Genomic DNA, 57,671 nt, shown 5'->3' on the forward strand with positions numbered 1-57,671 from the left:
CATTTGATATTGGCGATCCGTTAATGTTTGTGAAGGTGCCACAACAATACTGTCACCAGTATGGACACCGACCGGATCGAAGTTTTCCATGTTACATACGATGATGCACGTATCATTAGAGTCGCGCATTACTTCATATTCGATTTCCTTCCAGCCTTTTACACTTTGCTCAATAAGCACCTGGCTGATCGGACTGTAATGCAGACCATTCTTCACTATTTGACGTAATTGCGCTTCGTCATCTGCAATGCCACCGCCAGCACCACCTAGCGTATAGGCAGGGCGAACGATCATTGGATAACCGACTTTACTAGCAAAAACGACTGCCTCTTCAACAGAAGAGGTTGAAAGACTTTCGGCAGTTGGTTCACCGATATCCTTCATCATCGACTTAAATATTTCACGATCTTCCCCTTTTTGGATCGTTTCAAGTGGTGTTCCTAATAATGTCACCTGATACTTTTCCAAAACACCCGCTTCATCTAGTAAAACCGCCATGTTTAACCCGGTTTGTCCGCCTAATGTTGGTAAGATTCCATCAGGTCGTTCTTTGTCGATAATTTTGGTAATTGATTCACATGTTAATGGTTCCAAATATACTTTATCTGCAATATTCTCATCTGTCATAATCGTTGCCGGATTGTTGTTGACAAGGATGACCTCCACACCATCTTCCTTTAGTGCTAGACATGCTTGCGTACCGGCGTAATCAAATTCGGCAGCCTGACCGATGACGATCGGACCAGAGCCAATCACTAATACTTTTTTTATGTTGTCTTTCTTAGGCATGCTGTTTCTCTCCCTTAGTAATAAACTGCTGGATAAAATCTACGAATAAATGGTGCGTATCAATAGGACCCGGGTGAGCCTCAGGGTGAAACTGTACCGTCATTAACGGTTTGGTTTTATGCTTTAGTCCTTCTACTGATTTATCATTTACGTTGACATGGGAAACGTACCAGTTTGTCATATTTACAGAATCATAATCTACTACATAACCATGGTTTTGTGATGTGATCATCACTTTTCCTGTCTGTAAGTCTTTCACAGGGTGGTTACTACCTCTATGCCCATAAGGCAAACGTTTCGTTGTTGCGCCATGTGCAAGTGCAATTAGCTGATGTCCTAAGCAGATCCCCATTGTCGGAAAGCTTTCGGAAATTTGCTTCATTTCCCCTAATAAAGGTTCTAATGCTTTAGGGTTTCCTGGACCATTTGATAAAAGAACACCGTCTGGATCAATTGTCTTCATTTCTGCATAATTAGTATCGAATGGTACGACCGTAACATCACATCCTAATGCTAATAATGATTTCGCAATCGAATGTTTATAGCCAAAGTCCATAACCACCACATGCGGCGTAGGATTATTAGCCGGTTTTTCTGATTTAAAGAATTGTTTCTCTCTTACAGAAACCGTGGAAACAATAGCTTCATTCACCGTATTCGTTTCAGGCTTCTGTTCAGGATCTGCAGTGATCTTTCCGTACACTTCTCCATGTTCACGGATAATTCGGGTAAGAGCTCGCGTATCGACATGTGACAGTGCCGGAATATAATGTTGTTCAAGCATTTCTAATAATGTATTGGTTGATTCATAGTGTTCCGGATTATGGCTAGGTGTCGAGACAACAAACCCTTTTAATGAGGGTTTCAGACTTTCATAATCGATGTCATTCCATCCGTAGTTTCCGATCAATGGATAGGTCATCGTCACGATTTGACCTGCATAAGAAGGATCTGTCATTACTTCCTGATAACCTGTCATTGCTGTGTTAAAAACCAGCTCTCCATCTGTCTCTTTAGGAGCGCCCAACCATTGACCTTCTAACACATCACCAGTATTTAAAACAAGATAACCTGTTGTTGCTTGCATCATGTCTCTCCTCCAATAGCTAACATACTTTCAAATTAATTATTTATAATTATACTATAAAACTTATATTTATGCATTATCTTTTTCAAAATTTTTCGAAACATCGTGGTCATTCTGTATCTCAAAAATGGACTTATAATAGAAACCGAGCAAATCCATTCGGTCCTATCTAAATAATATATAACTACTTATAATATGGATTATGTTAATCGGAGCTGTCTTACTACATGGTCATTTTGATAGGTTATATCTGCTTAGCAAAGCTTCGGAAATATGCTCCGCGCACTGTGGGAGGCCTCAACTTTCTCGTGATGAGCAAGGGGCGCTTTCCTGCGGGATTTTCGGACACGACTGATCCCACGGGAGTCTCCACATTTTTCCTAAGCTTAAGGAAGTGTTACAATTTTTGAAACAACTAATAGCGGTGGTACTAAGCATTATTCAGTAATTACATGACATATGGACACATATGGTTACGGCCAAAATACTACCTGTGACATCAGTTGTAGAGTCTGGACTATAGCGCAGGCCAACCGCGTAGACTCGCGCGGGACCTTCAGCCGTGCCCCGCAGGACGCGAAGTGGTTGGCCGGAGCGTCATCCAAGCAGACGAAATATTTCAAAATTACCACTAAGTAGTTAGTGAACATAAACCATATTATAGGAAGCCCAAACATTGTGTGAAGGCAGTGATAATATGCTTGTTTACTGTTGAAACAGGAGACCCCTACTGCTCACTGCCAAAAAAGCAACTGATAGGGATCAGCTGCTTTTTGGTTTATTTTTTTAATACATTTACTTTTTCGGCGTGGGTTGCGGCCCATTGTTTGCTTGTTTCCAAGCGTTGATCGGCTAATGTTATTTGTTCCTGCACACGATTTTTGGCAGTTCCACCTACTACGTCACGCGCATTTACAACAGATTCTGGGGATAGTACGTCATAAATATCCTCCTCAATTAATGCAGAAAAGCCTTTAAAATCCTCGATGCTTAAATCTAGTAAATAGATATTCTCCTGGATACAGTGCAGCACTACCTGTCCGACAACGGCATGTGCTTCACGGAATGGTAAGTCTTTATTCACTAAATAATCAGCTAGATCCGTTGCATTGGAGAAATCCTCCGCTACCGCTGCATACATGTTATCCTTCTTGACTTCCATCGTTTCAATCATCGGGGCAAAAAGGGCTAGCGCTCCTTTTAGTGTTTCCATCGTATCAAACATACCTTCTTTGTCTTCTTGCATATCTTTATTATACGCAATAGGTAAGCCTTTCAACGTCGTCAGCATGCCCATTAAATTACCGTATACGCGGCCTGTTTTTCCTCTGACAAGCTCGGCAACATCCGGATTTTTCTTTTGTGGCATCATGCTGCTCCCGGTACAAAACGCATCGTCTAACTCAATAAACTTGAACTCTGCACTGGACCATTGCACCAATTCTTCACTTAAACGAGATAAATGCATAATAGTTAAAGAAGCATTGGATAAAAATTCAACCACAAAATCACGATCACTTACCGCATCCAAACTGTTTTCCACAACACCATCAAAATTTAACTTGTCCGCAACATAATGACGATCGATTGGGAAGGTCGTCCCCGCCAGTGCACCAGCACCCAGAGGTGAACGGTTTACCCGTTTAAAACTGTCACACAAACGCTCCATGTCACGCTCAAACATCGAAACATATGCCATCATGTGATGGGCGAACAACACCGGCTGTGCACGTTGTAAGTGCGTATAGCCAGGAAGAATTGTATCTAAATTGGCTTTTGCTTGTGTTAGCAAAGCCTCTTGCAAATTCGATAATAACTCTACTAACGTTACTAATGAATCACGCAAGTACAAGCGCATGTCTAACGCTACTTGATCATTACGGCTTCTCCCTGTGTGCAACTTACCGCCAACAGCACCGACTTCGTCAATTAGCAGCTTCTCCACATTCATATGAATGTCTTCATTTGCTTCTGTCAGTTCTGCCTCACCAGCTTCAATCTTTGCCGCAACTGCAACCAAGCCTTTCTTGATTGTTTCCGCGTCTTCAGCAGGGATGATTTCACAGGCAGCAAGCATTTCTACATGTGCCAAGCTGCCCTGAATATCATATTGTGCTAACTTCTGATCAAAGCTGATCGATGCTGTATATTCATCAACTAATTCATTTGTTGGTTTTGTAAATCGTCCGCCCCATAGTTTCATTGTTTCACTGATTCCTTCATATCAATTTTTGTTTTTTCCATGATCTTTGCTTTATCTGCATGCACATTGTTGACAGTAGAATGAACTTTTGTCGGTAAGCCCCAAAGCTTAATAAATCCAAGTGCTGCTTCATGGTCAAATTCATCTTCTTTGTTATAGGTTGCCAATTTGAAGTCATAAAGAGAATTGTCTGACTTACGACCAATGACAAATGCTTGCCCTTTGTAGAGTTGTACCTTGGCAACACCATTTACAAATTTCTGCGTTTCTGCTATAAATGCCTTTAATGCATCTGTTAATTGTGTAAACCATAAGCCATCATAAATAGCTTGCTCTAATTGCTGTTCCACAACCGGCTTGAATTTCGTTACTTCTCTCGGTAGTGTGATAGACTCGATTTCATGATGTGCTTTAATAAGCGTAATTGCCGCTGGAGCTTCGTAAATTTCACGTGATTTAATACCTACCAGACGATTCTCCACATGATCAATTCTGCCGACACCATGCTTACCTGCAATCTCATTCAATTCTAAAATTAATTCATGTAATGGGTAGTCCTGACCATTAAGTGCAACTGGCTTTCCTTGCTTAAATTCGATTTCGACAATTTCCGGTTGCTCTGGTGCGTCAATTGGGTTCACCGTTAATTCAAACGCATCTTCTGGTGCTTCTGTCCACGGATCTTCTAAAATACCACATTCATTTGCACGTCCCCATAAGTTCTGATCAACACTGTAAGGACTGTCTAAATCGATTGGAATCGGAATACCGTTCGCTTGTGCATATTTGATCTCTTCATCTCTAGTCATCTTCCATTCACGAACAGGTGCGACAATCTTAAGATCTGGATTTAGCGATGTAAAAGCAACGTCGAAACGTACTTGGTCATTCCCTTTTCCAGTACAGCCATGCGCAACTGCTACCGCACCTTCTTTTTCTGCAATATCAACTAGTACTTTGGCGATCAATGGACGGGAAAGTGCAGATACTAATGGATATTTATCTTCATACATCACATTTGCTTGTAATGCAGGTAATACAAAATCTTCTGCAAACAGTTGTTTCGCATCAACAGAATAAGACTTGATCGCACCAACATCGAGTGCTTTGTTTTTGACAAATTCTAGATCTTTCCCTTCACCAACATCTAATCCTACTGCAATAACATCATAATTATATTTGTCTTGTAACCATTTAATCGCAACGGAAGTATCTAATCCTCCGGAATATGCTAATACTACTTTTTCTTTACTCATGAAAAATCTCTCCTTAAATAAATATCTGTATTATAAATGTTTTCGTTTGATTAATTATGTATTATTATGCACCATTCAGTATATTAATGCAACCGTAAAACCAAAATTTTTTATTTTTTTCGTCGATTTTATGAAGAACTTCTGTCAGTTAACCGTACTGATTGGTTTTATTCATTCATGTGTATAAATATAAAATTTAGTTTTTACAGATTCCTTGTAACCCTTTAGTCATTCCTACGTCTAATTTTAAAAAAAGAGGTGGTCAATTTGAAGAAGTGGTTGTTCGTACTGATAATGCTGCTACTTTTTACGGCTTGTTCAAACGAAGATGATAGTTCCAACAATGAAGCCGCAGATATGGCAATTGAGGAATCTTCAAGTGAATCTGGCATGAGTATGATGAAGGAATCTGAGGTGGCACCTTCGGACGATATGAATGATTCGGAAAATAATGCCACAGAAGAACAGGCAGCGGATGAAGAATCTTCGAGTGATACTGCTATGGATAATGCTTCAGATCGAAAAATCATCTATAACGCTAACCTTCATGTGGAAACGAAACAATTTGATGATACCGTTAACTACTTGGAAGACCAAACAGAAAATCTAGGCGGTTATGTTGTTTCCTCCAGCTTTAATGACTACGAGAAAGAATCCAGCAACCGATTCGGAACCATGACAGTTAGGATACCTTCAGAGAAATTCCAGGATTTTTTACTGCTTGTTGAAGAAGGAAAGCTTAACGTATTGAATAAATCGACGAGTGGTGAAGATGTTACGGAACAATATGTTGATTTGTCTTCTCGGCTGAAAGCAAAAGAAGTGGTAGAAGAACGCTTACTCTCCTTTATGGAGAAGGCGGAAAAAACAGAGGATTTATTAAAAATTTCAGATGATCTATCAGCTGTTCAGGAAGAAATCGAACAAATTAAAGGAAGAATGCAATATTTAGATAACCAATCAGATTTAGCAACGATCACCATCGAAATCGATGAGACGAAAGTCGATGTCCCTTCCGTGCAGGATGAATCTTTAAACACATGGGAAAAAACGCAAGAGCAATTCTTGAAAAGTATTCAAACCATCCTTACGATTGCATCAGCTATCTTTGTATTTATTGTGGGGAATGCACCGCTGCTTATCCTCTTGCTAATTATTGCCGCTATTGTGTTTATCATGATTAGAAGAAGAAAGAAACGTGAAGGATCAGCCGTCAATCATTCTAACGATTAATATCAAACAACGAGGCCGGGACAAAAGTATAGAAGCTTATGAAAAAACGAACGAGAAATCCGATATGTTTACGTAACATTCATCTCCGTTCGTTTTTTTATTTATTATATTTCAATACAGCAAGATTTTAATATGAACGCCTTTCGCTGCAAAAAATATTTTTGGTCAAAGCAGATTACCAAGACCTTTTGTTTCTGTTTCATAAAAGCTCGGGTAACGAACGGTCCAATCGGACAGTTCTTCTTCTGTTCGAGCTCATTTTGTCCGATAGAACTCTCCCCCCGGAACAACTCGCCCTATATGCCCTTATCAACAATCAGAATTCTTATGAAGTCTCAGCACTTCGCGGCATGCTGGAAAAGGAGATTTAATCTTAATATTTCTCGGTTTTACAAGTTAATTTATCCTTTAAGTCTCATTCTGGTTGTTTATTCGCTTATGGCTGGAGAAAATCTTCTTCATTATACGCAGGATTAGGATACGTATAAAAGCCTTCCCCTGTTTGCATTCCCATTTTACCTTTATCTATATATTCATTTTTAACCAGCTCTGCTATCTGTTTGAATTTGTCTTGTTCAGGGTTGTCGGGGCTTTCTGCTTTGGTACTGACAATATTATATACTGTTTCTAGACCGACAATATCCATGATAGCAAACGGACCCATTGGAGCTCCCGTTGCGATCATCCACGTTTTATCAATTGCATATGGATCTGCTACACCATTTCCCCATAATTGTTGTGCAGCATCAAGCAATGGAACTAGCAAGCTATTTAAAATATATCCTGGTTGTTCTTTCTTAATATGGAGAGGCACCATCCCAATAGCAGCTGCAAACTCGAGTACTTGTTTGACCACTTTTGAATCTGTCCCGGGATGTCCCATTACTTCCCCTGTATTATTCATCCATATACGATTGGCAAAATGCAGTGCTAAGAACTTAGATGGACGGCCTGTATAATCTGCAAATTGACTAGGTAGCATCGTAGAACTATTCGTTGCAAATATTGTATGAGATGGAGCGGCTTCCGCAATTTCTTGATAGAATTGTTGCTTAATTGCTTCTTTTTCAGGTATTGCTTCGATCACAAGATCTGCATTTCCAACAGCTTTTGCTAATTCGGTCATATATTGAATACGTGATTTAGCAGTTTGAACTGCTTTCTGTTCTTCTTTGAAATAATCGAAGTAGGTTTCTTCTAATTTATCGATACGTTCTTTTGCCTTTTCAACCGCATCATCATTGATATCATAAATAATTACCTCAAAACCTTTGAATGCTGTTTGAAAAGCAATTTGACTACCCAACACACCACTTCCTGCAACCGTAACGTTTTTAAAATTCATTTTGGTTTCCTCCCTTATTAGATGAGTTTTCTTGATAAAGCTTCATCCTGTTCTCCGCTATCATTAATTGCTCGGTCCATTCATTGACCATTTGATCTGAGAAAGGTTCTGTTACAAACGTCTGAAGCTCCATTACTTTTTTTGCTATTTCTTCATACCTTGTCTTACCTTCTGTTGTTAATGATAAATATTTTTGACGTTTATCCTTACCACTTGTGAACTGGATCAAATGCTGCTCACTTAATTTGCGCACTAACGAAGATACAGTTGGCTTTTCTACCGACCACTCTTTTACAATATCCATACTCGTACAGTTATCATTTTCATCGATATGATGTAAGACCAGCCATTGTACAGGTGTGATGTCATGAGTTGAACACAGTTCTTGAAGACGAATTACGTACCATTTATTCAAACGGTAAATAGTTGAAAATAAATTCATATTACTCCTCCACAATTAGTTAGTATCTCTAACTAACTAAAATTAACTATAAAAGAAACCTGTTAATTTGTAAAGGTATTTGGCCGCTAATATTACTGGCGACAGTACTATTATTAACCAATTACGATTACTCTCATACAAACAAAAAAACAAACTGCTTTAAAACACGGAGATAACGCCATCTACTCATCAATAAGAAATGAAGTGATTGCTTAGAAGCAGTTCATGAGGACTCATAGTAAAGGCGCGCTATTCCGTTCATTTTTGTATAAAAGAAAAACTGAACATAACAAGTGTGTTATGTTCAGCTTTTTTTCTATTCTAATCAATATTGTGTCATCACATCTTGTTTTGGCTTTCTGACAAGGCCCATGATTCCGGCAATGACGTAGAATATACCGGCAAATATTGCGCCTCCGAACGTAATGAGGGTTGTTCCAGCACCAACTACTAATAAAATAATACTAGCCGCTTTTGGTTTACTGTTTCCTCTAAAGAAAAACATCGCAACGATACCAGCTATGATACTAATCAACGAGCCAACGATCAATACCGTTCCCATAGTGCCAATACCATTTGAAAGTTGCATTTCTATATTGGCAATATCTCCTTGATTAAAATTTGGATTCTCCGCTAACATTTCCTGCATCCATCCTTCTTGACCTTCCATCATCCGGAAAATTGCACCAAATAACACTCCAAATAAATACACAATAGCACCAATAATTGCTAATACTACTTCTACCGTTCTTTTCATTCGTTGTTCTCCTCCCACGTTTTCTATCTATAGTGATCATATGCGTGCACAACGCTAAACATGTAGCGTGCCTATGCAACACTCTATTATATTATACGTCCTGCCTGTCCAAAACGTTTCACTTAGTCGATACTGTCTTTAAACTGTCTGCTTGCACCGTGTCTAACTGAGCCGATACCTCTTCTAAATGATAACGCATGTTTAATTGATTGATGAACAAACTGCTTACTTCTTTTTATCGCATCGATCATCGGCAATCCTTTTGCCAGTTCTGCTGTCAGACACGCTGCAAAGGTACAGCCTGCCCCACTTGTATGGACTGTGTCAATTAGAGGAGCCTCAATAAATTCCATCCTATCTCCATCATAATACAGATCGACTGCCTGATCATTTATACTACCTGCTTTCATCAGCACTGACTGTGATCCAAGTTGATACAAGGCTTTCGTCGCATCCTCGAGCGCTGACCATTCAGATGGAATCCGCTCTCCGAGCAATTTCTCTGCTTCCATCCGATTTGGCGTGATGATTGATGCCTTTGGAATTAAGCGTTCTTTTAGTACTTCGATGGCATCATCCGCTAATAGCTGAGAACCCATCTTTCCAATCATCACGGGATCTATCACTTTATGCTGAACAGCAGTTACATCCAGCAAATCACTGACCAGTTCAATAATTTCCTTTGAAAAAAGCATACCTGTCTTAATGGCATCGATTCCGACCATTTCGTTGATAGCAAAAAATTGTGCTTTAATTTCTTTTAGTTCGCGAACAAAGATGCCATTCGCTGTCTGACTATTGTTTGCCACGGTAGCCGTTATCACTGACATACCGTAGACATCACGTTCCTGAAATGTCTTTAAATCTGCCTGTATACCCGCACTTCCCTGTGCCGCAGCACCAGCAATTGCAACTACTCGTTTCATGCTTTACACCTCGATGTTCTTACATTAAATTGCAATAAAAAACCAAATAATCATAATCAGTTGAATAATAATTTTAGCAAACGTGCCACTTAAAAAACCAATTAGTGATCCTAAAGCAGCTTTAAATGCATCCTGTACGGTTTTCTTTAGTATTAACTCTGTTACACAGACGAAAACGAAAGGTACAATGATAATGCCAAATGGCGGGATGATGAACGAACCAACGATGACACCAACTGCTGCCAATCGTTCTCCTGTTTTACTGCCGCCAAATTTTTTAACAAAGTAACTGTTAGCTATGATATCAGCAAAAATAAGCAAGAGCGTCCAAATAACCATAGCAATCCAAAAGATCCAACCGATGTTACTTGCTGCCAAGGCAAACTGATAAATCAAAAAACCAATCCAAATTACTAATACAGAAGGTATAATTGGAAAAATAATACCTACAAACGCTAATACAAAGCAAACAACTATTAATATCCACCATACTATATCCATTTCACATAGCTCCATTCCTAAACATTTATGTCTCCTTTATACTATAAGCAAACATAAATGTATACTTTTATACCTTTAAGAAAACATCAATGATTTGACAGTCCCGAACAATTTAAGATCAGTGGACAGACAAAAATTAATCCCCGTTTCCGACAAATGAAACGGGGATTATGATCGTTATCAGTCAGCTAACACATCGGCATATTCTTTCACATAAGGAGGTAAGTCTGGTGGTCGGCGGCTGGAGATAATATGACCATCTGTTACCACCGGCTCATCAAACCATAAACTGCCCGCATTCGTCATATCATCTTTAATACCTGGTGTACTGGTTACTTTTTTGCCGCGTAAGATACCTGCAGAGATCAATACCCAACCAGCATGACAAATTTGGCCGATTGGCTTTTTCGCTTCATTCATATGCGTTACCATCTTGATCACTTCTGGATATCTTCTTAACTTATCCGGTGCCCATCCACCTGGTACTAGTATACCATCATAGTTTTCTGCATTCACTTCATCAAAAGCATACTCTGACTCAGCAGGAACACCGTATTTTCCAATATATTTTTTCTTTGCTTCTTTTCCTACTAAATCAACTGTGGCACCTTCTTCACGCAAACGGAGAACAGGATACCATAGTTCGAGATCTTCAAATTCATCTTCTACTAAAGCTAGTACTTTTTTATTTTCAAGACGCATGCCATTTCCCTCCTCAACATTGATACCTCCAGTGTATCAGATATCCCATCTTAAATACGAATAATTCATTTATGAGAAATACCTGTTATACTGCCAGAAAGTTTTGGCCATCAGTTGAGGACTTTCAGCCTGACTAATAGCGGTAATAATTGATACGCCATCACCTCCCGCCTTTCTGAGCGGAATTACATGACGGAGCTTGATACCCCCAATTGCTACGATTGGTAACGTTCCTACTTTTTCTCGAATATGACTAAGCCCTTCGATTCCAATCGGTTGCTTCGCATCTTCTTTCGTATTTGTGCCAAAGATTGGACCAACCCCAATATAGTCGGCACCCTCTTTGTGGGCCTGTACTGCTTCTTCAATATTACTGGCAGATACTCCAATCACGCAATCCGCCGGGACTATTTCTCTCACTTTTGCAATCGACATATCATCTTGACCGACATGAACCCCATCTGCGCCAATTTCAATCGCTAAGTCGACATCATCATTAATGAAGAAAGGAACTCGATATTGCTGACATAACTGCTTCATCTGCTCTGCCAATTGCTTTTTTGCTGTCCCTTGTAACGCATTTTTTCCTTTTTCACGGAATTGGAAGCATGTAATACCGCCCTTCAACGCCTCTTCTAATACTTCTAAAGGATCTTGAACTGTATTGTTGCTTCCCATAATGAAATACACTTGTAACCATTCATGTTGCATCTCTTTAGGCACCTCTGATTATCCGAATTTTTCTATTTATCTCTTCACTTTTTAGATGGAACAATTGATCAATAAAGCTTACTTGAAAACTGCCCGGCAATTGTTGTTCACTAGCTGCATTTTCCGCTGCTACACCATAATAACTGATCGCATCTGTCATTGCTTGTAATACATCATCAGTTACTGCCAGAAACGCTGCCAATACGGAGGATAATAAACATCCAGTTCCTGTTACTTTCGTTAAAAGTGGATGGCCGTTCGAGAGAATGACTTTTTCTCGTTGATGAATGAGAATATCTTGTGCTCCTGTAATCGCAAGAGAGACTCCCAATTTCTGATAGGCTTGTTCTGCCAAAATCTCCATATCTACATCACCTGCACCATCTACACCCCGAACAGTTGCAGAGAGACCAGCCAGACTCGCTATTTCTCCAGCATTACCACGAATACAGGTTACCTCTACCTGTTCCAGAATTCGCTGAGCGGATTGCGTGCGGAACATCGTCGCTCCTGCCCCAACAGGGTCAAAAACGACAGGAGTTCCTGTTTTGTTGGCTGCTTTACCTGCCAATATCATCGCTTCAACCTGCACATCTGTTAAGGTTCCGATATTCAATACGAGCGCATTGGCTAGTGTAGCCATTTCTTCTACTTCTTCTTTAGCATTTGCCATGACTGGTGACGCACCAATCGCATATAGACCATTTGCTGTAAAATTCATAACTACCTGATTCGTAATATTGTGAATCAAGGGCTGGTGTTTTCTTACTTCTTCAATTAAATGACTCATTTATCGATAATCTCCTTCTGAGCAGGCAGCCCTTCTAAACGATATCCCCAATGGTTGGTTGGACCGTTCCCTTTCCCCAGTTCTAATGGGTACTGGATCGCTTTCGTAGTAAAGTCTTTTCCGATCTCTACTGCGTCTCTCACTGACTTCCCTTTGGCTAATTCTGCTGTAATAGCCGCAGAAAATGTACAGCCAGTTCCATGCGTATGCTTCGTGTCAAACCGATCAGACTGGAAGTGATAGAGTTCCTCTCCATCATATAACACATCAATCGCTTCTCCAGAAAGGTGTCCACCTTTGACAATGGCCGCTTGTGCACCTAATTTATTGACAATTACTTTTGCTGCTTTTTCTGCTTCTTCGTTTGTTTGGATAGCAAACCCGACTAGTATCTCCGCTTCCGGCACATTTGGTGTAACGACTGTTGCAAGCGGAATTAATGTTTCACGAATTACTTCTCTTGATGTTTCATCCATCAACGAATGGCCACTTTTTGCTACCATCACCGGATCAATCACGTATGGAATTGTGGAATTCTTTAATTTTTTTGCGATTAATTCCATCATTTCCACTGTCGCAATCATACCTGTTTTTATTGCTTGCGGCGGAATATCGGTAAGAACAGCGTCGAGTTGTTTTTCAATAAAATCAACAGTTAAATGCTGAACATCCTGAACGCCTTCAGTATTTTGTGCCACAACGGAAGTGATGACACTCATGCCATATACTTCTCTTTCCTGAAATACTTTTAAATCTGCCTGAATGCCAGCTCCACCTGTAGGATCTGTACCTGCAATCGTAAGTGCTGAAGCTATTTTATGCATAAGAAGATTCCGTTCCTTTCAAAGAGAAAGGCCATTCTTCCACCTGATAGGCCATTTCCCAGAATAAATATTCGAGCTGACAGCTTTTCATAAAGGCAAGTTTTGCTTTTTGTTTCTCTGTCTCGCCAGCTTCTTCTGCCCACTTATCTAATCGTTTGCGCAGTTCTGTTGTAACAGATGCCGTTTCATCTTGGGCATAGAACGAAATCCAATCATAAAACGGATGATTTTCTTGTGGTTTGTATTTCTTCATTAAATAGTGACCAATCTCTAAATAAGTCCAAGGGCATGGCAATAATGCCGCTATTAGTTCTCCAATGCTCCCTTGAAGCGCAACTGTTTTCATGTGTGTCACATAGTGATCTGCTGTTGGTGGTAATGGATAGCCTTGTAATTCATCATACGAAACACCTGCTACTTCGCACAAATTGTTATGAGGATGAATCTCACTGTGAAGGACAAAACCGATTTGCTCATAAAAGTAGTTCATCTCGTCCCGTACATCACTTTTTGATATAGCTAAACCATAAATATTGATAAACGCATTCAAATATTCAAAATCTGCTTTCACATAATGAATTATCGCTTCTTTCTTTAAATTTCCTTTCCCTAACCCTGTCACAAATGGGTGTTGAAAAATTCCTTCAAACACATCGTCGGCGGCCACACGTAATTCTTCACTAAATGTCATTTTCTATTCCTCCATCATATTTATTTTCATAACAAAAAGCCGCTCAGCTAAGCGGAGCGGCTCATTTTTGAATAAATAAATATCAAAAAGTCAGGCGTATGGACGTACACCTTCCGACTCCACTTTCCTACGCTGGTACTAACCAGTTCAGGTTCAAAGGGATCAAGAACATCATTCTTATCTCAGCTGCTACCTGCAGCACCCCTAGCGGAATTTCATTATGAAGTTAATTCCACTAAAACATGGAAAACTATCTTTGTCAAGCAACATGTGGTAATGCTCTACGTAAACTTGATGAGAAAAAATTGCTTGTGCCTGGTTTTAGAGAAGATGATTTAGTTTGTTTATTGAGGAAATTGAAATTTGGCTTCATTCCACATGCATATACAACTTCCTTTAATATGGATTATGTAAAGTGAGACTGTTTGACATTGTGGTAATTTTGATAGCTTTCATCTGCTTAGCAAAGCTTCGGAAATATGCCCCGCAGGACGCGAAGTGGTTGGCTGGAGCGACATTTCAGCATATAAAACCTTTCAAAATTATCACTAAGCTAGTAAGCTCCTAGTTAACATAATCCGTATTATAAGAACCCATACTTGAGCATGACTACTATTGGAATTCACCTTTATGAATGTACTTATATGCTTTTTTCTCATGAAAAAAGTTCCGGTCATTCTTCGATGACCGGAACCTGTTATACTAGTTTATAATCCCAAATGAATCGATTGGCCAGATTCGCATTTTCACATCACCAATTACGGCATCTTCATCAATAAAGCCGAATTGACGACTGTCTTTACTTACTCTGCGATTATCACCCAAAACAAATAATTTCCCTTCAGGTACTGTCTCACTACCTGTTAGCTCTTTAAGGGTGAAATCATATGTCAGCTGACCACCTTCCGAGAGAACGGATTTATACTCATCCAGATATGTTTCCTCATAAAACTCTCCATTAATGTAAAGCTTGTCATCTTTCATTTCAATCTGGTCACCTGCAAAACCAATCACTCGTTTGACATAATTATCTTCAGAGTCAGGAGCTTTAAAAGCAATTTCATCGAAACGCTCAATATCGCTCACTTTACTCAGAATAATTCTGTCTCCATCATGTAAATTCGGCATCATTGACTCACCTTTTACAACAGATGGTGTAATAAGGAAATGCCGACATACAAGCACGATTACTAGAGCGACTAATAATGCCTTCAGCCAGGAAAGCACTTCTTTTACAATTTTGTTTTCCATGGAGAAACCTTCTTTCATTTGTTAACTCTTTTCCTGTGGGTGATTGTATGATATTCTGTTTAAATGCAAACTATCGTAAACGCTAACGATATCATTTTAGCATGTTTTGTATATTATAGCATAGAAACAAGGTGAGAAAGTGCAAACTTTTAACAAAAAACATTATACACTTCTCTTTATTGCCGGTATTATTCTTCTAGCCTTTAACTTACGTCCTGCAATAACCTCAGTTGGACCTATCATAGGTATTATCCGTGAAGATTTATCGATCAGTAATTGGAGTGCAGGATTTTTAACAAGTCTTCCTTTAATTGCATTTGCAATCATTTCGCCAATAGCTCCACGCATTGCCAATAGAACGAGTAATGAGAAAGCATTATTATACGGGTTATTCATCCTGTTAGGTGGTATTCTCGTCCGCTCCACTTCTTCTATCCTATTTTTATTCACAGGAACTATACTGATAGGAGTCGGCATTGCAATCATAAATGTTATTTTGCCAAGTCTTATTAAAAGTAACTTTCCTGAAAAAATTGGTTTAATGACTGGAGTCTATACAACATCCATGTCAGTTGTGGCTGCCACAGCTTCGGGATTAAGTGTACCTTTAACGACTTCATTAGATTTAGGATGGAAATGGTCTTTAGCTAGTTGGAGTATTTTAGCTGTGCTTGGAATTGTCACTTGGATATTCGCGATGAATAAGGCACCTGTTGAGCAGGAGCGAGAATTATACCAACCGAGCACTACGAAACTAATGCGCTCTCCTGTGGCCTGGCAAGTTACCCTTTTTATGGGGTCTCAATCTTTCCTATTTTATGTCACGATCTCGTGGTTAGCTGAAATCCTGATCGCACACGGCTTTGCTAGCTCCAGCGCAGGGTGGTATGTCGCATACATGCAATTCGTCAGTTTACCTGCTACGTTTTTCACTCCAGTTATTGCAGGAAAACTTTCCGATCAGAAACCCGTTGTAGCTGTTTTTGGCGTCATTGGTATGATTGGCTATTTCATGCTGTATTTGGAGCCTGGACATTTAGGAACGTTCATTGCCATTACCTTAATCGGTATTATGCTAGGTGCAAGCATCAGTCTAGCTCTTGCATTACTCGGTTTACGTTCCACGAACGCAAGACAAGCTGCTGAGTTATCAGGTATGGCACAATCTTTTGGCTATACTTTAGCTTCTATCGGACCGATCCTTATCGGATTGCTATTCGACATGACTAACAGCTGGAAACCGTCTATTCTAACCATATTAGTGATGACGGTTGCCTTAATTATATTTGGCTTAGGCGCAAGCAGGAATAAATTTGTATTGGATGCATAAAATGTATTACCAGAAACATTTCCTTTCATTTTCATGATTGAGGGTGTATAATATCGGGTATACATGTAAGGGAGATGATTTCATGCAAAAATACATCACCCTCATTTTATTAGGTTTTATTATAAGTCATTTCACTATTTTTGATCAGCAACCTAATGTTCCAGCTAAGATCAACATCGAAGTAAATGAACATTTACAAACTTACAATAATATTGATGAAAATGATGGGTTATCTAGTAAACTACTACCAAATCCTATCGTCATTATACTCGCCATATTAAACACTGTATGTATTTTGCCAATCGTTTATCTGGTTGTTAAGCGAAAATTATTTTTACATGCAGTGTTTTTCCAATCTAGTTATCTGATCCCACATCGTTAATTTTCTTATCTACTAAGAGCAGATAAAGGAGGGAGAACGATGTGGTTCAGAATTCTAATGATTAGTTTATTCTCTTTCTCAGCAATCAGTGTATGGCTTTACCAAGGAATTGAAATATTCCATGCATTTGCTGATTATTTCAGACAGAAATAACTACTAAAAAAACACCCTCCTGACTGCAATGGTCAGGAGGGTGTTTTTTATTATAGTCTGTCGATATAGCTGCCATTGAAAAATAGTCCCACTTCCGCAATAGTATCAAAGCAGAAAAAGATAAAATAATAGCTGGTTTTTGTTATATCTTTATTAAATAGTTCTTTAAAAGCCTGAATAAAAAACTGTTCAAACTTAAACCAGCTTAATACCCAAGCTGTAACCAGAAAACTCATGATTGCCATCTTATTAAGCGACCTCCTCAAAGGTGAGCATCTCCACTCATTATGATGATTTTACCACTTAATAAGAATCTTTAACTTTTATTTTCTATCAGCCTTATTTCAAGATAATATCTTTTTGATATTCAAATAAGAAGAACTGATCACAAACCTGTATAAAGTGCCCATAATACGGATTATGTAAAGCAGACTAATTCGATATGGTAATTTTGACAGTTAGTATGTCCGTAGCAAAGCTCTGGAAATATGCTCCGCGTCCTGTGGGGCAATGCTTCAGCTAGGCTACTACTTGAACTGCTTCATTGCTGTCTTGTGCCGAGGAAGCCTGCTTCGAAGCAATACTTGCAGACACAGGCACAGACTAAGTGGATCTACAGCTCGTGCTGATCCAACGGGAGTCTCCGCATATTCCCTCCCTTTAAGAAAGTTTCACAACGTAAGAAACAGCTAAAAGCAGCAGCGCTATCATTATGTATTTGAGAATGTAAGCAACTATTATAGATAGTCACATGTGGATACCAATCATATGCTACTTCATGCATTAGTTGTACAGTCTATATTTTAGCGTAGGCCAACCACGTAGACTCCGGCGGGACGTGCAGGTGCTGAAGATCCACTTTGTGAAATGGTCTTCTTCACAAAGTTAGCTTCAGCCGTGCCCCGTAGGACGCGGAGTGGTTGTCCGGAGCGGTATCCTAGCACATGAAACGTTTCAAAATTACCACATAGCTCGTTTACATAATCCGTATTATAAGAACCATTATTTTTTACTTTATTGCTTTAGTTGCTTGTACACTACTTTCCCTGCGCATAAAAAAGGAGCTCATCCTAAGTAATGGGCTCCTTTTTATCGGCTTTATTAAACTGCTTTCGTGTTCAATTCAACATCAATGTTACCGCGTGTTGCTTTGGAATAAGGGCAAAAGTCGTGAGCTTGTTTTGCTAATTCTTCTGCTTCTTCTTGAGAAACACCTTTAATTTCTACGTTTAATACGACACTTATTTTAAAACCACCATCTGCTTCATCCTTATTCAGACTAACTTCTGCAGTAATGGAAGAATCAATGTCTTTTTTTTGCTTGGATGCCATTAGGTTTAAGGCACCATCGTAGCATGCAGAATACCCTGCTGCAAATAGTTGTTCTGGATTAGAGCCCTTACCGTCTCCACCACCAGCTGGATTTACTAAATTTAAATCGATTAAACCGTCATCGGATTTCACATGACCATCACGGCCACCTGTTGCTGTTGCTTTGGATGTAAATAATTTGTTACTCACTCTAACCACTCCTTTAAATTGTTTAGAACGATTACTGTGTTCTATATTCAATATTCTATCAATACTATTCCTTTTCCATCAATTATTAAACATTTAAAACAAAATCAAATTACTTTACACACAAAAAGATTATTGCGATAGTTAAAGAGAAATTCGAAATCAAGGAGGTCCTATCATGCAAAATTTCACCTTTTACAATCCAACGAAATTGTATTTTGGTAAAGGACAGTTAGACAAACTACAGGAAGAATTGAAACAATATGGTACAAACATTCTCCTTGTTTATGGTGGCGGAAGTATTAAGCGAAACGGTTTATATGATCAAGTCACTACAATACTAGAAAAAGAAAACAAACAAGTATTTGAATTAAGCGGCGTAGAACCAAACCCTCGCGTTACTACTGCCCGTAGAGGAATAGAGATTTGCAAAACAAAAAATATTGATTTCATCCTGGCTGTTGGTGGTGGCAGTACGATTGACTGCACGAAAGCAATCGCTGTCGGCGCTAAATCCGAGGATGACATTTGGGAGATTGTCACGAAGAAAGCAAATGCTACTGGAGCACTTCCATTCGGGACGGTGCTAACACTTGCAGCAACTGGTTCTGAAATGAATCCTGGCTCTGTTATTACCAATTGGGAAACAAATGAGAAGCATGGCTGGGGCAGCCCATATTCCTTCCCTGCCTTCTCTATTTTAGATCCAGACTTCACCAAAACAGTGCCAAAGGATCAGACCGTCTATGGTATGGTCGATATTATGTCCCATGCATTGGAGCATTATTTCCATCACGAAGAAAACACCTTGCTGCAGGATCGTATGGTGGAAGGTATTCTGCAAACAATCGTAGAAACAGCTCCTAAACTATTAGAAGATCTCGAGAACGAAACACACCGTGCAACTGTACTTTACAATGGTACAATGGCGTTAAATGGCATGGTAAACATGGGATACCAAGGTGACTGGGCAACGCATAACCTTGAACATGCAGTATCTGCCGTACATGATATCCCACACGGTGGCGGACTTGCTATTCTGTTCCCTAACTGGATGGAATATGTCATTGATGAAAATATGGAACGCTTTAAGCAATTCGCGATTCGCGTATTTCATGTAGATCCTAATGGCAAGTCAGATAAAGAGATAAGTATAGAAGGCATTTCCAGACTGAGAGAATTCTGGAACAGCATTGATGCACCTTCTCGTTTAGCTGACTATGATATCGGCGAAGACAGCATCGAAGATATGGCAGATAAAACTGTGATCGCCAAACCTGAATTCGGTAATTTCAAAAAACTAACACGCGATGATGCTATCGCCATCTACAAAGCTTCCTTATAAGTAAAAAAGTGGCCAGCGAATTCGCTGGTCACTTTTCTTTGTCTTCTTCATCCTCATTTTGCTCTTGTTCCTGCTCTTTTACTTCATCTGGTAATGGATCAATTGTCTGCTTGTAGCCGTACCCTTTATTTAAAGTCAAAATCGACAGTGCTAGTACACCAATTACGATCACGATACATACTATAATGACTACCCACATGGGAAAAATCCTTTCCTTTCTTGATTTACTACACCCATTATAACACATAGTTACGTAAGCGTTCTCCTAAAAATATCTGTACCAACAGGACAGATGCACTCTTTTTCTATTTTGTCGAACGCTTTTATCACGATTACATAAACTAAACATGTGGATAGTTTTATTAAACCATTAAATATGAAGGAGTTTTGATTATGAATAATACCAATACGACTGTTGTGAAACGTCAGAAAAAAGGTCGCAAGAAAAAATCATGTGGCTGCAGCAGCTTCAAAAAGAAAAATACATCAGATAGTTCTAAATAAAATACGAAATCATTACTTCAATAATAGATGCTACGCCAGCTATTGCTAATATAATGATTATCGGTATAAAGATCGTTGAGAAATGGTGAAAGCCTATAAACAAGAAGATCGCTGACCAAATGCCGGTACACCAATGACATCTTAAAAGCTCTCCAATCCACCTTCTAATGCCGTTTCCTTTAAACATAACAGTCTCTTCAACCGTTCCATCTGACAGCCATTTCTCTTCGACTTCAAAAAATGGTGCACGAATAAAGCCTGTGATTTTGTCATATACAATCAACCTTGTTAAACGAAATGATGCAAGCGATAATAAAACAAATGATAACCATGTAATCATACAGGCACCTACCTCATCTACATATAGTTAATACCATCCTATTAATAAAATCTTGTTTTCATGCAATAAAGAAAAATTTGGCTTATCGACAAGTACTGGCGAAAGCCTTCATTTTCTTATACTTTGTTCCTAAATTTTTTACCACGTCGAATTACGACTCTGATAAAATTTTATACATTCCCAACATAAGAAAAAACCAAGCAAATGTGCCTGGCTCAAATTCGATGTTGAAGAAATTTACTGTATAACGAAGCGAGCACCTGTTGAAAGAGCATTCCCACTACAACAGGAACAGCCACCGCTCCCGGGAAGTATTGAACAGCTATTACTGCACCTGCACTAATGTTGCGCATACCGCTGCTAAAAGTTAAGGAAATAACATCCTCTCCTTTTCGTTTACACCACTTCGCAAGCAACCAGGCTAAATAGTAGCCACTCGCCGCTACCAAAAACATAACAATTGCTATTTTTAGCAGTTTAAAATCAAAATCAGTTAAGTATTCCGCTACTTCTGAACTGTTGATCATAATCACAAATGCTAACGCCATTTTGGAAAACGGTGCTAAGCGAGGACTCCACTTCTCGTGAACACGACCATGCGAAACTTCATGCAATATCATCCCTAATAATGAAGGAATAACAATCATAATAAATAGTCCTTGCATCATTCCCCATACTTCCAGATCGACAGACGTTCCAATAAATACTGACAACGATAACGGAACGATGAAAGGTGATAATATCGTATCAATTAGAATAATGGACAGGGTTAATGCAACATTGCCTTTGTTCATCGATACCCAAATAAAACTGGTGATACCTGTTGGGATAATCATCGCTAAAACGAAACCAATAACCGTTAATGGATCGTCAAAGGTTAGATGTCCAATTAGCAGCGCCCATAACGGCATGAATAGATGAAGCGTAACAAGTGCAATTACTACGGATAGGGGATGAGCGACGACACGATACACTGCTACGAAATTCAGACCGAGACTCCCCGCAAAAGTCATAAAAGCAAAAATCCAAATCACCCATCCATCCAGTTTCAGAAAAAAGTCAGCGAACCAAACACCTAGAATAACGCTTGCTGGTGCGATGAAAGGCATGATCCGTTGTAAGAGTTGATTTAATTGGTTTAACATTGCTGTCTGCTCCTAAGCTGTTATAATTTCTTTAATCGTGGGCGTGTTTCCGACCAGTCCACTTCCACATTCATTCCAAAGAAAGCCGATAATTTCTCCGTGCTGATCATGTTTTTAGTTGTTCCCTGGTCAAACACTTCCCCCTTTTTTAATAATAAGGTCTTCGTAAAAGTCGGAAGAATCTCTTCCACGTGATGTGTGACATAAATGATTGATGGTGCAAGCTCCCCTTTACTTATCGTCTCGATTGAGGCTAGCAATTGTTCTCTTGCAATAAAATCCAGTCCATTAGTAGGCTCGTCCAAAATTAAAAGCTTGGGGTTATTCATCAATGCACGGCCGATCAACACCCGTTGCTGCTCTCCTTGTGATAACGTACGGTAAGCACGATTGGCATAGGAAAAGCAATCCAGTTCTTTTAACAATTGCTGGGCTCTTGTCCGCATCTCATCGGTTGGCGTTTCGTAGAGACCAATTGAAGCAAAAGCGCCACTTAACACAATCTGGTATGCACTATCTGACCCATAGATTCGTTGTTTTAATGTCGAAGATACAATCCCGATTTGCTGTCTTAGTTTTTCCCCAAGTATATCTTTCCCAAACTGTCTGCCAATTACTTTCACACTGCCTTCAGTAGGGAAGTAATAGGAACATAACATATGTAAAAGCGCTGTTTTACCAGCACCATTCAGACCTAATAATGCCCAGTGCTCGCCTTTTTTCATCTTCCAGTTCACATGCTTTAATATCCAGTTCCCCTCTTTTTTTAAGCCAACATCCCGCAGATCTAATACCATCTTCCACTCACTCCTTCTTTCCCTTTAGCATACAGTATACACTCCAGCCCTTTAAATTTCCTGCAATGAAATTTTTTCAAAAAAATTCATACTTATCTATTGAAAATGATTCTCATTATCGATATAATGTATGTAATCACATCCAGTGATGAAACATTCCCTTTACACATATCTTTTGTTACCCCCAATCAACAAAAGTTTTTAAGGATGTTTCCCAATCCATTGAGAGAAGCCGTATTAGGCTATCTCTCTTTTTTTAATATTTTCTTAATTAAAATAATTTTAAATAAATATTGATTTTTATAAAACTTGTATTATAATAAAAGATGTACTACTAATAACAAAGGAGAGGTGCTTTACATGAGCCAAGATAAAAGATATTTAACAACAGCTTCTGGCGCACCGGTTGGCGATAATCAAAATTCTATTACAGCCGGACACAGAGGACCGACTTTAATTCAAGACGTACATTTACTAGAAAAACTAGCTCACTTTAACCGTGAAAGAGTACCTGAACGCGTCGTACACGCTAAAGGTGCAGGCGCACATGGCTATTTCGAAGTAACTAATGACGTTTCAAAATATACAAAAGCAGACTTCTTATCTGAAGTTGGTAAGAAAACACCAATGTTTATTCGTTTTTCAACAGTTGCAGGAGAATTAGGTTCTGCAGATACTGTACGTGATCCACGTGGATTTGCAGTTAAATTCTATACAGAAGAAGGAAACTATGACTTAGTTGGTAACAACACGCCTGTTTTCTTTATTCGTGATGCAATTAAATTCCCAGACTTTATTCACACACAAAAACGTAACCCTCAAACACACTTGAAAGATCCGAATGCGACTTGGGATTTCTGGTCTCTATCTCCAGAATCATTACACCAAATCACCATCTTACACTCTGATCGTGGTATTCCAGCTACATTACGTCACCAAAATGGGTACGGAAGCCATACTTTCAAATGGGTAAATAAAGATGGCGAAGCATTCTATATTAAGTATCACTTCAAGACTGATCAAGGTATTAAAAACCTGGATCCAAAAGTTGCAGATGAAATCGCAGGTACAAACCCTGATTATCATATTGAAGATCTATTTAATGCAATCGCAGAAGGAGACTACCCTTCTTGGACGTTAAAAGTACAAATCATGCCTGAAGCAGATGCTAATAACTATCGTTACGATCCATTCGATGTAACAAAAGTTTGGCCGCATGAAGATTATCCATTAATCAAAGTAGGAAAAATGGTATTAGATCGTAATCCAGAAAACTATTTCGCAGAAGTTGAGCAAGCTGCCTTCTCTCCTGCACACTTTGTGCCTGGAATTGAAGCATCACCAGATAAAATGCTTCAAGGCCGTCTGTTCTCTTATTCTGATGCACACCGTTATCGTATTGGAGCAAACCATGAAACACTACCAATCAACCGTCCAAAAGCGCCTGTAAATAACTATCAGCGTGATGGCTTCATGAGCCATGATGGAAATGGTGGAGGCGCGCCAAACTATGAGCCTAACAGCTTTAGTGACGCACCAAAAGAAACACCAGAAAACAAAATCCATCCATTTGAAGTATCTGGTTTTGCAGACAGTGCTCCTTATGACTCTGATGATCACTACTCTCAACCACGTGCCTTATTCCGTGATATCATGGATGATGGCGAACGTGATCGCTTAATGGAGGCTTTCGCTGGCCATTTAAGTGGCGTAACTCGTGAAGGAATTGTTGATCGACAATTAGAAAACTTCTATAAAGTAGATCCTGAATTAGCAGAAGGTGTCGCTGCTAAATTAGGCGTAGAAGTACCAGCTCACGTAAAAGAACAATAATAGCTAACCAAAAAGGTCCCGTGTAATGACAGGGACCTTTTTTATTAGCCTACTCTACCTAATAGTGCTGATAACCAGAGATTTGTAAATCTTATAAAATAATTTCATTTAAAAAATAAGTGCTACAAAACAATTCGTACCAGAGCTTTAAAAAAACTGACGCTAATATGACGCAATACTTTTTAGTAATAATCTCAGCAACCAACCTCATACACTATTTGATGTGTGCTATTCACGTTTAAATAACAGGTATTACATATAGGGATAGAATTTTTCGAAAATTCCCAATATCTTATGTTTCAACTTTTTGGATAACGGGTATCTTAAAATTGTTAATGTGGCAATCAAATTTTGCTTATGTGTGAGAATACATGACAATTTTGGAGGATTTATAAAGTTATTCTAAATGAATACCGCTCAGCATAACTCAGGCAGATTTATACAGTTTAATCACTCTATAAGCGGTTTGCGAATAAGTCCTGTAACCGATATTATATATAATGTACTATTTGCGCAATTGAAGTTGCCCGATAAGAAAGGAGCAAATTGTGATTAATACCGAAAACAATCAGTCTCCATCTGATCATGTTATCTTTCAGAAACCCACGAAAGAAGATGGAGCAGCCATGTGGAATTTAGTTACAAATTCAACTTTAGACACAAATTCTTCTTATAAATACATCTTAATGAGTGAGTATTTTAGTGACACTTGTGTCGTCGCAAAACAAAATAACCAAGTGGTTGGTTTTATTACCGCATTTATCCCTCCAAAAAAACCAGATGCTGTCTTTGTCTGGCAAGTTGGTGTGGATGCTTCACAGCGTGGAAAAGGGATAGCATCAAAAATGCTAAACTATTTAGTCAAAAGCGATGCCTGTCAAAACGTTCAGTTTGTCGAAGCAACCATTACACCAGACAACAAAGCATCACAATCTTTATTCCAGAAATTAGCTCGTGATTTTAATACCGAAATAACTTCAAGCGAGTTTTTCACAAAGGATATTTTTCCTGGTGATGAACACGAAGAAGAATTGAAATTTATTATCGGTCCTATCCGTAAATAATTTTTTGCAAAATTTCGAATGATAAAAAAATGATCAAAGTATTAATGTAATTCGAAATATAAAACAATTTTAGGAGGAACTTAAAAGATGAGTAAAAATCTTGATATTATCAATCATCATGAATCAGTAGTCCGCAGTTATATCCGTAACTTCCCAACCGTATTTACAAAGGCGAAGAAGCACAAAATGTGGGACGAGAATGGCAAGGAATACTTGGATTTCTTCTCTGGAGCAGGTGCACTTAACTATGGACATAACGATGATCATATGAAAAAGAAATTAATCGAATATATTACAAGTGACGGCATTACACACTCACTTGATATGGCTTCTACAGCAAAAGCCGACTTTTTACAAAAATTCGATGACGTAATTTTACAACCACGTAATCTTGATTACAAAGTCATGTTCCCTGGACCAACGGGAACAAATACTGTAGAAAGTGCGCTGAAACTGGCTCGTAAAGTAACAGGTCGCACGGATATTATCAGCTTCACTGGTGGGTTCCACGGTATGACAATTGGTTCTCTATCTGTTACAGGTAACTCCATGAAGCGTCAAGGTGCAGGTATTCCACTGCAAAACACGGTAACAATGGCTTACGATAACTATGTAGATCACGATACACTTGTGTACCTTGAAAGATTTCTTGAAGACAACGGTAGTGGTGTTGCTATTCCTGCTGCTATGATCGTAGAAACCGTACAAGGTGAGGGCGGTATCAACGCTGCTCGTTTTGAATGGTTGAAACAAGTAGAAGAAATCTGCCGTCGCTGGGGCATTCTTCTTATCATTGATGATGTGCAAGCTGGTATCGGTCGTACAGGTACTTTCTTCAGCTTTGAAGCTGCTGGCATTAAACCAGATATTGTATGTCTATCAAAATCATTAAGTGGTTACGGACTACCACTTGCTGTTACCTTAATCAAACCAGAATTAGATATCTGGAAACCTGGTGAGCATAATGGTACTTTCCGTGGTAACAACCATGCCTTTGTTACAGCAACAGCTGCATTGGATTATTGGAAAGATGACAACTTCGAAAAAGAAATTCATGAAAAATCCGAACTAATCTACAGCTTCCTTGAAAAAATTGTTGCGAATTATCCAGAACTTAAAGGGGAAGTACGTGGACGTGGATTCATGGTAGGAATTGCTTCAGAGGTAGAAGGACTTTCCGAAAAAGTTACAGCACGTTGCTTCGAAAAAGGATTAATTATGGAAACAGCTGGACCGAACGACGAAGTATTTAAATTGTTCCCAGCACTTAATATTCCTAAAGAAGACCTGCAAAAAGGGTTAGACATTATTGAAGAAAGTGTTAAAGGATTAGTGAAAGATCCAGTTACTAACTAATAGTAATGGGATTCATATAAAGAAAAACTTATCTGAAATTTAATTGTCCATAATCCCTCACTTTAGCTTCTTGTTTTGATTGGAAGTGGGGTTTTTTCCGGACATTGATAAAAAACACCATACAGGAGGATATACACTAATGAAAGTAGTAAAACTAGAAGATATTTTAGGTACTGAATACGATGTAGACGGAGGTAACTGGGTTAGTCGCCGTCTAATCATGAAAAAAGACAATATGGGCTATTCTGTAAATGATACTATCATTAAAGCTGGTACAGAGACACATATCTGGTACCAAAATCACCTTGAATCTGTTTATTGCATTGAAGGTGAAGGTGAAGTGGTTACACTTAGCGATAACAAAGTATGGCCTATCAAAAAAGATACACTTTACGCATTAGATGAAAATGATGAGCATTTACTTCGTGCAACTACTGATATGAGAATGGTTTGTGTATTCAACCCACCTCTATCTGGTAAAGAAGTACATGATGAAAATGGTGTTTATCCAGTAGACGAAGATTAATGAATAACATCCCTTAATATAAAAATTGATCATAACATTCCTTAAAATAATCTATTCCTATTAAAGACTCCCTCCCCAAGGGAGTCTTTTTCCGTGCCAATAAAAAATAATTGTATATTGGAGCAACTATAACGATAACAATAAAAGCAAATTAAGCGAAAAGTGCCGACTTTTTCGTTTATACTATGCATGAGGTGAACGATATGGCAAACAAAGAGATCGATGACTATATACAGGAAGGCATATATGGTGAGAAAGAGCTGCACCCCGATCAAAAAAGACAATATTTAGGTACATACCGGGAACGGGTCATTCTGGTAATGACAAAACCGCAAGTCCGTGGTGAAAAAGGATTACGCGAAATAGAAGAACTGTTCATGCAATATCAGGACGGGGCATTACTCCTGAACGGAAATATGAATACTAAGTTTTTTAAACCTTACCGGGAACTTGCCAGCCAATACCACATCAGCTACACGTATGTATCGAATATTGAAGCTGACAGTGATTACGGATTGGTGTTTGCAACGGACTATGCTGTCGATAAAGAGGATATTCTGTTAAAAGAAGATACAAGCGAATCACCGCAAACCAAACGAAAATCATGGTTTGAAAAACTTTTCGGTATATAAAAAAACTGGGCATTAACCGCCCAGTTCTAACTATACCTGTAATATGGATTATGTTAACTAGATGCTTAGTAGTAATGTTGAAACATTTCATGTGCAGGTATACTGCTTCGGCCAATCTCTTCGCGTCCTGTGGTGCATATCTCCGGAGCTTTGCTAAGCACATACTATTTGTCAAAATAAACATATCGAAACAGTTTTCACTTTACATAATCTATATTGTCAGAACTCATTCTTTTATTTTTTTCAAACGTGAACGCGATTATATACAGTTTCTCAGACATTCACAGTTGCAGACTCCAATACGTTTACTAATCGTTTCATTCCTTCTTCGATCAGAGCTGGCTCTGAATTGGTGAAGTTTAAACGAAACGTGTTTTCCTCCGGATCGGATACGTAAAAAGGCGCACCTGGAACGAAGGCAACTCCTGCCGCTACTGCCTCGTTTAACAATGTTGTGGTATTAATATGCGGTGGCAATTTGACCCAGAAGAACATACCACCTTTCGGCACAATGTATTCAAGTCCTTCAATATCAACCGAATCTAATAAACGCTTCATGATAAGCATTCGTTCATAATATGTTTTTCTAATTGTTTGAATATGCCCATCGATATCGAACTCTTTTAACAAATGTACTAATGCATGCTGGCTAATTGAATTGGTGTGTAAGTCTGATGCCTGCTTGGCTTGTGCCATGATCCGAATAATTTGATGCGGTCCAACAATCCATCCAATTCGAACAGCAGGAACAACCGTTTTAGAAAAGGTGCTCGTGTAAAGCACAAGTCCGTCTTCATCTAATGACGCAATCGAAGGCTGAGCTTCTTGCTCATCGAACTTCAGCTCTCCATATGGATCATCTTCAAAAATTACAATATGATATTGATTAGCTAGTTCTAATAATTTCTTCCGTCTTTCTAACGACCACACTTTTCCAGTCGGATTTGAATAAGTCGGGACTACATAAATGCATTTCGGTTTATGCTTAATAATTTTTTCTTCTAAATCAGCAAGGACCATTCCATCGTCATCTGATTCCACTGCTACCACATTCGTTTCATATGATTCAAATACTTGTAAGGCTGCTAAATAGGTAGGATTTTCTGTTAAGATAACATCCCCTGCATTAAACATCACACGCGAAAAGAGATCGATCGCCTGCTGACTGCCTGATGTGATTAAAATATCATCAGGTGAACGGTGTAAGCCTTTTTGTATCATTCTTTCAGACAACAATGCTCGAAGCTCTGGTACTCCTTCTGTTTCACCGTATTGTAACGCCTTTTTGTTGGTTGTGATGGCTTTATGAAATGCCTGATCTACCGCCTCAACCGGAAATAGCTTCTCTTCAGGCAGTCCGCCAGCGAATGAAATAATATTACCTTGATTAATTATTTTCAAGATATCCCGAACTGCTGATGACTTTAAATACTTAACACGATCTGAAAAACCATATTTCATCATTTATCCCTACTTTCATATTTTATCTTTCTTTTAATATTTGAGATTGTCATTTTGGTACTGATCTGCTTTCAAAAGATTCGTTCTTAATATAGTGAGAAAGGACAGCTACTGTAATAAGTAACTGTCCGAAAGCATTATCCTAATATTGCACGGTCATTATCCAGCTGTTTTCCACGAATTCGTTGGAATTCATGTAATAACTTTTCAATCGTCAACTGCTGCTTTTCTTCACCCGAAACTTCTAATATGATTTGACCTTTATCCATCATAATCAGTCGGTTGCCCAAGTCTAATGCTTGTTGCATATTATGCGTCACCATCAGTGTTGTTAATCCGAACTGTTCGACGACTTCTCCCGTTAAATTCGTGATTAATTCTGCACGAGATGGATCCAATGCTGCAGTATGTTCATCTAGTAATAATATATTCGGCTCCGTAAATGTTGCCATCAGTAGTGATAAAGCTTGACGTTCACCACCAGATAAAAGTCCGACTTTTGCATTCAAACGATTTTCCAAGCCTAAATGAAGTGTCTCTAAATGCTCTTTAAACAACGTCTTTCGCTTTTTACTTACTCCAATTTTCAATGTTCGCTTTTTGTTTCTCGTGTAAGCCATTGCTAAGTTCTCTTCAATTGTCATCGTTGGAGCGGTACCGGCCATTGGATCTTGAAACACACGCCCGATAAACTGGGATCGTTTATACTCGGGTAACATGGTGACATTTTTGTCATCGATCGTCACAGTACCAATATCCGGTTTTAAAGATCCAGATATCATATTCATTAACGTCGATTTCCCTGCACCATTACTGCCGATTACAGTAACAAAATCACCTTTTTTCATATTTAGCTGAATCCCCTGTAATGCTTTCTTCTCATCCATCGTACCTTCATTAAAAGTAATCGCAATGTCCTTCATACTAAGCATTGTTAGCCCCCTCTCCACTGGCCAGCATTGCCCTTTTTCGTCTTTTTCGACTCGCTTCTTTTTGGGATGCGATGATTTTAGGTGCGATGAGAGCGGCGATAACAATGACTGCTGTTATTAATTTCGTGTCACCTGTTTCCAGAAATTCTACTTTTAATGCCAATGTCAATACGATTCGATAAACAATTGCACCACAAATAACCGCTAAAGTAGTTCTCGCCATCGTCTTAGTTCCAATTAGTGCTTCCCCAATAATGACAGAGGCGAGACCTATTACTATCATTCCGATTCCCATACTTACATCAGAGAACCCACCATATTGAGCAATAAGTGCACCTGCTAAAGCAACTAAAGCATTCGAAATTCCTAAACCAACGATGGTCAAGTTATCTGTGTTCGCTGAAAAACTACGAATCATTTTTTCGTTATCACCAGTAGCTCTTAGTGCAAGACCCACGTCTGTTTTCAAGAAATAATCAGTCAGGAGTTTAATCGCAATCGTAATAAAAATCATTAATATAAGAACAACCCAAGTACCAGGAACTCTGTCCGCTCCCATAGAAGTTAATATGTCATTCAATGCCTGGTCAATTCCTAAACTTCCCCAGAAACCTTCTAACTGATTAAATATTGTCGGTTCATTCAATAACGCGACATTAGGCTTACCCATGATTCGCAAATTAATAGAATAGAGTGCGATCATCATTAATATACCTGATAATAAAGGATTAATCTTTCCTTTCGTATTCAAAATTCCTGTAACAGCTCCAGCCGCAAAGCCTGCTAATACTGCATAAAAAGTCGCGATTACTGGAGGTACTCCGTTCACAATCGATATTGCTGCAACTGCTCCTCCTGTTACAAAACTGCCGTCTACCGTTAAATCTGGGAAATCTAAAATACGAAATGAAAGATAAACACCAAGTGCCATCAGCGCATATATTATGCCTGATTCAACTGCGCTGAAAATGGAAATTAACATCAAACTCTCCCTTTCTGTCCTTCAAAAATCATTGGATAGAAAACCCCGACACCTTTCTCTTGCGTGTATGTCGAGGTTTTCTTCCAAATTATTCTGATTCTTCTGTTTCTAACAATTCTGCTTCCGCGTCCCAATTACTATTCCATTCCACGCCTTGTGCTTCTGCAGCTTCTTTATTAATAAAAAGTTGCATACTAGGTGGTACTTCAACAGGAATATCCGCTGTTGTTTTTTCACCTGTTAAGATCTCCACTGCCATCTCTCCAGTACGGTACCCGATGGTGTAATAATCGATACCGTATGTAGCAAATCCGCCACGTTTCACGGAATCTGGTTCTCCGACTACTAATGGAATACTTTGATCTTCCGCCACATTTACTACTGTTTCAAGAGCGGATACTACTGTATTATCGGTAATCACATAAAATATATCTGCATTACCTACTAATGAAGTCGTAGCTTGCTGTACTTCAGATGAATTAGAAACAGTTGCCTCTACAGTTGATAGTGAAGTACCTTCCACCGCTGCATTTACTGCTTCAATTTGAGCGACAGAATTTGCTTCACCAGCATTATAAATCAATCCAACAGTCGATCCTTCAAAATATTGATTGATAAAATTAACGGTATTTTTGATTGCATCAGGGTGTAAATCTAGTACTCCTGTAATATTTTCACCAGGTTGATCCAATGATTCTACTAATCCGCCTTCTACAGCATCCGTTACAGAAGTAAAAAGAATTGGAATATCACTAGTCGCCTGTAATGCACTTTGCGCACTTGGCGTTGAATTAGCAAAGATCAAATCAACTCCGTCTGCCACAAAGTTATTAGCAATAGTAGCAGTGTTATTTTGATCCCCCTGTGCTGATTGGAAATCATATTCAACATTCAACCCCGCTTCTTCAATCGCTGCCTGAAATCCGTCATATGCTGCATCTAATGAAGGATGCTCGACGATTTGAGTAGCACCAATTTGATAAACTCCATCTTTAGTTGCTTCACCTTCTGTTTCGTCAGATGTTTGTTCGGCGTCTTCACTGCCACCCGATCCATTCGTTTCCTCATCACTTGTTCCACATGCTGCCAAAACAAGAACACTGAAGAAAGCTATTAATAATAAAAATAATAAGTTCTTCTTCATGCTTCCCATCTCCCCCATTTTTCTATAAATTTTTAATTTTCAAACTTTTTAAAATACATTATAGCACAACTTAAGTAGCATAGGTACAACTAAAACGTAAATATTACTTGAAATAAATGGGTAAATTGATAGGTTGATAGTCTGGCGGTAGACTAACACTCATTCCGTACTGTTGATAACTTTATAAATCAGCAAAGTTTTATACAATATATACTGCTTTATCGACAACTTTTTATTCCATTATGCAGATTCAACTCAAGTTATGCACATAACCAAAAGATATTCAGGATAACTGGCTACTTATTCACAAATTTATAAGATATTAACTTAATTGTTTAAAGTAAGCAGCAATCATTTATCCTGGAAATGTGGATAAACCATTGAATTACTGCATTTTTCCACAATAAGCCCTTATAACTTTGTCTAACCTACCACTTATACACGGAGTTATCTACATACCAACATGCATGACTCAATAACTGCTATCAAATGAAACAACTGGGTGTGGATAAGAAAACTGGAACATAATTAAAATGCCCAAACGACAATTGCGATTAATGTAAGTATTATAACTTCCTTTAATACGGATTATGTTAACTAACTGCTGAGTGGTCATTTTGAAATGTTTCAAGTGCTAGGAGATCGCTCCGGCCAACCACTTCGCGTCCTGCGGGGCACGGCTGAAGCTAACTTTGTGAAGAAGATCGCTTCAAAAAGTGGATCTTCAGCACCTGCTCAATCCCACGGGAGTCTACGTGGTTGGCCTGCGCTAATATAAGAACTCTACAACTTTTGTGAGAGCTAGCATATTTCCGGAGCTCTACTAAGCATTTAAAACCGATCAAAATTGCCCCATAGATATACAGTTCCACTTAACATAATCCGTATTATAAGAAACAATATTTCTTATTTAAGTATGATTCTGCATGTTGTGTTTATGACTGTACTTATACTCCTTTTTCACACCACAAAAATAGCATACCAAGCAATGTACTACTTGGTATGCTATCTAATATCTTAAGTCGTAAATCAGTGTATAGCTCTGTAATTATTGATCATTTCTGTTGATAAAGTCTGTAACAGCTCCTAATGAGGAACAAGATACATTGTGTGCATATTTCCCTAAGACACCGCGCTTGTATAATTCTGGTGCCTTCCAGTCTGCACGTCTGTTTGCTAATTCTTCTTCCGTTACATCCATTGAAAGCTCTTTCTTCTCTGAATCGATCGTTACCATATCGCCTTCCTGCAGTAAACCGATTGGTCCACCGGATTGTGCTTCAGGTGCGATGTGACCTACTACAAGACCGTGTGTACCACCTGAGAAACGGCCATCCGTTAACAGTGCTACCTTTTGGCCGAGTCCTTTACCGACAAGGATTGCGGAAATCGATAGCATCTCTGGCATACCTGGTCCACCTTTTGGACCTACATAACGGATAACTAATACGTCGCCTTCATTGATTTCATTATTCATCACGGCATTTGTTGCGTCTTCTTCATTTTCAAATACGCGTGCAGGACCAACGTGTCGTTTAACCTTTACACCAGAAACTTTGGCAACGGCACCACTTGGTGATAGATTACCTTTTAGTACAATTAATGGACCATCTGCACGGTATGGATTGCTAAGCGGGTGAATGATATCTTGCTCATCCGTTAGTACAGGCGCATCCGCATAATTTTCGGCGATTGTCTTACCTGTAACCGTTAAGCAGTCGCCATGGAGGAATTCATTATCCAACAGAAGGCGCATAACCGCAGGTACTCCTCCAATTTTATGAAGGTCTTCCATTACATATTTGCCACTTGGCTTTAAATCAGCCAGGTGAGGAACTTTTGCTTGAATTCGATTAAAATCATCTATCGTTATGTTCACTTGTGCCGCATTTGCAATCGCTAATAAGTGAAGTACTGCATTCGTTGAACCACCTAATGCCATCACTGTTGTAATTGCATTTTCGAATGCTTTTTCCGTTAAAATATCTTTTGGATAGATACCTTTTTCTAATAAATGATAAGCAGCTTGTCCTGCTTTACGGCAATCTTCGAATTTCTCAGGAGATTCAGCTGGATTAGAAGAACTTCCTGGTAAACTCATACCGAGTGCTTCTACCGCTGTTGCCATTGTATTCGCAGTGTACATACCACCGCAAGAACCAGCACCTGGACATGCATTACACTCAATGCCTCTTAACTCTTCATCATCTATATCTCCGTTATTGTGTTTTCCAACACCTTCAAAAACCGACACGATGTCTAATTTTTCGCCTTTACGATATCCTGGTGCAATCGTACCACCGTAGACGAATACTGCAGGCACGTCAGAACGTGCAATCGAAATCAAACAGCCTGGAATGTTTTTGTCACAGCCACCGATTGCTACATAGGCATCCATGTTCTCAGCACCCACTACTGTTTCAATTGAGTCTGCAATTACATCACGACTTGGTAATGAATAACGCATACCAGATGTACCCATTGAGATACCATCGGATACAGTAATCGTATTAAAGATCATCGGAACACCGCCCGCAGCACGAGCGCCATTTTTCGCCTGAACGGCAAGGTCATCTAGGTGAATATTACATGGTGTTACTTCACTCCAGGTACTTGCTACCCCAATCATCGGTTTCTTAAAGTCTTCATCTGTTACCCCAACTGCACGCAACATCGCACGGTTTGGAGCACGTTTTGAATCATCAAATACTTTACTTTTGATACGCAAATCTTTCCCCATACCATTTGCCTCCCAATTATGCTTTCTAATAACATTAAATTTTAAATTTTCTGTAAAATCAAGATAAAAAATACCCTATTTAATCTCAATAATAATATAGTATCATAGATTTAGAATATACGGAATAATTCAAATCATTAAACAAAGGATAATCCCATGAAAACTCGCATTCTTTTTATTATTTTAGGCGTTTTTGCCGTTTTTTATTTGTATACACAATATCAAAAATACAGCTCTCGACCAATGCCGACAGAGCTCAACCCAATAGTTGAAGAAAAAATGAACAGTTTAATAACGAAAACAGAGGAACGAGGAATTTCGATTATCATTACAGACGGATTCCGTTCTGAAGCAGAACAAAATGTACTGTATCAACGCGGCAGAAGCACGGATGGACAGATTGTTACCTATGCCAAAGGAGGAGAATCGTATCATAACTATGGGTTAGCCATTGATTTTGCATTGCGTAATGATAACGATGAGATTATTTGGGACATGGAGTATGATGGCAATCAGAATGGAGAAAGTGACTGGATGGAAGTCGTCAGCCTTGCGAAGGAATTAGGGTTTAGCTGGGGTGGAGACTTTTCCCGTTTCAAAGACTATCCACATTTCCAAATGGACTTTGGTCTCAGCATTCAAGAATTGCAATGGGGAAAACGACCACCAGATGTGATCGATTAACCCGTTACTTTCGGTATAACACCGTACTGTACAACTGTTCTGTTACACTTGGATCAATAAATTTGTGTGCTTTATTTACAGCTGTGATCGCTTCTGTATAGCCAGCAGCGATAAGATTGGTTTTTCCTTCATACTGCACCACGTCACCAGCAGCGAATATGCCAGGCACACTTGTGGCCATATCACCTTTTACCGGAATACGACCTTTGTTCAAAGCTACATCCCAAGCATCAAATGGTGTCGCTTGGAGGGCAAGACCATAATAAGCAAGCATATAATCAGCTTTCAGTCTCACCTCTTGCTTGTTGTGGTCCTTAATCTCGACAGCAGTCAATTGTTGATTATCGACAACGAGATTTGTGATCGTTGCCGAGTTATAAGCAATCGCATCACTATTCTCTAATTGTTGGATATCTTCTTCTCTAGTCTGCTGTAATTTATCATTCTCATTAACGATCGTAACTGATTTTGCTTTTCCTTCCAGATGCAATGCCCAAACAATTGCCTGGCGATTGTTGGATGCAATCACTACATCTTTCCCTTCATACTTGCCTTCATCCATAAGATTAGTTGCAACAATATCCCGATATGCAGGAAATGGTAAGTCGTCCCAGTTTTTAGGCTTTTTCGTATGAAATGTTCCAGAACCAGTGGCTAAAACAACCGCTTTGGTAAAATGTCGTGCCCCATCTAAGGTTTCAAGCACAAAATGATCGTCAGCCTTTTCGATCGTTTCTATCCATGTTTTGGTTAACATAACCGGCTGATGCCTGCTTGCCTGCTGGACCATTTGTTTCACTAATGCATCACCAGAAATATCCGGATAACCACCAATATCGTAGATTAATTTCTCAGGGAAAAATTGCATTACTTTCCCGCCAAATTGATCCTGGGATTCGATTAATTTTACTTTCAAATTCCGCATTGTCGCGTAATAAGTAGCAAATAATCCGGTTGTACCGCCACCAATAATCGTAACGTCAAATAATTCTTTTTCCCCCATTCAAGAACACCTCTACCTTGTTTGTAATCTATCTGTTCGTTGTAATGCCTGAAGATTGTGTGCACCGATCCCAAACATCACCATGCGTAATTCTAATTCACGAACTTGCATCCATTCTACCACATTTTCTGCAGAATCGATTGCTTCTTTTAAGATCGTTCTGGCGAAACCGACATGATCTGCTCCTAGGGCGATCGCTTTCGCAGCATGATGACCGTTCCGAATGCCACCACTTGCTATTATTTTTTTCAGGTTGGACAATGGTTTGATTTCTTCTAAGCACGTTGCAGTTGATATTCCCCAACCCGCAAAGGCTTCTGCGGCTTCCTTTTTGATCCTGTCTTTCGAACGAAGTTTCTCCACTTGGCTCCAGGATGTTCCACCAGCACCGGCTACATCGATAAAATCAATACCAATATCAATCAGTCGCTGAGCAGTTCGTCCATCAATTCCAAATCCTACCTCTTTCACACCAACCGGAATGGATATCTCCTTGATAATCTCTTCTATTTTAGGCAACAGCTGGCTGAAATTTGTATCACCGCCTGTTTGAATTACTTCCTGTATCGAGTTCAAATGTAAAACTAATGCATTGGCATCCGTCCATTCAATGATTCGTTTCACTTGATCTGCTGTGACACCATAGTTTAGTTGCACGGCACCGATATTCGCAATGATCGGTACGTTCGGTGCATATTTTCTGATTTGGAAGGACTTACGAAATTTCTCACTTTCGAGCATTACCCTTGTCGATCCTAGGGCAAATACCCACCCCTGCTGTTCTGCAGCAATTGCGAGATTTTGGTTAATCACTTCCGCTAGCTCCGCTCCACCTGTCATAGAACTAATAAGAAATGGCGTCGGCATTGCTTGTCCAAAATAATTGGTACGAATGTCTATTTCATTAAAATTTATTTCTGGAAGTGCATTATGCTGGAATTGGAAACGATCGAATCCGTTAGTAATTCCTTCCCCTAACGAATCACCCTTTAAGCTTAATTCAATATGTTCACTTTTACGTTTATGAATCCCATCTGTCATAAACTCAGTCCTTTTTCTAAATTTCTTCTATTTTATCATCGATTGCAATCTCTGTGATCACATACATATGCCATCATATCGTATATGACAGGTGTCTGAAAAGAAAATGAACTATCTTAGGTTTATCCTGACCAAAAAAATGACTTTGTCCATCATAAGGATAATGTTTCTTAAGCTCATCTTTGAAATAGTTATGATAGAATAAGTGTTAGCAATATACGGTTTTATATGATTGAATGCCACCATCTAAAATTGAAACAGTGGAGTGATAAACGATAATGAAAGACAAACTAATTAACCGGCTTACAACCTATGCAAAAATCAATACGCAGTCAAATGAAGAAAATGAATCCTGTCCATCAACAGAAAATCAATGGGAGCTTGCCAACTTATTAGTAGAGGAATTAAAATCAATCGGCATGCAAGACGTGACCATTGACGATAATGCTTATATTATGGCCACCTTACAAGGAAATATCGAAGAGCAAGTAGATACTATCGGCTTTCTTGCTCATATCGATACAGCAACAGATTTCACCGGTGAAGGCGTCAACCCTCAGCTGGTGGAAGATTATCAAGGAAATGACATTATCTTAAATGAAGAAAAACGTATTGTATTGTCACCGGAAGAATTCCCATCTCTTCATCAGTACCAAGGACATACCCTTATGACGACAGATGGTACAACACTTCTTGGAGCAGACAATAAAGCAGGGATCGCGGAAATTATGACGGCAATGGAATATTTAATCGCACATCCCGAAATTCCACATGGCACCATTCGTGTTGCCTTTACGCCAGATGAAGAAATTGGCCGTGGTCCACATAAGTTTGATGTGAAGAAGTTTGGTGCAGCTTTTGCTTACACCATTGATGGCGGACCATTAGGTGAACTGCAATTCGAAAGCTTCAACGCTGCCGCTGCAAAAATTACGATCAATGGAAACAATGTACACCCTGGCACTGCAAAAGGGAAAATGGTTCATGCTTCTAAGATAGCAATGGAATTTCACCAGGCTTTGCCGGAGGAGCAGGCGCCTGAATTCACAGAAGTACACGAAGGTTTTTATCACCTGCTCTCCTTTGAAGGCGATGTAGAAAAGGCTAAGCTTTATTACATTATCCGTGATCATAACCGGGACAAGTTCCAAGAGAAAAAACATTACATCCAAACCCGCATTGCGAAGTTACAGCAAAAATATGGAACAGATCGCATCCAACTGGAGATGAAAGATCAGTATTACAACATGGCTGAAAAAATCAGACCTGTTCAACATATTGTCGATATAGCAGAACAATCTATGAAGGAAATTGGCATTGAACCATTAATACAGCCAATTCGTGGCGGAACAGATGGGTCACAGCTTTCTTTCATGGGATTGCCAACACCTAATATTTTTACCGGTGGGGAAAATTTTCACGGTAAATATGAATACATTTCAGTTAATAATATGGAAAAAGCAACACAAACCATTATTAAAATCGCCGAAAACTTTACAAAACAGCGCTAAGATTAGTGCTGTTTTCTTTTTTTGTAAAGAGTTTTCAGATAGATTGACAATGCCAGCATTGTTCTATAAAATACGTTCTGTGACTAATTAGTCAAAAATATGACCTGAAAGTCAAAATAGACAGGCGGGATGCAGTGGAAACCAAACAGAAATTAATGCAAACGGCTTTACAGCTATTTGCAGACAATGGCTATAATGAAACATCCGTCCAGGAAATTGCCATGCAAACTGGTATTTCCAAAGGTGGATTTTATTCGTTCTTTCCTTCTAAGATCGATTTAATGCTTGAAATAGTTGATAATTATCATCAAAGCATTCAGAATGTCGCCAACAAAATGGATGGAACCAATATTGATCTTGCTTCGTACTTACATGGTGAGCTCGAAATATGGATTGAACACCGACTATTCTTCCATGTAATTTTCAAGGAACTCCCCCCAAAGAAAGATGAGTCTTTCACACAAAAGATGGAACAGCTTCACGAAACGCTGCACAATCACCATAGAGAGTATTTTTATCTTACTTATGGTCAGCAAATCGCACCATATGTAACCGATTTGGTGATCATGCTAGAAGGTATCATGAAAGAATATATGTTGTACATGATGCTCCATGATAAACATATGAATGCTAAACAATTGAGCAGCTGGATCAGCAGGCAAATGGATGGCCTGGTGCAAAACCTTGCGAATCAAAAGCCTTTTCTACAAGGTGATAAAGAGCACACCATCGAGCAGTTGCTAGAGGATATCAAAGAGTCTGTCCTCCAACTCCAGCTTTCCAATCAGAATATGTTGTTACACACCATAGAGGAAATTGCTCAACAAATCCGTACAGAACAGGACCCTTTTCAATTAGAACTGCTTTTTCATTATTTAAAGAGTGAAAAGGTAATCGAGATCCAAACTATACAAATAGAGAGAATGTGGAAACAAGGAGGACTTTAATTGAATCAAAATACGGTAAACCCAGAAAATGTGAAGCGCGTGCCGATGATGGCGGTAATGCTGATTGGGGCATTTGTCGGCTTACTGAATGAAACACTATTAGCAACAGCGTTACCAAGCATTATGAATGACTTCGGGATCGAAGAAAACCAAGTACAATGGCTGACAACAGCGTTCCTGCTTACGAACGGAGTCATGATACCAATTTCCGCCTTTTTAATTGAGAAATTTACCACTCGTCAATTGTTTTTAACGGCGTTGACGATCTTCGCAACTGGAACTGCGATAGCATCGGTTTCTCATGCATTTGAATTATTATTAGTTGCACGTGTCATTCAAGCTGCCGGATCCGGAATCATGTTACCGTTAATGATGACCGTGATGCTTCGAATATTTCCAGTCGAAAAACGCGGAGCTGCCATGGGGATGGCCGGCGTTGTTATTTCTTTCGCTCCGGCAATCGGCCCCACTCTATCTGGCTGGTTGCTTGAATATTTCTCTTGGAGAGGCTTATTCTATGTCGTGCTTCCAATCGTCATCATCGCGATTATTGTAGCTAGCAAATTCGTAAAAAACGTAACCGAACAAACCAATCCAAAGATCGATATTATTTCGATTTTGCTTTCTTCCTTCGGTTTCGGTGGTCTGTTATATGGCTTCAGCAGTATCAGCGGTGGTCATGGTGGATCGGAAGCATCATCCGGCATCAACGGTCAGGCAGTAGCAATCGTTATAGCGGCTGCGATTATCTTGACCATCTTTATTATTCGCCAATTAAAAATTGCCAAACCAATGCTTGAATTTCGTGTATTCAAATATCCGATCTTCTCCCTTTCACTGATCATCACCATGATTGTATTAATGGCACTGATCGGAGCAGAGACAATGCTGCCATTGTACATGCAGAACACAAGGGGATTCACTGCACTTGAATCCGGATTGATGCTTTTGCCTGGTGCGATTGTAATGGGAATCATGTCTCCTATAACAGGTATGTTATTTGATAAATTTGGTGCGAAATGGCTGGCAACAATCGGTATGACAATTGTAACAGTGACAACATTTCTTTTTACCAGCTTAGAAATGGACACCGCCTACAGCTATTTGGTGATTATCTATGCAATCCGGATGTTCGGGCTATCGCTAGTCATGATGCCAGTAATGACTGCTGGATTGAACCAGCTTCCAGAGGAATGGCATCCACACGGAACTGCCATGGCTAATACGATGCAGCAAGTTTCCGCGTCAATCGGAACTGCCATTTTAATTACAACGATGACTACGTCTGCTAGCAATTACGAGCCGAACGCTTCCTCTCTGGAAGGATTATCTGAGACAGAAGCGATGACACAGATTGCCGCTAATGCTTCGATCTCTGGGTACAATGCCGCTTTCTGGCTGGCAACCATTCTATCATTAGCTGGTTTATGCTTAACACTATTTATTAAAAACAAATCAAAACCACAACAAGAAAAAAGTGAGCAATTGGCTCAATAAGTACGACCATGCATCAAAATTGCTTGCATGGCAATCATTACTTTCTTCACTGACAAGATATGGGGATGATAAAACCATTCATCTCCATATTTTTTTAGATTTTCTTATCCAAAAAACGTATATCATGTTAAAATAATTAATATCCGACTAAATTATGGAAGGGAGTATTTAAATGAATGGAAACATACATAAACCATTAGGCTTCGGCGAGATATTAGATCAAACTTTTCGAATTATTAAGCAAAACATTAAACCTATTTTTTTGATTACTTTTTTTATTATGGTACCGATTTTTTTAATACAGGCGGTTGTCCTTATTCTTACAGGACGCGAACTATTCATTAGTCTCGACTCCAGTCAATCCGTATTCAGTTCCTTGATTGGTAATCTAGACTCCATAGCGAATACAAGTAATGAAGAAAATTTAATTAGCAATGCTGTCAGCATGATTAGTTTCTTTGCTTTTCCACTATTAGCTGGCGCTATCATTCTTGCAGTAAAACAGGCACGAAATGGCGGGCAAATTATCGTCAAAGACATGATTAAGGGTGCGTTACCTCGCTATTTCCCTATGCTTTTCAGTACATTACTTCTAAGCATTATTGCCTTCGCAATACTGTTCCCCAGCTTTATCATTACCGTTATAATTGGGGGGAGCAGTGGTGCTATATTTCACCCGGTTGCTGGTGTTATAATCATTTTTCTCTTATTGGCAGGCTTATTTCTTGCGCTAGGTTTACTCTTAACCAGGTGGTCTCTTTTTCTGCCAGCAGTACTATTTGAGAAGGTGGCACCCGGATTATCCAGAAGCTGGCACCTGACCAAAAGGCAAACTTGGAAATTCTTTGGGCTACTTCTAGTCTTAATCATTATTTCAGCTATCATTACAAGTCTTCTTCAAATGCCTTTAGTCTTTTTAGGTAACAGTGTCCTGTATTATGTATTAACGAATGTTTTCTCTCTGATATCATCCATAATAATTTATGTAGGGTATAGTGTGCTGTATTTCGATGCATCGATACGACAAGAGGGATCTGATTTACAATCACTAATCAATGAATATCAAGGAACACAAGAATCATAAAGGAGTTTGATAATGTCGGATTATCAAAAAGAACGAGAACAATTAAAAAAGATACTTCAACAGGACGAATACCAAGTCTATCAGCAAGATAACCGGTCGATTATAGAGAAAATCTATGACCACATCTCCAGCTGGATAAGTGACCTGTTAGATAATATGTTTCAATCGTTTGAACCCGGATCTACTGCAGGTAATATCATTGTAGTAGTGCTGGTGATCAGCCTGGCAGTCATTCTGGTTCTTGGTATTCTCACTTTCACCACTTTTATGGTCCGCAGGAAAAAATGGTCAAGCTACCAGCCGTTCCTGAAAAACACAGAATTATCCTGGGACTATCAACAGCATATGCGGATGGTAGCAACTTACGAAGCAGAAGCAAATTATCAATTAGCCATTCGTCATCAATTTCTGGCCTTATTGTTAAGACTCGAGGAATATCATCTCCTCACAATTCAACAATGGAAAACGAACCGAGAGTATTATGAGGAATTAAATAAGCGAGACCGCCATATTGCGTCATCCTTTTATCGATTGGCAGTGCAATTCGAACATGTCACTTATGGAGAAAAAACTGTCCAGCAAACTGATTATCTCAAGTATCAAGAACAAATCGACGGACTGTCAACTCACATAGGTCAACAGCAAGTTCATGAGAAATTAGGTGATCACTAATGTTTAGAAACAAAACATGGATCGTTGGCATCGTTTTTTTCATTATCTTGATTGCTGTCAGCTATTATTCATCCAGCAACGCTCCAGAACAGTATCCAGACTATGCGATTGAATCACCTTCCCTTACTGGAGTAAAAGGATTATATACATATTTAAGCGATCAGGGTTACCAAACATCTATTGTGAAGCAAGCCCCTGCTCAACAGGAGGATACGCTACGCTTATTAGTGAATCCTCCTGTTTTCACGGACCAAGGGGTGGCAACTGTCTATATGGATTATATGAAACAAGGAAATACACTTGTCGTAGCAAAAGAAAATCCGGATGGCTTATTAGGGATAAAAACAGAGTATGCACTGCAAGGAATGTTACCTGATTCTGAAGAAACATCAGATATACAAATAAACGGAATGACACGCAAAGCTGTATATAATACACCGATTAGACTGGTGGCGAATGGAGACGATCAGATACTTGCAGAAGATGAATACGGACCATTGGCTATTAAAAAACAAATTGGCGATGGCTCATTGATTATTCTGACAGAACCAGATTGGTTTACTAATGGACAAATTCTCGATCAGGATCACTTGGCGATTATCCTTGAAACGGTTCCTTTCGATCAATTTAATCACGTCGTTTTCGACAGGTATAGTGTTAATGATGCCGGTGCACAAGCTTCGACCTTCGAGCTGTATCCAGGCTGGGCATATGTATTGCTAGTGCAAGGCATTGTACTGACGCTGCTCATCTTCTGGTACCAGGGGAAACGTTTTGGACCAATATACCCTGTTCGCGAAGAAACCGTCCGATTCAGTAACGAACGATCCAAGGCGATTGCCATTTGGCTTGTAAAGGGAAGGAATTATCAAGCATCCCTGCAGTACCAAATGGATTATTTGAAAGAAATAATCCGGATGCGTTTCGGTATCCCCTATCATAAAGACTGGCATGATAGACTACGAGATATTGAATCACACATTCACTCTATTAAGCCAAACGAATTAAAGAAGCTTGCGTCTGAACTCGAAAACTTACAACAGCAGCCGTCTTTAAATAAACAACAGTATCTGTACTGGTCACAACAAATGGACAAAATTAGAGATGAGGTGAAATAAAATGACAGCTATTACGTCATTATTGGAAAGATATGAACAACGAATTCTTGGCCAACAAAAAAACCTGCGCTTATTATTATGTGCTGCATTAGCCGGAGGACATGTGTTAATTGAAGGGGTCCCCGGAACTGGGAAAACGCAAATGGTAAAAACATTAGCTAGATTACTGGACGGTGATTTTAAACGTGTCCAATTCACACCTGATTTATTACCTAGTGATATTACCGGAAGTGCCATATACAATATGAAAGTGCAAGATTTTCAAACACTAAAGGGGCCGATTTTTACCAATGTTTTATTGGCAGATGAAATTAATCGTACCCCAGCGAAGACACAGGCTGCTTTACTTGAGGCAATGGAAGAACAACAAGTAACCATTCAAGGTGACACCTTCCGTTTACCCGAATTCTTTTTTGTTGCAGCAACACAGAATCCAATTGAATTTGAAGGTACATATCCGCTTCCAGAGGCACAACAGGATCGTTTTTTCTTCAAATTAAAAGTAGACTTTCCATCTCTTGAAGAGGAAGCATCTGTATTAGAGATGGTTATCCATGAGCAAACAAATCCGGAGCCAATCACGCCTATTTTCTCACAAGAGTCGATTGTTGATATCCAGCAATCCGTACAACAGGTTACCATTAGTCAGGAAATAATGGATTACATCGTTAAATTAGTTCGAAAAACGCGAGAGTTAGAGCATATACAATATGGGGCAAGTACACGAGCGGCCATCGCGATTGCCAAAACCGCACAGGCATGGGCCTACTTGGATGATCGTGATTATATCACGCCAGATGATGTAAAAATTGTTGCTTTACCTAGTCTGCGTCATCGCATTCAGCTATCTCCATATGCAGAATTGGAGGGATCTGATATCGATGAAACGATTCAAGAGCTTGTGGGATCGGTTGCTGTTCCGCGATAAAGGCGTAGTCCCTACCAAGAAATTACTGGCTTATTATGGCGTTTTTGCTTTGGTTGTAGGGATTTTATCTTTTTGGCTTTTTTCGTGGCTTTTCCTTGGTATTGCCACCTTACTGATGTTGGCGTTACTCGTCATTGATGCATTCATGTTACCGCCAAAACAATCCTTTAAGATTTCGAGAAGTGTAGCGGAACAAATCGAACGTTATCAGCAGCAAAACGTCACTGTACACATTCACAATCAAACAAATGAACCCTATACCGTTCGGCTTGTGGATAGCTGGCCAACTTCATTTCAGACAAATTACCGAGATGAGCAACTTATTTCGAAATCGCAGCATACAGCTTTTGGCTATACGATTACCCCTCACCAACGAGGAAGTTATACACTCAACAAGCTTTATCTTCGGGTTAAAACCAAAATTGGCTTATGGGAAAAACAATATACGTACTCCCTGCCGCAAGAAATAAAAGTAATTCCTAACCTAGCTGAAACAAAACGCTATTTAGCAAGTGCGCAAAAGTATTTATTACATGAAGGAATTAAGGTCAAAAAAACAAAAACTGGTATCGGAGACTTTGCTAAAATAAGAAGTTATGCAGCCGGGGATGACCCACGAAAGATTAACTGGCGACAGTCTGCGAAATTACAAACAATGATGACAAACGAGTATGAACCAGAGCATGGCAAGTATATTACGATATTAATAGATTGTGGCCGAATGATGGGGATGGAGCTGGAGTATGGAAACCGGCTGGAGAAATCAATAGAAGCTGCAATTACACTAGCAGCAGCTGCCTTAGATAATGGGGATCATGTATCCCTGATCGCTTTTTCTAAGAATATCCAGGCGGTTGTACCTCCTGGCAAGGGACTGCAGCACATTGAAGCGATTTTACAAGCTGTTTATTCCATAGAGGTGGACGCACAGGAATCCAACTATCCATTGGCCTTACAACATGCACAGTCCATTCAGAAAAAAAGAAGTATGATGGTTCTCTTTAGCGATATTCAAACATTCGCCAATGAAGCCTATCCTTTGTTTTATATGAAGCAGATTAGAAAAAAACATCTAATTATGATGCTTGGAATTGAAGACACCATGTTGCACAAGCAGCGCAACAGTCAATCGGACGGGGTACTGGCAGCAATGGAGAAGAGTGTCGCCCAAAGCCAATACCTGAAACAGCAGCAAGTGATGAATAAATGGGAAAAGCATGGATTACCCATGCTGGAAGCTTCTGCCGAACGTCTGGCGGCAACCGCTGTTTCCCAATACATTCAAATCTTAAATAGAGGGTTGTTGTAGCTTTCTTTTTTGTTGAAGATAGGAACCAATTACCATATACGCCATAATTCCGAATGCCGTTACTATGGCAAATGCATATTTCATTTCTAATGATAAAGCGGATGGCGTAATATATCCTTCGATGATACCGGCGATAACAAATAACGGGATCGTTCCAATTAATAATTGTACGGACCGGGTTGTTTGCACTTTAAGCTGGTATCCTCTCGAATAATTGCCAGGCACGAACAATTTGTATCCCATTAACAAGCCCGAACCACCAGCGATAAATATAGCGATTAATTCTATCACACCATGCGGAATAATATATGCCCAGAAAACATAGCTATTTCCATGATTCCAAAACACAGCAGCCAAGGCACCGATAAGGATCCCATTTGTAATTAACAAATAGACTGTTAAAATACCGAATGTAATCCCGCCTGCAAATGCGAGGATAGCTACTTGAATATTATTGGTCATAATCTGTGCCGACATCATCGGAGCATCGACAACTTTCGGTGATTCATTTAAGGATCCGGGGTCAAAAGCTTGAGCCATTTCTTCTGATAGAATACCATATAAATGGGATGGATTTTCGAATACTGCAAAGAAACTAGCAATACCAGCAATGACAAACAATAACATGGCTAGCACAACAGCCTTCCACTGCTTTAATAATAACCCGACAAATTTACTTGAAAAGAAGTGATACGCCTGTTTCCACGAGGAATGTTGTGACTGATATAAGATATTGTGAGCTTTACCGGTTAGTTCATTAAGGTACATCGTAACATCTTCATTGGGAAAATAGGTTTGACTAAACGATAATTGTCTTGCCACTTTTTGATAAGTATGTTGGAAATCTTCTATAATAGTATTCGATTTTTTCTTAGGTAATTCACTGATTAACACTTCTAAACGCTCCCAGTCTTGGCGGTGTTGCTTAATAAATTGGTTTAGTTGCATATCATCACCTTTTTTTCTATTATTTTACTTTATTATAGTAGATAAAGAGACAAATGAACAGCATTCTTTCATATTAGGAGGTCCATATGGAACAGGAACAACTGAATGTAAAGACACCGGAATACGTCACCTTACAATTCCATTTAGCAGGATTAGGATCACGAGGCGCGTCACAGATCATTGATTATTTACTGATTTTCTTAGTACAGTTCGCGATTATTCTGATCTTAACTTTCTCCCTGGAAAACAATCCTTCTGGCATATTATTAATCAATGAATACGATAATGTCATCCTCGCAGTAGGATTAGTTATCATATTCGCTTTAAATTTTGGGTATTTTATTTTCTTAGAATATTTCTGGGGTGGACGGACCATTGGAAAGAAACTTGTAGGTATTCGGGTGATTCAAGAGAACGGACACAATGTAACATTCTTATCGAGTCTTATTCGCAACTTATTACGGATAATCGATATGTTGCCAGGCTTTTATGCAGCCGGTATCCTGTTCGTTTTTTTCCATTCGAAGCATAAGAGATTAGGCGATCTGGCAGCAGGTACACTTGTTGTACATGAACGTCGGGATAAAACGGCTAAAAGAAATGCACTGGATAAGTACATTGATCATTTAGCGTTAGACTTGGATGAGTTACCGTTAACCGCACAACAATTAAAACAATTTAATCAAAAAGAATGGCGGCTAATACAAACATACGCGCATCGAATTGCAGAAATAAGACCTGAACAAAAGCAAGTAGTTACAAAACAAGTAAGTGACATTGTATTGTCAAGACTTGAAGAAAGTAATTATCAAAATAAAGACAAGGAAAGAGTGCTGTTATTACTCTATTTATATTTAAAGGAAGAATGGGAATTGTAATAGATCGTGAATTACTCCTCTACTATTTAGTATGGGGAGTTTTCCTTGTGCTTTGTTCTTCTCGCATGAAAATAATCACCACCTTTATATTTTTTATTATTTGTACCCCAATGAATGGCTTTCTCTTCTTTTTTCAGTTTCGGTATGTGTTTCGAACAATGTACATATGCTTCCTCGACTTTAATATAGACCCACCGTTCAGCTTTATCACCCTCGCGCTGATTCATATAAGTTAATTGTTCATTGGAAAGAAGAAAGCTCGGTAAATGGTCGTTTTCAACAATTTCTGCTCGACCATTTATATGCAGGCCGATTTGATCTTCAAAAAAATCAACAAACATCAAGCCAATATGAGGATTTTCGCTAATATTACCAAGACTCGCCATCACACCATTGCCACGGTATTCAGGATACATTAATGTTTGCGCATCAATTGTATATACGAAACCTTCCTGACCAACTCGAAACGACGCATCACAGTTTCCTTCGCTATCGGACGTTGAAATAAATACCATCGTTTGCCTGGCTATATACGCTATCATGTCTTGGTTCAGGAAGTGAAGCATTTGATTTTTATAGAATGCATTCGCTCTTTTCTCTGTTCCATATTTCGTCTGCAAGAATTTTTCCCCTTCTGACATAGAGCATCCCCCCTCTACTTTATCTAACTATTATACTAGTCCCTAAGCCTTTTCTCTATCAACAATCAGCCAGATAAGAAAAACTGTAAAATCTCACAAACAATCCGCTTTTTATTGAACATTATTTCAAAAGACACTCCTGGCATTTTGTTTGCATTTGTCACAACAATAAGAAAACTAGGCCTCAGTCCTAATTTTCTTAAATATATAAATAGTTACCTATAATATGGATTATGTAAACTAGCGTTGCATCTATTTTGAAATGTAGTTAGAGGTATAATGCCTTCTACCAACCACTTCGCGTCCTGTGGGGAACGGAGCATATTTTTGGAGCTTTACTACGCAATGAATACATTTCAAAATTACCACATTGTAATACGGCTGCACTTTACACAATCCATATTAAAGAAACCAACTTCCACGTTGAGCTCTATTTACTTCTGCCATTTGCCTTGACGACTGATATTAGATACTTATTTTGCTAACAAAAAACCCCCTGAATGATCAGGAGGCCCTATCTCGACTAGTTCTACAACGGACTAGTTTAGTTATCTAATTTCCTTGCCAGCAATAACCGGCTGCACTTGCGCTTTGGAAGGTTCCAAATTCAATTCTACTTTTAGTTTTTTTCTGCGCGATGAAATTTTTTCCAAAGCAGATAAAACTAGAAAAGTAAGCAGAATAGTTAGAGAAACCATGTATAAAGAAGTTACCATAGTCAACTATCCCCTTTCCTAAAAAAATATTCGCATTTACTAGTGAATTCACTTATATAGTACCATATTTATTTAATTTGTAAATATAAATAATGAAATTCTTTTAAATTCTTTTTTATTCTCTACATTCTATTCAAATACTACTATTTTGTAACGGTTCTGTAATGATAAAAACGTGATAATACCGCCCTTTTTCATAAATAGACTGAATATTTATTCAATTCATATAAAATATTTAGAATCCTTTTGATCGCTGGTTCGTATATATACACAGACCAACAAAAAGGGAGTGGATAGACGATGAACAATCATGAAATTGACTTTACACTATACGGAGATGATATGCAGTTTGTCGAAGTGGAATTAGATCCGCAAGAAACCGTTATTGCAGAAGCAGGCAGTTTGATGATGATGGACAGTGACATTTCAATGGAAACCATCTTTGGTGACGGTTCTTCACAGCAAGGAGGATTGGTCGGTAAGTTACTTGGAGCTGGTAAACGAGTCGTTACCGGGGAAAGTTTGTTTATGACGACCTTCACGAATCAAGGTGTTGGTAAGAAACATGTCAGCTTTGCCTCACCGTATCCTGGTAAAATTGTGCCGATGGATCTTAGCGAACTCCGTGGAAAAATCATTTGTCAAAAGGATGCCTTTCTTGCCGCTGCAAAAGGAGTTTCCGTCGGTATTGAATTTCAACGAAAAATCGGAACTGGATTCTTCGGGGGAGAAGGCTTTATTATGCAAAAACTTGAAGGAGACGGAATGGCCTTCGTTCATGCGGGAGGAACCATTCATAAACGCGTACTGCAACCAGGTGAAAAATTAAAAGTAGACACCGGCTGTCTTGTGGCGATGACAGGAGACGTTGATTACAATATTGAATTCGTTGGCGGTGTTAAAACTGCGCTATTCGGTGGAGAGGGCATATTCTTTGCGACATTAACAGGTCCTGGCACCGTTTGGGTACAGTCGTTGCCATTCAGTCGACTTGCCAGTAAAGTATTTGCTGCCTTACCTGAAAAGGGTGGAAACAAAGGTGAAAGTGGAATCGGCGGACTTTTTGACCTTTTTAATAAATAGACACGACAAAAAACTCCCTTAGCCTGAATGACTGCTAGGGGAGTTTAATCCTTTAGCATTGCCTTAATACCTGCAATATTGATACCTTGATCAATAAGTTTCTTAATCTCTTTCAGTCGGTCAATATCATTCAAGGAAAACATTCTCCGGTTCCCTTTGTTTCTTGCAGGTGAAATTAAACTTTGTTCCTCATAATATCGGATTTGTCTGCCACTCAATTTCGTTAAATCCTTTACCACACTGATCGGAAACGCCGCTACATGGTTCGGAATATCATTATTCACATTCTTCTCCCCTTTCAGGTTAAGGCAAGCTAGCAATATGCGTATAGATATCTTTTAGGTTATGAAAACCCATTTCTTCTGCTTTCTTAATGTTTTCAGACCACAATTTGGCTGTTGCAGCTGCATCATATAATGCATGATGTCTGTTTCCGATTTCGACGCCATAATGATTACACCAATCATCTAGAGAGACATACTCAATTTCTGGTGATACCACTTTAGTAAGGAAGGACGTATCAATAATACGGTGTTGAAAACTAGACTTTAATGCTGTCCAGCTGGCGTGTTTCATAAATTGTTTCTCATGACTGGAATGATGTGCTACTAACGTATCACTGCGCACAAACATAAAGAATTGTTTTAACACGTCAGGTAAGGTTGCTGCCTGATTTAATTCGAAAGCTGTAATACCTGTTAATTCTTCAATTTCTTGTGGCGGTGGCAAAGCACTGTAAATGGTCTTATAAAACAATTGATCTTCTAAAATCTCTGCCCCTTTCATTTTAACAGCGCCGATCGAAAGGATTCGGTCACCGTTATACGGAAAGAAGCCTGTTGTTTCTATATCGAACACTACAACGGACAGGTCTTTAAAAGGTGTGTTCAATACATCCTTCTGCTTTAACTCTCGTTGTAAATTACGCATATAGGCAATTTTCCGTGCATCTGACTGGCCAGCTAAGGCACTGCTGTCTGATATTTTCCCTGACATTTGTTTAATGAAGTGAAGCATCTGATTCATGATCATTTCGAACACTCTTCTTCAATCGTATGCTTGGTACGGTCAAATAACTCTGTCCCTTTTTTCATAAATTCCTTCAACTCCTGTTTATGACGTTTCGATAACTCTTTCAAAGGAATATAGTGAACTTCTTCATATTCTTCTACATCATTGGTAAATTCGAATTTAAATGCTAATAAGTTATTAAATAAAATCTGATAATCTGATAGAAATGGATATTTAGATTTTAAGTTATCAAACCTGGACATGGTAGGTGCCTGATGTAAATCATTACACAAAGCCAGCAGCCTTAATGAATTAATATAAGGAAAAAGCGTTGTTGTTTTAATGTTAATCTGACCTGACATTTTACCACTTTGTTCAGGTAACAATTGACCGAAGACACCGACTCCCTTGCGAATAAAGTCAACATTGTCCACTAGTCTCGGCATTACTTTTGGATTGTTATCGATATATTGAAAGGTTTCCTCTTTTAATTCTTGTAAAAAACGTGCCTCTCCTACTAACACTCTTGAATCAAAAAAGGTGGAAAAGTGCCTCAGTGATTGCCAGCTTTCTTCTTCCAACCAATCAACCACCTGTTTTTTCCATCCATAAACCGATTTCGTCCATCGTGATTCTGACGACATCACTTTACCATCACATTGTTCATAACCAGCTATCTCCAAACCATCCACAATCTTTTCTCCTAATTGAAGGAAATAATGCTGATGTGTTTCAGAACCATCAAATACGATTCCATGATCCTGATCACTCCAAATCGATTGTTCACTTCTTCCAGCACTACCCATTAGAAAAAATGCGAAGGGAGCAGGGATCTCCCCCTGCTCTTCCTCCATCTTCTTCATCGCTAATTGTACCGTTTTACGCATAATTTCATCATGAAATTCATTCAACTCATCATGGTTGCTTTGCTGATGAATATGCGCTTCACGAAAATCTTTTATGTCTGTAAAGTTCATTGCGGAGTTCCACTCCCTTGTTGACGAACTATGCATTTATCTTATCCGCTTTTTGCTCGCTTGGATGTGGAATATTCTCTGGGTAGCCGTAGCTTCCGTGCTCACTTAAGTCAAGACCAATGATCTCTTCTTCTTCCGATACACGAAGACCACCCATTACTTTATCCATCACTTTTAGGATGATGAAAGATACAACAAATGCGTAAGCACCACTAGCTGCGACACCTAGCACTTGAACACCTAACTGTTCTAATCCACCGCCGTAGAATAAACCAGGCAGCCCCCACTCAGCTCCTACTGATAAAGGCTCTGTAGCGAAGAAGCCTGTTGAAATGGTACCCCAAACACCGACTGTACCGTGTACCGATAAAGCGAAGATTGGATCATCAATTCTTGCACGATCAAAGAATTTCATACTAGCATAGACAATCAAACCACCGATAGCACCGATTACGACTGCCGCCCATGGATCTACGAAACCACAAGATGCCGTAATGGCTACCAAACCTGCTAATGCACCATTTAAAGTAGTTGGCACGTCTGCTTTACCAGTTAAAGCCCAAACAAGTAACATTGCTGCAACCGCACCAGCTGCTGCTGCTAATTGCGTGTTCAAAATAACAAATCCGAAGAATGCGTCTGATACACCGAATGTACTAGCACCGTTAAATCCAAACCAACCTACCCAAAGTAACAGTACTGCTAATGCTGTATAGACTTGGTTGTGACCTGCGATATCATTAGATGATCCATCTTTATTGTATTTTCCAATTCGAGGTTTTAAGATAATAGTAGCTGCTAATGCTGCCATCGCACCGGTTAAGTGTACAACGGTTGATCCAGCGAAATCTTGTTTACCATGGTCCGCTAACCAGCCGCCACCCCAGATCCAGTGAGCAACTACCGGATAGACTAACGCTGAGAACAGAACGGCGAAAACCACATATGCAGATAGTTTAGCACGTTCAGCAAAACCACCAAAAGCAATAGTTAAAGCAATAAGTGCGAACATCATTTGGAACATGAAGTCTACAGCTGGAGATAATCCATCACCACTGAAGCTTGTGTCACCGTAGAAGAAATTGGACATTCCGATAAACCAATTTCCATCTCCATAAATAAATCCGTAACCGACTGCCCAGAATACTAAAGAACCGATACCAGCCGTGAAAATTGTTTTTCCAGCTATATGGCCAGCGTTTTTCATTCTGGTTGAACCAGCCTCAAGTAAGATAAACCCGCCAAGCATTAATAAAACTAAGAAAGTACCAATAATGACCCATAAATTATCCATAAGTACCATTTCCATTTTGCTTTTCCTCTCCTTGTAAAAAATATTAACATCAACTGTTAAATACAGTTTAAGACGAAAAACCTAGAGCGACAATTTTTATGTAAGGAAATCTAACATGGTTTTTATAACACAAATGGATAACGATTCTGAAAACGCTAATACTATAGATTCGGCAACAATATCCCTTATCCTTCACCATATGTCGTACCTGACGAAAATATATACAAGTTAAATACTATTGTAAAAAAAGCTAATTTGTTTTAAATGTGTTTCTTGAACAAGAAAAAAGCACTAACCAAAAGGCTAGTGCTTTTTTACCAACTTATAATAAAGGTCCTACTACATAATTAATAAGAAACCATAAAATTCCAAAGAAAATAATTAAATATGTTATATATTTTATTGCAGCAACGCCTACTTTACTAGAGTCGGATTTTTTTTCGCGCTTTTCTACTTCCACGTCTTTATTTTGTACCATTAGGTGTTCACCTCTCTTTGTAGCGTTTATATACTTATTACCACAAAAAGAGATGACGAAAACATTGGTTATAATTTCGCTCTAATTTGATCTTGAAAATCAATTTCTTTATGAGAACCATCACAAAATGGCTTATTTTTCGAGGCACCACAGCGGCATAAAGAAAATTTCTGCTTCGTCGTGAACGGATTGCCCTCTGCATCTACCAGTTCCACATCTCCTGTTACTAAAATCGAGCCATTATCTCTTACTTTTAATTGTACTTTGTTCGCTTTCTCTTCACACATCTTTTATTACCCCCTTCTGATATTTTAGCGATTTGATTAAAAAATGTCTATAGTTCCTTGTAGAGCGTGTTCAAAAAGGAGGACAAAAAACCGCAAAGAACTTCAAGGTGCCGATGCAAGCCTAACAGAAGTTCAAAGTTATTTTTCCAGACTTTTTGAACATCTTCTTGTATAAAAAGATATGCGCAAACACACATTATAGTGAAAGGTGGGATAACATGGAAAATACAAATGAAATTAATTATTTTGATCAGGCTATCGACGATTACAAACGTGGCACAACTAAATTACAAGAACAGTTACCGGAAATGACCAAGGGCTTTTTCCATTTTACAGAGGAAGCTTTTAAGGAAGGAACGATAGATAAGAAAACCAAGCAATTAATTGCACTGGCAATCAGTATCTATGCACAAGATGAATATTGCATTATCTACCATACAAAAGGGGCTGTCGAGCACGGAGCGGAGCAAAAAGAAATCATGGAAACATTAGCAATAAGCGCAGCATTAGGCGGCGGAGCAGCATTCGCACAAGCAGTAACCTTAGCATTAGATACCTTTGACCATTACCAGCAGCGCCTGCATTAATTCGGATCAGTTAACATATCGATTTGTAAGAGAAAACTAATATCCAATTAACAAAAGCATATACATCTTCCCTTAATATGGATTACGCAAACCAGCTATGTGGTCATTTTGAGGATGATTACTTCCGCAATTCGCTTTTATGACCGAATTATACTCACGAAAAAGAAGCAGAGAGGAGAGCTCTCTGCTTCTTCTTACAATTCATATGGCGTTTCCTGATATACATAATAGTTCAACCAATTCGAAATTAGCATATTGGAATGCGTTCTCCAACGCAGCTTAGGTATCTGCTTCGGATCATCATTCGGAAAATAATTGTCAGGAATTTGCGGATTTAATCCAGCCGCTGTGTCTCGATCGAATTCCTTCTTTAACGTTTGCGAATCATATTCCGGATGACCAGTGACAAATATTTGTTTCCCATCCGCAGAAGCCACCAGATAGACCCCCGCCTTATCGGATTCACTTAAAATCTTCAAGCCAGGTGTATTCTCAATATCCTCTTTACGAATATCCGCATTGCGGGAATGCGGAACCATGAATTCCTCATCAAATCCACTTAATAATTTCTCTCTAGGATCATTCAAAGTATGTGGATAAATACCAGATAGTTTTGTTGGCATAATATATTTATCAATATCGAAATGATAATACAATCCAGCCATCGCCCCCCAGCAAATATGCAAGGTTGACGTGACATTTGTTTTACTCCATTCCATTATCTGTGACAGTTCATCCCAATACTTTACCTCTTCATATGGAAGCTTCTCAATAGGAGCTCCCGTTATGATTAATCCATCGTACTTATTCTGCTTCACATCTTCTATCGATTTATAAAACTGTTTCATATGCTCCGGTGATGTGTTCTTCGAAGTATGCGTACTTGTATGCAAAAGTCCGATATCAATTTGTAACGGACTATTTCCTAATAGACGTAAAAGGTGCGTCTCTGTTTGTTGCTTTAATGGCATTAAATTTAAAATTAAAATTTTTAACGGCCGTATATCTTGTGTAAATGCCCTGCTTTCATCCATAACGAATATATTTTCTTCTTGTAATTTTCCCTTAGCTGGTAATAAATCCGGTACTTTTATAGGCATTTTCGTGACTCCTTTATCTTCATATTTCCGTCCACACACGTGGAGAAATAGGCTTGTGTACAAACAACATTACGTTTCATTTTACCTATTTTTTCTTATAAAATAAAGAGAAATGTTTTAAAATTCTGATATTTTTGTATAAAAAAATGGTTGGTTCTGTCTATTTTATATAGTGTGATGAAAAA

The 57,671-nt window shown here is 39.0% G+C and carries 59 protein-coding genes and 1 riboswitch (1 of these 60 cut by a window edge); of the genes, 21 read left to right on the top strand and 38 right to left on the bottom strand.

What is annotated here, in order from left to right:
- The 4 genes from carB to MUN88_RS03340 form a co-directional block, all read right to left on the bottom strand.
- Nucleotides 1–789, bottom strand: partial view of a carbamoyl-phosphate synthase (glutamine-hydrolyzing) large subunit gene (gene carB / locus MUN88_RS03325; RefSeq protein ID WP_244720813.1) — the beginning only. Its footprint begins 2,448 nt before the window's first position; 789 of the gene's 3,237 nt are visible here — the first part of the coding sequence; its start codon is at nucleotides 787–789; its stop codon lies off the left edge, out of view.
- Nucleotides 782–1,876 carry a carbamoyl phosphate synthase small subunit gene (locus tag MUN88_RS03330; RefSeq protein ID WP_244724306.1) on the bottom strand — a complete coding sequence of 365 codons (1,095 nt, stop codon included), beginning with the start codon at nucleotides 1,874–1,876 and terminating at the stop codon, nucleotides 782–784. Before MUN88_RS03330 ends, carB begins: the two co-directional genes overlap by 8 nt.
- A 778-nt stretch (nucleotides 1,877–2,654) precedes the next feature.
- Nucleotides 2,655–4,079 (bottom strand): argininosuccinate lyase, encoded by a 1,425-nt coding sequence (gene argH / locus MUN88_RS03335; protein WP_244720816.1) that lies wholly within the window; start codon nucleotides 4,077–4,079, stop codon nucleotides 2,655–2,657.
- Nucleotides 4,076–5,335, bottom strand: coding sequence for an argininosuccinate synthase (locus tag MUN88_RS03340; protein ID WP_244720819.1), 1,260 nt, complete (start codon nucleotides 5,333–5,335; stop codon nucleotides 4,076–4,078). The genes argH and MUN88_RS03340 overlap by 4 nt, the downstream gene beginning before the upstream one ends.
- 267 nt (nucleotides 5,336–5,602) lie before the next feature.
- Here MUN88_RS03340 and MUN88_RS03345 point away from each other — a divergent pair, with 267 nt between their 5' ends.
- Entirely contained in the window at nucleotides 5,603–6,568 is a 966-nt protein-coding gene (locus MUN88_RS03345) for a DUF4349 domain-containing protein (RefSeq protein WP_244720822.1), read from the top strand.
- 436 nt (nucleotides 6,569–7,004) lie between these two features.
- Here MUN88_RS03345 and MUN88_RS03350 read toward each other — a convergent pair whose 3' ends face one another.
- From MUN88_RS03350 to lepB, 11 genes are all read right to left on the bottom strand, one after another.
- On the bottom strand, nucleotides 7,005–7,913 hold the full coding sequence (locus MUN88_RS03350; RefSeq protein ID WP_244720825.1) for a 3-hydroxyacyl-CoA dehydrogenase: 909 nt from the start codon (nucleotides 7,911–7,913) through the stop codon (nucleotides 7,005–7,007).
- Nucleotides 7,903–8,355, bottom strand: a complete 453-nt coding sequence (locus tag MUN88_RS03355; RefSeq protein ID WP_244720835.1) for a MarR family winged helix-turn-helix transcriptional regulator — start codon at nucleotides 8,353–8,355, stop codon at nucleotides 7,903–7,905. Before MUN88_RS03355 ends, MUN88_RS03350 begins: the two co-directional genes overlap by 11 nt.
- 325 nt (nucleotides 8,356–8,680) lie before the next feature.
- Complete coding sequence (locus tag MUN88_RS03360; RefSeq protein WP_244720838.1) at nucleotides 8,681–9,112, bottom strand: DUF4064 domain-containing protein; 432 nt, start codon at nucleotides 9,110–9,112, stop codon at nucleotides 8,681–8,683.
- 122 nt (nucleotides 9,113–9,234) lie between these two features.
- A complete protein-coding gene (thiD, locus tag MUN88_RS03365; RefSeq protein WP_244720841.1) occupies nucleotides 9,235–10,038 on the bottom strand; it encodes a bifunctional hydroxymethylpyrimidine kinase/phosphomethylpyrimidine kinase in 804 nt (267 codons plus the stop codon).
- 24 nt (nucleotides 10,039–10,062) lie between these two features.
- Nucleotides 10,063–10,539, bottom strand: coding sequence for a DUF456 domain-containing protein (locus MUN88_RS03370; protein WP_244720844.1), 477 nt, complete (start codon nucleotides 10,537–10,539; stop codon nucleotides 10,063–10,065).
- A gap of 180 nt (nucleotides 10,540–10,719) precedes the next feature.
- Complete coding sequence (locus MUN88_RS03375; protein ID WP_244720847.1) at nucleotides 10,720–11,241, bottom strand: type 1 glutamine amidotransferase domain-containing protein; 522 nt, start codon at nucleotides 11,239–11,241, stop codon at nucleotides 10,720–10,722.
- Between the two features lie 69 nt (nucleotides 11,242–11,310).
- Nucleotides 11,311–11,952 (bottom strand): thiamine phosphate synthase, encoded by a 642-nt coding sequence (gene thiE / locus MUN88_RS03380; RefSeq protein ID WP_244720849.1) that lies wholly within the window; start codon nucleotides 11,950–11,952, stop codon nucleotides 11,311–11,313.
- Nucleotides 11,953–11,956: 4 nt separating this feature from the next.
- Nucleotides 11,957–12,742 (bottom strand): hydroxyethylthiazole kinase, encoded by a 786-nt coding sequence (gene thiM / locus MUN88_RS03385; RefSeq protein WP_244720852.1) that lies wholly within the window; start codon nucleotides 12,740–12,742, stop codon nucleotides 11,957–11,959.
- Nucleotides 12,739–13,566 carry a bifunctional hydroxymethylpyrimidine kinase/phosphomethylpyrimidine kinase gene (gene thiD, locus MUN88_RS03390; protein ID WP_244720855.1) on the bottom strand — a complete coding sequence of 276 codons (828 nt, stop codon included), beginning with the start codon at nucleotides 13,564–13,566 and terminating at the stop codon, nucleotides 12,739–12,741. The genes thiM and thiD (MUN88_RS03390) overlap by 4 nt, the downstream gene beginning before the upstream one ends.
- On the bottom strand, nucleotides 13,559–14,257 hold the full coding sequence (tenA, locus tag MUN88_RS03395; RefSeq protein WP_244720857.1) for a thiaminase II: 699 nt from the start codon (nucleotides 14,255–14,257) through the stop codon (nucleotides 13,559–13,561). The genes thiD (MUN88_RS03390) and tenA overlap by 8 nt, the downstream gene beginning before the upstream one ends.
- A 107-nt stretch (nucleotides 14,258–14,364) precedes the next feature.
- Nucleotides 14,365–14,473: riboswitch (TPP riboswitch) on the bottom strand.
- A 486-nt stretch (nucleotides 14,474–14,959) separates the two neighbouring features.
- Nucleotides 14,960–15,508 (bottom strand): signal peptidase I, encoded by a 549-nt coding sequence (gene lepB, locus MUN88_RS03400; protein WP_244720859.1) that lies wholly within the window; start codon nucleotides 15,506–15,508, stop codon nucleotides 14,960–14,962.
- Between the two features lie 139 nt (nucleotides 15,509–15,647).
- Here lepB and MUN88_RS03405 point away from each other — a divergent pair, with 139 nt between their 5' ends.
- Together MUN88_RS03405 and MUN88_RS03410 are read left to right on the top strand one after the other, a co-directional pair.
- Entirely contained in the window at nucleotides 15,648–16,838 is a 1,191-nt protein-coding gene (locus MUN88_RS03405) for a CynX/NimT family MFS transporter (protein WP_244720861.1), read from the top strand.
- 82 nt (nucleotides 16,839–16,920) lie between these two features.
- Nucleotides 16,921–17,220: a hypothetical protein gene (locus MUN88_RS03410; RefSeq protein WP_244720864.1), complete on the top strand. Its 300-nt coding sequence runs from the start codon at nucleotides 16,921–16,923 to the stop codon at nucleotides 17,218–17,220.
- A gap of 203 nt (nucleotides 17,221–17,423) precedes the next feature.
- Here the strand turns inward: MUN88_RS03410 and MUN88_RS03415 are convergent, their stop codons facing one another.
- Both MUN88_RS03415 and MUN88_RS03420 read right to left on the bottom strand, forming a co-directional pair.
- On the bottom strand, nucleotides 17,424–17,618 hold the full coding sequence (locus MUN88_RS03415) for a hypothetical protein (protein WP_244720867.1): 195 nt from the start codon (nucleotides 17,616–17,618) through the stop codon (nucleotides 17,424–17,426).
- Between the two features lie 856 nt (nucleotides 17,619–18,474).
- Nucleotides 18,475–18,894: an organic hydroperoxide resistance protein gene (locus MUN88_RS03420; RefSeq protein WP_244720868.1), complete on the bottom strand. Its 420-nt coding sequence runs from the start codon at nucleotides 18,892–18,894 to the stop codon at nucleotides 18,475–18,477.
- A gap of 175 nt (nucleotides 18,895–19,069) precedes the next feature.
- On the opposite strand from MUN88_RS03420, the gene MUN88_RS03425 reads away from it, so the two are divergent.
- Complete coding sequence (locus MUN88_RS03425) at nucleotides 19,070–20,236, top strand: iron-containing alcohol dehydrogenase (RefSeq protein ID WP_244720869.1); 1,167 nt, start codon at nucleotides 19,070–19,072, stop codon at nucleotides 20,234–20,236.
- Nucleotides 20,237–20,264: 28 nt separating this feature from the next.
- Here the strand turns inward: MUN88_RS03425 and ytzI are convergent, their stop codons facing one another.
- The 4 genes from ytzI to MUN88_RS03445 all read right to left on the bottom strand — a co-directional run bounded on the left by ytzI (nucleotide 20,265) and on the right by MUN88_RS03445 (nucleotide 23,022).
- Complete coding sequence (gene ytzI / locus MUN88_RS03430) at nucleotides 20,265–20,435, bottom strand: YtzI protein (protein WP_244720870.1); 171 nt, start codon at nucleotides 20,433–20,435, stop codon at nucleotides 20,265–20,267.
- Nucleotides 20,436–20,732: 297 nt separating this feature from the next.
- Nucleotides 20,733–21,080 carry a DUF1360 domain-containing protein gene (locus MUN88_RS03435; RefSeq protein WP_244720871.1) on the bottom strand — a complete coding sequence of 116 codons (348 nt, stop codon included), beginning with the start codon at nucleotides 21,078–21,080 and terminating at the stop codon, nucleotides 20,733–20,735.
- 215 nt (nucleotides 21,081–21,295) lie between these two features.
- Nucleotides 21,296–22,225, bottom strand: a complete 930-nt coding sequence (locus MUN88_RS03440) for a bile acid:sodium symporter family protein (RefSeq protein ID WP_244720872.1) — start codon at nucleotides 22,223–22,225, stop codon at nucleotides 21,296–21,298.
- 20 nt (nucleotides 22,226–22,245) lie between these two features.
- Nucleotides 22,246–23,022 (bottom strand): ABC transporter ATP-binding protein, encoded by a 777-nt coding sequence (locus MUN88_RS03445; RefSeq protein ID WP_244720873.1) that lies wholly within the window; start codon nucleotides 23,020–23,022, stop codon nucleotides 22,246–22,248.
- A gap of 360 nt (nucleotides 23,023–23,382) precedes the next feature.
- Between MUN88_RS03445 and MUN88_RS03450 the strand changes: the two genes are divergently transcribed.
- The 5 genes from MUN88_RS03450 to MUN88_RS03470 all read left to right on the top strand — a co-directional run bounded on the left by MUN88_RS03450 (nucleotide 23,383) and on the right by MUN88_RS03470 (nucleotide 28,433).
- Complete coding sequence (locus MUN88_RS03450; RefSeq protein WP_244720875.1) at nucleotides 23,383–24,855, top strand: catalase; 1,473 nt, start codon at nucleotides 23,383–23,385, stop codon at nucleotides 24,853–24,855.
- A gap of 626 nt (nucleotides 24,856–25,481) precedes the next feature.
- Nucleotides 25,482–25,919 carry a diaminobutyrate acetyltransferase gene (gene ectA, locus MUN88_RS03455; protein WP_244724310.1) on the top strand — a complete coding sequence of 146 codons (438 nt, stop codon included), beginning with the start codon at nucleotides 25,482–25,484 and terminating at the stop codon, nucleotides 25,917–25,919.
- Between the two features lie 87 nt (nucleotides 25,920–26,006).
- Complete coding sequence (gene ectB, locus MUN88_RS03460) at nucleotides 26,007–27,275, top strand: diaminobutyrate--2-oxoglutarate transaminase (RefSeq protein ID WP_244720877.1); 1,269 nt, start codon at nucleotides 26,007–26,009, stop codon at nucleotides 27,273–27,275.
- A gap of 139 nt (nucleotides 27,276–27,414) precedes the next feature.
- The gene (locus tag MUN88_RS03465) at nucleotides 27,415–27,801 is read left to right on the top strand and encodes an ectoine synthase (protein WP_244720879.1); all 387 of its coding nucleotides are present in this window, start codon (nucleotides 27,415–27,417) and stop codon (nucleotides 27,799–27,801) included.
- 203 nt (nucleotides 27,802–28,004) lie between these two features.
- Nucleotides 28,005–28,433: a YueI family protein gene (locus tag MUN88_RS03470; RefSeq protein ID WP_244720881.1), complete on the top strand. Its 429-nt coding sequence runs from the start codon at nucleotides 28,005–28,007 to the stop codon at nucleotides 28,431–28,433.
- Nucleotides 28,434–28,706: 273 nt separating this feature from the next.
- Here the strand turns inward: MUN88_RS03470 and MUN88_RS03475 are convergent, their stop codons facing one another.
- The 5 genes from MUN88_RS03475 to ilvD form a co-directional block, all read right to left on the bottom strand.
- Nucleotides 28,707–29,894 carry an aminotransferase-like domain-containing protein gene (locus MUN88_RS03475; RefSeq protein ID WP_244724312.1) on the bottom strand — a complete coding sequence of 396 codons (1,188 nt, stop codon included), beginning with the start codon at nucleotides 29,892–29,894 and terminating at the stop codon, nucleotides 28,707–28,709.
- A 137-nt stretch (nucleotides 29,895–30,031) separates the two neighbouring features.
- Nucleotides 30,032–30,826 (bottom strand): ABC transporter ATP-binding protein, encoded by a 795-nt coding sequence (locus MUN88_RS03480; RefSeq protein WP_244720883.1) that lies wholly within the window; start codon nucleotides 30,824–30,826, stop codon nucleotides 30,032–30,034.
- Entirely contained in the window at nucleotides 30,819–31,808 is a 990-nt protein-coding gene (locus MUN88_RS03485) for an ABC transporter permease (RefSeq protein ID WP_244720885.1), read from the bottom strand. Before MUN88_RS03485 ends, MUN88_RS03480 begins: the two co-directional genes overlap by 8 nt.
- 88 nt (nucleotides 31,809–31,896) lie before the next feature.
- A complete protein-coding gene (locus MUN88_RS03490) occupies nucleotides 31,897–32,952 on the bottom strand; it encodes an ABC transporter substrate-binding protein (RefSeq protein WP_244720887.1) in 1,056 nt (351 codons plus the stop codon).
- 1,048 nt (nucleotides 32,953–34,000) lie between these two features.
- Entirely contained in the window at nucleotides 34,001–35,692 is a 1,692-nt protein-coding gene (ilvD, locus tag MUN88_RS03495) for a dihydroxy-acid dehydratase (RefSeq protein ID WP_244720889.1), read from the bottom strand.
- A gap of 156 nt (nucleotides 35,693–35,848) precedes the next feature.
- On the opposite strand from ilvD, the gene MUN88_RS03500 reads away from it, so the two are divergent.
- Nucleotides 35,849–36,376 (top strand): M15 family metallopeptidase, encoded by a 528-nt coding sequence (locus tag MUN88_RS03500; protein ID WP_244720898.1) that lies wholly within the window; start codon nucleotides 35,849–35,851, stop codon nucleotides 36,374–36,376.
- Between the two features lie 4 nt (nucleotides 36,377–36,380).
- Here the strand turns inward: MUN88_RS03500 and MUN88_RS03505 are convergent, their stop codons facing one another.
- Both MUN88_RS03505 and fni read right to left on the bottom strand, forming a co-directional pair.
- A complete protein-coding gene (locus MUN88_RS03505; RefSeq protein ID WP_244720903.1) occupies nucleotides 36,381–37,379 on the bottom strand; it encodes an NAD(P)/FAD-dependent oxidoreductase in 999 nt (332 codons plus the stop codon).
- 12 nt (nucleotides 37,380–37,391) lie between these two features.
- A complete protein-coding gene (gene fni / locus MUN88_RS03510; protein ID WP_244720905.1) occupies nucleotides 37,392–38,420 on the bottom strand; it encodes a type 2 isopentenyl-diphosphate Delta-isomerase in 1,029 nt (342 codons plus the stop codon).
- A gap of 278 nt (nucleotides 38,421–38,698) precedes the next feature.
- On the opposite strand from fni, the gene pepT reads away from it, so the two are divergent.
- From pepT to MUN88_RS03550, 8 genes are all read left to right on the top strand, one after another.
- A complete protein-coding gene (pepT, locus tag MUN88_RS03515; RefSeq protein ID WP_244720908.1) occupies nucleotides 38,699–39,931 on the top strand; it encodes a peptidase T in 1,233 nt (410 codons plus the stop codon).
- Nucleotides 39,932–40,065: 134 nt separating this feature from the next.
- Complete coding sequence (locus tag MUN88_RS03520) at nucleotides 40,066–40,878, top strand: TetR/AcrR family transcriptional regulator (RefSeq protein ID WP_244720910.1); 813 nt, start codon at nucleotides 40,066–40,068, stop codon at nucleotides 40,876–40,878.
- Nucleotides 40,879–40,923: 45 nt separating this feature from the next.
- Nucleotides 40,924–42,375, top strand: coding sequence for an MDR family MFS transporter (locus MUN88_RS03525; RefSeq protein WP_244724315.1), 1,452 nt, complete (start codon nucleotides 40,924–40,926; stop codon nucleotides 42,373–42,375).
- 172 nt (nucleotides 42,376–42,547) lie between these two features.
- Nucleotides 42,548–43,459, top strand: coding sequence for a DUF7847 domain-containing protein (locus MUN88_RS03530; RefSeq protein WP_244720913.1), 912 nt, complete (start codon nucleotides 42,548–42,550; stop codon nucleotides 43,457–43,459).
- Nucleotides 43,460–43,471: 12 nt separating this feature from the next.
- Nucleotides 43,472–44,131 (top strand): DUF4129 domain-containing protein, encoded by a 660-nt coding sequence (locus tag MUN88_RS03535; RefSeq protein ID WP_244720916.1) that lies wholly within the window; start codon nucleotides 43,472–43,474, stop codon nucleotides 44,129–44,131.
- A complete protein-coding gene (locus tag MUN88_RS03540) occupies nucleotides 44,131–45,249 on the top strand; it encodes a DUF4350 domain-containing protein (protein WP_244720918.1) in 1,119 nt (372 codons plus the stop codon). The genes MUN88_RS03535 and MUN88_RS03540 overlap by 1 nt, the downstream gene beginning before the upstream one ends.
- 1 nt (nucleotide 45,250) lies before the next feature.
- Complete coding sequence (locus MUN88_RS03545; RefSeq protein WP_244720920.1) at nucleotides 45,251–46,177, top strand: AAA family ATPase; 927 nt, start codon at nucleotides 45,251–45,253, stop codon at nucleotides 46,175–46,177.
- On the top strand, nucleotides 46,131–47,486 hold the full coding sequence (locus MUN88_RS03550; RefSeq protein WP_244720922.1) for a DUF58 domain-containing protein: 1,356 nt from the start codon (nucleotides 46,131–46,133) through the stop codon (nucleotides 47,484–47,486). The genes MUN88_RS03545 and MUN88_RS03550 overlap by 47 nt, the downstream gene beginning before the upstream one ends.
- Here MUN88_RS03550 and MUN88_RS03555 read toward each other — a convergent pair.
- Nucleotides 47,466–48,434 (bottom strand): stage II sporulation protein M, encoded by a 969-nt coding sequence (locus MUN88_RS03555; RefSeq protein ID WP_244720924.1) that lies wholly within the window; start codon nucleotides 48,432–48,434, stop codon nucleotides 47,466–47,468. The two genes, MUN88_RS03550 and MUN88_RS03555, sit on opposite strands and share 21 nt — an antisense overlap.
- Nucleotides 48,435–48,520: 86 nt before the next feature.
- Between MUN88_RS03555 and MUN88_RS03560 the strand changes: the two genes are divergently transcribed.
- Nucleotides 48,521–49,312 (top strand): RDD family protein, encoded by a 792-nt coding sequence (locus MUN88_RS03560; RefSeq protein WP_244720927.1) that lies wholly within the window; start codon nucleotides 48,521–48,523, stop codon nucleotides 49,310–49,312.
- 26 nt (nucleotides 49,313–49,338) lie between these two features.
- On the opposite strand, the gene MUN88_RS03565 is transcribed toward MUN88_RS03560, so the two are convergent.
- Nucleotides 49,339–49,953 (bottom strand): pyridoxamine 5'-phosphate oxidase family protein, encoded by a 615-nt coding sequence (locus MUN88_RS03565; protein ID WP_244720928.1) that lies wholly within the window; start codon nucleotides 49,951–49,953, stop codon nucleotides 49,339–49,341.
- 548 nt (nucleotides 49,954–50,501) lie between these two features.
- On the bottom strand, nucleotides 50,502–50,669 hold the full coding sequence (locus tag MUN88_RS03570; RefSeq protein WP_244720930.1) for a hypothetical protein: 168 nt from the start codon (nucleotides 50,667–50,669) through the stop codon (nucleotides 50,502–50,504).
- A gap of 300 nt (nucleotides 50,670–50,969) precedes the next feature.
- Here MUN88_RS03570 and MUN88_RS03575 point away from each other — a divergent pair, with 300 nt between their 5' ends.
- Nucleotides 50,970–51,752 carry a TIGR00266 family protein gene (locus MUN88_RS03575; protein WP_244720932.1) on the top strand — a complete coding sequence of 261 codons (783 nt, stop codon included), beginning with the start codon at nucleotides 50,970–50,972 and terminating at the stop codon, nucleotides 51,750–51,752.
- 44 nt (nucleotides 51,753–51,796) lie between these two features.
- Here MUN88_RS03575 and MUN88_RS03580 read toward each other — a convergent pair whose 3' ends face one another.
- From MUN88_RS03580 to MUN88_RS03605, 6 genes are all read right to left on the bottom strand, one after another.
- Entirely contained in the window at nucleotides 51,797–52,036 is a 240-nt protein-coding gene (locus tag MUN88_RS03580; RefSeq protein WP_305852490.1) for a MerR family transcriptional regulator, read from the bottom strand.
- 19 nt (nucleotides 52,037–52,055) lie between these two features.
- Complete coding sequence (locus MUN88_RS03585) at nucleotides 52,056–52,784, bottom strand: exonuclease domain-containing protein (RefSeq protein WP_244720934.1); 729 nt, start codon at nucleotides 52,782–52,784, stop codon at nucleotides 52,056–52,058.
- The gene (locus MUN88_RS03590; protein ID WP_244720935.1) at nucleotides 52,781–53,740 is read right to left on the bottom strand and encodes a DUF294 nucleotidyltransferase-like domain-containing protein; all 960 of its coding nucleotides are present in this window, start codon (nucleotides 53,738–53,740) and stop codon (nucleotides 52,781–52,783) included. The genes MUN88_RS03585 and MUN88_RS03590 overlap by 4 nt, the downstream gene beginning before the upstream one ends.
- Before the next feature lie 28 nt (nucleotides 53,741–53,768).
- The gene (locus tag MUN88_RS03595) at nucleotides 53,769–55,049 is read right to left on the bottom strand and encodes an ammonium transporter (protein WP_244720936.1); all 1,281 of its coding nucleotides are present in this window, start codon (nucleotides 55,047–55,049) and stop codon (nucleotides 53,769–53,771) included.
- Nucleotides 55,050–55,356: 307 nt separating this feature from the next.
- Entirely contained in the window at nucleotides 55,357–55,512 is a 156-nt protein-coding gene (locus MUN88_RS03600; RefSeq protein ID WP_244720937.1) for a hypothetical protein, read from the bottom strand.
- Nucleotides 55,513–55,580: 68 nt separating this feature from the next.
- The gene (locus tag MUN88_RS03605; RefSeq protein ID WP_244720939.1) at nucleotides 55,581–55,799 is read right to left on the bottom strand and encodes a CDGSH iron-sulfur domain-containing protein; all 219 of its coding nucleotides are present in this window, start codon (nucleotides 55,797–55,799) and stop codon (nucleotides 55,581–55,583) included.
- Between the two features lie 218 nt (nucleotides 55,800–56,017).
- On the opposite strand from MUN88_RS03605, the gene MUN88_RS03610 reads away from it, so the two are divergent.
- Nucleotides 56,018–56,386 carry a carboxymuconolactone decarboxylase family protein gene (locus tag MUN88_RS03610; RefSeq protein WP_244720941.1) on the top strand — a complete coding sequence of 123 codons (369 nt, stop codon included), beginning with the start codon at nucleotides 56,018–56,020 and terminating at the stop codon, nucleotides 56,384–56,386.
- 194 nt (nucleotides 56,387–56,580) lie between these two features.
- Here MUN88_RS03610 and metA read toward each other — a convergent pair whose 3' ends face one another.
- Entirely contained in the window at nucleotides 56,581–57,486 is a 906-nt protein-coding gene (gene metA, locus MUN88_RS03615) for a homoserine O-acetyltransferase MetA (protein ID WP_244720943.1), read from the bottom strand.
- Between the last annotated feature and the right edge of the window lie 185 nt (nucleotides 57,487–57,671).

This window comes from Gracilibacillus caseinilyticus (assembly GCF_022919115.1).
GTDB classification, from domain to species: domain Bacteria; phylum Bacillota; class Bacilli; order Bacillales; family Amphibacillaceae; genus Gracilibacillus; species Gracilibacillus caseinilyticus.

Coding starts and splice junctions, on each gene's coding strand:
- MUN88_RS03330 (WP_244724306.1), bottom strand. CDS start 1,876: ATGCAAGCAACAACAGGTTATCTTGTTTTAAATACTGGTGATGTGTTA.
- argH (WP_244720816.1), bottom strand. CDS start 4,079: ATGAAACTATGGGGCGGACGATTTACAAAACCAACAAATGAATTAGTT.
- MUN88_RS03340 (WP_244720819.1), bottom strand. CDS start 5,335: ATGAGTAAAGAAAAAGTAGTATTAGCATATTCCGGAGGATTAGATACT.
- MUN88_RS03350 (WP_244720825.1), bottom strand. CDS start 7,913: ATGAATTTTAAAAACGTTACGGTTGCAGGAAGTGGTGTGTTGGGTAGT.
- MUN88_RS03355 (WP_244720835.1), bottom strand. CDS start 8,355: ATGAATTTATTTTCAACTATTTACCGTTTGAATAAATGGTACGTAATT.
- MUN88_RS03360 (WP_244720838.1), bottom strand. CDS start 9,112: ATGAAAAGAACGGTAGAAGTAGTATTAGCAATTATTGGTGCTATTGTG.
- thiD (WP_244720841.1), bottom strand. CDS start 10,038: ATGAAACGAGTAGTTGCAATTGCTGGTGCTGCGGCACAGGGAAGTGCG.
- MUN88_RS03370 (WP_244720844.1), bottom strand. CDS start 10,539: ATGGATATAGTATGGTGGATATTAATAGTTGTTTGCTTTGTATTAGCG.
- MUN88_RS03375 (WP_244720847.1), bottom strand. CDS start 11,241: ATGCGTCTTGAAAATAAAAAAGTACTAGCTTTAGTAGAAGATGAATTT.
- thiE (WP_244720849.1), bottom strand. CDS start 11,952: ATGCAACATGAATGGTTACAAGTGTATTTCATTATGGGAAGCAACAAT.
- thiM (WP_244720852.1), bottom strand. CDS start 12,742: ATGAGTCATTTAATTGAAGAAGTAAGAAAACACCAGCCCTTGATTCAC.
- thiD (WP_244720855.1), bottom strand. CDS start 13,566: ATGCATAAAATAGCTTCAGCACTTACGATTGCAGGTACAGATCCTACA.
- tenA (WP_244720857.1), bottom strand. CDS start 14,257: ATGACATTTAGTGAAGAATTACGTGTGGCCGCCGACGATGTGTTTGAA.
- lepB (WP_244720859.1), bottom strand. CDS start 15,508: ATGGAAAACAAAATTGTAAAAGAAGTGCTTTCCTGGCTGAAGGCATTA.
- MUN88_RS03410 (WP_244720864.1), top strand. CDS start 16,921: ATGCAAAAATACATCACCCTCATTTTATTAGGTTTTATTATAAGTCAT.
- MUN88_RS03415 (WP_244720867.1), bottom strand. CDS start 17,618: ATGGCAATCATGAGTTTTCTGGTTACAGCTTGGGTATTAAGCTGGTTT.
- MUN88_RS03425 (WP_244720869.1), top strand. CDS start 19,070: ATGCAAAATTTCACCTTTTACAATCCAACGAAATTGTATTTTGGTAAA.
- ytzI (WP_244720870.1), bottom strand. CDS start 20,435: ATGTGGGTAGTCATTATAGTATGTATCGTGATCGTAATTGGTGTACTA.
- MUN88_RS03435 (WP_244720871.1), bottom strand. CDS start 21,080: ATGATTACATGGTTATCATTTGTTTTATTATCGCTTGCATCATTTCGT.
- MUN88_RS03440 (WP_244720872.1), bottom strand. CDS start 22,225: ATGTTAAACCAATTAAATCAACTCTTACAACGGATCATGCCTTTCATC.
- MUN88_RS03445 (WP_244720873.1), bottom strand. CDS start 23,022: ATGGTATTAGATCTGCGGGATGTTGGCTTAAAAAAAGAGGGGAACTGG.
- MUN88_RS03450 (WP_244720875.1), top strand. CDS start 23,383: ATGAGCCAAGATAAAAGATATTTAACAACAGCTTCTGGCGCACCGGTT.
- ectA (WP_244724310.1), top strand. CDS start 25,482: ATGTGGAATTTAGTTACAAATTCAACTTTAGACACAAATTCTTCTTAT.
- ectB (WP_244720877.1), top strand. CDS start 26,007: ATGAGTAAAAATCTTGATATTATCAATCATCATGAATCAGTAGTCCGC.
- MUN88_RS03465 (WP_244720879.1), top strand. CDS start 27,415: ATGAAAGTAGTAAAACTAGAAGATATTTTAGGTACTGAATACGATGTA.
- MUN88_RS03470 (WP_244720881.1), top strand. CDS start 28,005: ATGGCAAACAAAGAGATCGATGACTATATACAGGAAGGCATATATGGT.
- MUN88_RS03475 (WP_244724312.1), bottom strand. CDS start 29,894: ATGAAATATGGTTTTTCAGATCGTGTTAAGTATTTAAAGTCATCAGCA.
- MUN88_RS03480 (WP_244720883.1), bottom strand. CDS start 30,826: ATGCTTAGTATGAAGGACATTGCGATTACTTTTAATGAAGGTACGATG.
- MUN88_RS03485 (WP_244720885.1), bottom strand. CDS start 31,808: ATGTTAATTTCCATTTTCAGCGCAGTTGAATCAGGCATAATATATGCG.
- MUN88_RS03490 (WP_244720887.1), bottom strand. CDS start 32,952: ATGAAGAAGAACTTATTATTTTTATTATTAATAGCTTTCTTCAGTGTT.
- ilvD (WP_244720889.1), bottom strand. CDS start 35,692: ATGGGGAAAGATTTGCGTATCAAAAGTAAAGTATTTGATGATTCAAAA.
- MUN88_RS03500 (WP_244720898.1), top strand. CDS start 35,849: ATGAAAACTCGCATTCTTTTTATTATTTTAGGCGTTTTTGCCGTTTTT.
- MUN88_RS03505 (WP_244720903.1), bottom strand. CDS start 37,379: ATGGGGGAAAAAGAATTATTTGACGTTACGATTATTGGTGGCGGTACA.
- fni (WP_244720905.1), bottom strand. CDS start 38,420: ATGACAGATGGGATTCATAAACGTAAAAGTGAACATATTGAATTAAGC.
- pepT (WP_244720908.1), top strand. CDS start 38,699: ATGAAAGACAAACTAATTAACCGGCTTACAACCTATGCAAAAATCAAT.
- MUN88_RS03525 (WP_244724315.1), top strand. CDS start 40,924: ATGATGGCGGTAATGCTGATTGGGGCATTTGTCGGCTTACTGAATGAA.
- MUN88_RS03530 (WP_244720913.1), top strand. CDS start 42,548: ATGAATGGAAACATACATAAACCATTAGGCTTCGGCGAGATATTAGAT.
- MUN88_RS03535 (WP_244720916.1), top strand. CDS start 43,472: ATGTCGGATTATCAAAAAGAACGAGAACAATTAAAAAAGATACTTCAA.
- MUN88_RS03540 (WP_244720918.1), top strand. CDS start 44,131: ATGTTTAGAAACAAAACATGGATCGTTGGCATCGTTTTTTTCATTATC.
- MUN88_RS03545 (WP_244720920.1), top strand. CDS start 45,251: ATGACAGCTATTACGTCATTATTGGAAAGATATGAACAACGAATTCTT.
- MUN88_RS03550 (WP_244720922.1), top strand. CDS start 46,131: ATGAAACGATTCAAGAGCTTGTGGGATCGGTTGCTGTTCCGCGATAAA.
- MUN88_RS03555 (WP_244720924.1), bottom strand. CDS start 48,434: ATGCAACTAAACCAATTTATTAAGCAACACCGCCAAGACTGGGAGCGT.
- MUN88_RS03560 (WP_244720927.1), top strand. CDS start 48,521: ATGGAACAGGAACAACTGAATGTAAAGACACCGGAATACGTCACCTTA.
- MUN88_RS03565 (WP_244720928.1), bottom strand. CDS start 49,953: ATGTCAGAAGGGGAAAAATTCTTGCAGACGAAATATGGAACAGAGAAA.
- MUN88_RS03570 (WP_244720930.1), bottom strand. CDS start 50,669: ATGGTAACTTCTTTATACATGGTTTCTCTAACTATTCTGCTTACTTTT.
- MUN88_RS03575 (WP_244720932.1), top strand. CDS start 50,970: ATGAACAATCATGAAATTGACTTTACACTATACGGAGATGATATGCAG.
- MUN88_RS03585 (WP_244720934.1), bottom strand. CDS start 52,784: ATGATCATGAATCAGATGCTTCACTTCATTAAACAAATGTCAGGGAAA.
- MUN88_RS03590 (WP_244720935.1), bottom strand. CDS start 53,740: ATGAACTTTACAGACATAAAAGATTTTCGTGAAGCGCATATTCATCAG.
- MUN88_RS03595 (WP_244720936.1), bottom strand. CDS start 55,049: ATGGAAATGGTACTTATGGATAATTTATGGGTCATTATTGGTACTTTC.
- MUN88_RS03600 (WP_244720937.1), bottom strand. CDS start 55,512: ATGGTACAAAATAAAGACGTGGAAGTAGAAAAGCGCGAAAAAAAATCC.
- MUN88_RS03605 (WP_244720939.1), bottom strand. CDS start 55,799: ATGTGTGAAGAGAAAGCGAACAAAGTACAATTAAAAGTAAGAGATAAT.
- MUN88_RS03610 (WP_244720941.1), top strand. CDS start 56,018: ATGGAAAATACAAATGAAATTAATTATTTTGATCAGGCTATCGACGAT.
- metA (WP_244720943.1), bottom strand. CDS start 57,486: ATGCCTATAAAAGTACCGGATTTATTACCAGCTAAGGGAAAATTACAA.